This window comes from Cytobacillus kochii, assembly GCF_020171845.1.
GTDB lineage: Bacteria > Bacillota > Bacilli > Bacillales > Cytobacillaceae > Cytobacillus > Cytobacillus kochii.
Window position 1 is genome coordinate 1 of record NZ_JAIVAM010000003.1, and the last position, 57671, is coordinate 57671.

The 57671-nt window shown below is 36.3% G+C and carries 53 protein-coding genes; 40 read left to right on the top strand and 13 right to left on the bottom strand.

Features of this window, described 5'->3' with window-relative positions; translation table 11 throughout:
- Positions 1 to 223 precede the first annotated feature (223 nt).
- The 7 genes from LCM23_RS03515 (at position 224) to LCM23_RS03545 (ending at position 8181) form a co-directional block, all read left to right on the top strand.
- A complete protein-coding gene (locus LCM23_RS03515; RefSeq protein WP_224935735.1) occupies positions 224 to 1546 on the top strand; it encodes an aminotransferase family protein in 1323 nt (440 codons plus the stop codon).
- Positions 1543 to 2979: an aldehyde dehydrogenase family protein gene (locus LCM23_RS03520; protein ID WP_224935736.1), complete on the top strand. Its 1437-nt coding sequence runs from the start codon at positions 1543 to 1545 to the stop codon at positions 2977 to 2979. The genes LCM23_RS03515 and LCM23_RS03520 overlap by 4 nt, the downstream gene beginning before the upstream one ends.
- Before the next feature lie 11 nt (positions 2980 to 2990).
- Positions 2991 to 4382 (top strand): APC family permease, encoded by a 1392-nt coding sequence (locus LCM23_RS03525; RefSeq protein ID WP_224935737.1) that lies wholly within the window; start codon positions 2991 to 2993, stop codon positions 4380 to 4382.
- A gap of 270 nt (positions 4383 to 4652) precedes the next feature.
- Entirely contained in the window at positions 4653 to 4994 is a 342-nt protein-coding gene (locus tag LCM23_RS03530; protein ID WP_095372256.1) for a hypothetical protein, read from the top strand.
- Between the two features lie 105 nt (positions 4995 to 5099).
- Complete coding sequence (locus tag LCM23_RS03535) at positions 5100 to 6062, top strand: ketoacyl-ACP synthase III (RefSeq protein WP_224936188.1); 963 nt, start codon at positions 5100 to 5102, stop codon at positions 6060 to 6062.
- Between the two features lie 405 nt (positions 6063 to 6467).
- A complete protein-coding gene (locus tag LCM23_RS03540; protein WP_224935738.1) occupies positions 6468 to 6830 on the top strand; it encodes a hypothetical protein in 363 nt (120 codons plus the stop codon).
- A 310-nt stretch (positions 6831 to 7140) separates the two neighbouring features.
- Complete coding sequence (locus LCM23_RS03545) at positions 7141 to 8181, top strand: NAD(P)-dependent alcohol dehydrogenase (RefSeq protein WP_224935739.1); 1041 nt, start codon at positions 7141 to 7143, stop codon at positions 8179 to 8181.
- Positions 8182 to 8329: 148 nt separating this feature from the next.
- Here LCM23_RS03545 and LCM23_RS03550 read toward each other — a convergent pair whose 3' ends face one another.
- Positions 8330 to 8515, bottom strand: a complete 186-nt coding sequence (locus tag LCM23_RS03550) for a hypothetical protein (RefSeq protein WP_224935740.1) — start codon at positions 8513 to 8515, stop codon at positions 8330 to 8332.
- Positions 8516 to 9051: 536 nt separating this feature from the next.
- On the opposite strand from LCM23_RS03550, the gene LCM23_RS03555 reads away from it, so the two are divergent.
- Positions 9052 to 9465: a MerR family transcriptional regulator gene (locus LCM23_RS03555; protein WP_224935741.1), complete on the top strand. Its 414-nt coding sequence runs from the start codon at positions 9052 to 9054 to the stop codon at positions 9463 to 9465.
- Positions 9466 to 9728: 263 nt separating this feature from the next.
- On the opposite strand, the gene rpsD is transcribed toward LCM23_RS03555, so the two are convergent.
- A complete protein-coding gene (rpsD, locus tag LCM23_RS03560) occupies positions 9729 to 10331 on the bottom strand; it encodes a 30S ribosomal protein S4 (protein WP_095372261.1) in 603 nt (200 codons plus the stop codon).
- 624 nt (positions 10332 to 10955) lie between these two features.
- Here rpsD and LCM23_RS03565 point away from each other — a divergent pair.
- Together LCM23_RS03565 and megL are read left to right on the top strand one after the other, a co-directional pair.
- On the top strand, positions 10956 to 12812 hold the full coding sequence (locus LCM23_RS03565) for a sensor domain-containing diguanylate cyclase (RefSeq protein ID WP_224935742.1): 1857 nt from the start codon (positions 10956 to 10958) through the stop codon (positions 12810 to 12812).
- 298 nt (positions 12813 to 13110) lie between these two features.
- Positions 13111 to 14298: a methionine gamma-lyase gene (gene megL / locus LCM23_RS03570; protein WP_224935743.1), complete on the top strand. Its 1188-nt coding sequence runs from the start codon at positions 13111 to 13113 to the stop codon at positions 14296 to 14298.
- A gap of 61 nt (positions 14299 to 14359) precedes the next feature.
- Here megL and LCM23_RS03575 read toward each other — a convergent pair whose 3' ends face one another.
- Complete coding sequence (locus LCM23_RS03575; protein WP_224935744.1) at positions 14360 to 14839, bottom strand: GAF domain-containing protein; 480 nt, start codon at positions 14837 to 14839, stop codon at positions 14360 to 14362.
- 178 nt (positions 14840 to 15017) lie between these two features.
- Here LCM23_RS03575 and refZ point away from each other — a divergent pair, with 178 nt between their 5' ends.
- The gene (gene refZ, locus LCM23_RS03580) at positions 15018 to 15659 is read left to right on the top strand and encodes a forespore capture DNA-binding protein RefZ (protein ID WP_224935745.1); all 642 of its coding nucleotides are present in this window, start codon (positions 15018 to 15020) and stop codon (positions 15657 to 15659) included.
- On the opposite strand, the gene hisJ is transcribed toward refZ, so the two are convergent.
- A complete protein-coding gene (gene hisJ, locus LCM23_RS03585; RefSeq protein WP_224935746.1) occupies positions 15645 to 16451 on the bottom strand; it encodes a histidinol-phosphatase HisJ in 807 nt (268 codons plus the stop codon). The two genes, refZ and hisJ, sit on opposite strands and share 15 nt — an antisense overlap.
- Before the next feature lie 307 nt (positions 16452 to 16758).
- Between hisJ and ezrA the strand changes: the two genes are divergently transcribed.
- A complete protein-coding gene (gene ezrA / locus LCM23_RS03590) occupies positions 16759 to 18456 on the top strand; it encodes a septation ring formation regulator EzrA (RefSeq protein WP_224935747.1) in 1698 nt (565 codons plus the stop codon).
- A 182-nt stretch (positions 18457 to 18638) separates the two neighbouring features.
- On the opposite strand, the gene brnQ is transcribed toward ezrA, so the two are convergent.
- Complete coding sequence (gene brnQ, locus LCM23_RS03595; protein ID WP_224935748.1) at positions 18639 to 19982, bottom strand: branched-chain amino acid transport system II carrier protein; 1344 nt, start codon at positions 19980 to 19982, stop codon at positions 18639 to 18641.
- A 380-nt stretch (positions 19983 to 20362) separates the two neighbouring features.
- On the opposite strand from brnQ, the gene LCM23_RS03600 reads away from it, so the two are divergent.
- From LCM23_RS03600 to LCM23_RS03610, 3 genes are all read left to right on the top strand, one after another.
- A complete protein-coding gene (locus LCM23_RS03600; protein ID WP_224935749.1) occupies positions 20363 to 21505 on the top strand; it encodes a cysteine desulfurase family protein in 1143 nt (380 codons plus the stop codon).
- Positions 21505 to 22710 carry a tRNA uracil 4-sulfurtransferase ThiI gene (thiI, locus tag LCM23_RS03605; protein WP_224935750.1) on the top strand — a complete coding sequence of 402 codons (1206 nt, stop codon included), beginning with the start codon at positions 21505 to 21507 and terminating at the stop codon, positions 22708 to 22710. The genes LCM23_RS03600 and thiI overlap by 1 nt, the downstream gene beginning before the upstream one ends.
- 117 nt (positions 22711 to 22827) lie before the next feature.
- A complete protein-coding gene (locus tag LCM23_RS03610) occupies positions 22828 to 23028 on the top strand; it encodes an alpha/beta-type small acid-soluble spore protein (RefSeq protein WP_066191274.1) in 201 nt (66 codons plus the stop codon).
- A 52-nt stretch (positions 23029 to 23080) separates the two neighbouring features.
- Here LCM23_RS03610 and LCM23_RS03615 read toward each other — a convergent pair whose 3' ends face one another.
- Positions 23081 to 23965, bottom strand: coding sequence for a LysR family transcriptional regulator (locus LCM23_RS03615; RefSeq protein WP_224935751.1), 885 nt, complete (start codon positions 23963 to 23965; stop codon positions 23081 to 23083).
- 153 nt (positions 23966 to 24118) lie between these two features.
- On the opposite strand from LCM23_RS03615, the gene hutG reads away from it, so the two are divergent.
- From hutG to rarD, 5 genes are all read left to right on the top strand, one after another.
- Positions 24119 to 25087 (top strand): formimidoylglutamase, encoded by a 969-nt coding sequence (hutG, locus tag LCM23_RS03620; protein ID WP_224935752.1) that lies wholly within the window; start codon positions 24119 to 24121, stop codon positions 25085 to 25087.
- A complete protein-coding gene (gltS, locus tag LCM23_RS03625; RefSeq protein WP_224935753.1) occupies positions 25084 to 26289 on the top strand; it encodes a sodium/glutamate symporter in 1206 nt (401 codons plus the stop codon). Before hutG ends, gltS begins: the two co-directional genes overlap by 4 nt.
- A gap of 304 nt (positions 26290 to 26593) precedes the next feature.
- Positions 26594 to 28180 carry an acyl-CoA synthetase MbcS gene (mbcS, locus tag LCM23_RS03630; protein ID WP_224935754.1) on the top strand — a complete coding sequence of 529 codons (1587 nt, stop codon included), beginning with the start codon at positions 26594 to 26596 and terminating at the stop codon, positions 28178 to 28180.
- A 112-nt stretch (positions 28181 to 28292) separates the two neighbouring features.
- Positions 28293 to 29882: an amidohydrolase gene (locus tag LCM23_RS03635; protein ID WP_224935755.1), complete on the top strand. Its 1590-nt coding sequence runs from the start codon at positions 28293 to 28295 to the stop codon at positions 29880 to 29882.
- Between the two features lie 76 nt (positions 29883 to 29958).
- Entirely contained in the window at positions 29959 to 30888 is a 930-nt protein-coding gene (gene rarD, locus LCM23_RS03640) for an EamA family transporter RarD (RefSeq protein ID WP_224935756.1), read from the top strand.
- 228 nt (positions 30889 to 31116) lie between these two features.
- Here the strand turns inward: rarD and LCM23_RS03645 are convergent, their stop codons facing one another.
- Complete coding sequence (locus LCM23_RS03645; RefSeq protein ID WP_224935757.1) at positions 31117 to 31914, bottom strand: NAD kinase; 798 nt, start codon at positions 31912 to 31914, stop codon at positions 31117 to 31119.
- A 172-nt stretch (positions 31915 to 32086) separates the two neighbouring features.
- Between LCM23_RS03645 and sppA the strand changes: the two genes are divergently transcribed.
- The 9 genes from sppA (at position 32087) to LCM23_RS03690 (ending at position 40208) form a co-directional block, all read left to right on the top strand.
- On the top strand, positions 32087 to 33097 hold the full coding sequence (sppA, locus tag LCM23_RS03650) for a signal peptide peptidase SppA (RefSeq protein ID WP_224935758.1): 1011 nt from the start codon (positions 32087 to 32089) through the stop codon (positions 33095 to 33097).
- Between the two features lie 113 nt (positions 33098 to 33210).
- Entirely contained in the window at positions 33211 to 33636 is a 426-nt protein-coding gene (locus LCM23_RS03655; RefSeq protein WP_224936189.1) for an RDD family protein, read from the top strand.
- Between the two features lie 227 nt (positions 33637 to 33863).
- Positions 33864 to 34559, top strand: coding sequence for a DUF2953 domain-containing protein (locus LCM23_RS03660; RefSeq protein WP_224935759.1), 696 nt, complete (start codon positions 33864 to 33866; stop codon positions 34557 to 34559).
- A gap of 20 nt (positions 34560 to 34579) precedes the next feature.
- Positions 34580 to 35035 (top strand): GerW family sporulation protein, encoded by a 456-nt coding sequence (gene ytfJ, locus LCM23_RS03665; protein WP_224935760.1) that lies wholly within the window; start codon positions 34580 to 34582, stop codon positions 35033 to 35035.
- A gap of 176 nt (positions 35036 to 35211) precedes the next feature.
- On the top strand, positions 35212 to 35712 hold the full coding sequence (gene tpx, locus LCM23_RS03670; protein WP_095372280.1) for a thiol peroxidase: 501 nt from the start codon (positions 35212 to 35214) through the stop codon (positions 35710 to 35712).
- A gap of 352 nt (positions 35713 to 36064) precedes the next feature.
- A complete protein-coding gene (locus LCM23_RS03675) occupies positions 36065 to 37054 on the top strand; it encodes a class I SAM-dependent methyltransferase (protein WP_224935761.1) in 990 nt (329 codons plus the stop codon).
- A 285-nt stretch (positions 37055 to 37339) separates the two neighbouring features.
- Positions 37340 to 38527 carry an acetate kinase gene (locus tag LCM23_RS03680; protein ID WP_095372282.1) on the top strand — a complete coding sequence of 396 codons (1188 nt, stop codon included), beginning with the start codon at positions 37340 to 37342 and terminating at the stop codon, positions 38525 to 38527.
- Positions 38528 to 38852: 325 nt separating this feature from the next.
- Positions 38853 to 39686, top strand: a complete 834-nt coding sequence (locus LCM23_RS03685; RefSeq protein ID WP_095372283.1) for an EcsC family protein — start codon at positions 38853 to 38855, stop codon at positions 39684 to 39686.
- 9 nt (positions 39687 to 39695) lie between these two features.
- Positions 39696 to 40208, top strand: coding sequence for a MogA/MoaB family molybdenum cofactor biosynthesis protein (locus LCM23_RS03690; RefSeq protein ID WP_224935762.1), 513 nt, complete (start codon positions 39696 to 39698; stop codon positions 40206 to 40208).
- Positions 40209 to 40247: 39 nt separating this feature from the next.
- On the opposite strand, the gene LCM23_RS03695 is transcribed toward LCM23_RS03690, so the two are convergent.
- The gene (locus LCM23_RS03695) at positions 40248 to 40562 is read right to left on the bottom strand and encodes a hypothetical protein (protein WP_224935763.1); all 315 of its coding nucleotides are present in this window, start codon (positions 40560 to 40562) and stop codon (positions 40248 to 40250) included.
- Positions 40563 to 40696: 134 nt separating this feature from the next.
- Between LCM23_RS03695 and pbp4b the strand changes: the two genes are divergently transcribed.
- The 3 genes from pbp4b to argH all read left to right on the top strand — a co-directional run bounded on the left by pbp4b (position 40697) and on the right by argH (position 44937).
- Positions 40697 to 42040, top strand: coding sequence for a penicillin binding protein PBP4B (pbp4b, locus tag LCM23_RS03700; RefSeq protein ID WP_224935764.1), 1344 nt, complete (start codon positions 40697 to 40699; stop codon positions 42038 to 42040).
- A gap of 303 nt (positions 42041 to 42343) precedes the next feature.
- On the top strand, positions 42344 to 43552 hold the full coding sequence (locus LCM23_RS03705) for an argininosuccinate synthase (protein WP_095372287.1): 1209 nt from the start codon (positions 42344 to 42346) through the stop codon (positions 43550 to 43552).
- A complete protein-coding gene (argH, locus tag LCM23_RS03710) occupies positions 43549 to 44937 on the top strand; it encodes an argininosuccinate lyase (RefSeq protein WP_224935765.1) in 1389 nt (462 codons plus the stop codon). The genes LCM23_RS03705 and argH overlap by 4 nt, the downstream gene beginning before the upstream one ends.
- A gap of 25 nt (positions 44938 to 44962) precedes the next feature.
- Here argH and LCM23_RS03715 read toward each other — a convergent pair whose 3' ends face one another.
- The gene (locus tag LCM23_RS03715) at positions 44963 to 45451 is read right to left on the bottom strand and encodes a universal stress protein (protein ID WP_224935766.1); all 489 of its coding nucleotides are present in this window, start codon (positions 45449 to 45451) and stop codon (positions 44963 to 44965) included.
- A 107-nt stretch (positions 45452 to 45558) separates the two neighbouring features.
- Between LCM23_RS03715 and LCM23_RS03720 the strand changes: the two genes are divergently transcribed.
- The 3 genes from LCM23_RS03720 (at position 45559) to panF (ending at position 47704) form a co-directional block, all read left to right on the top strand.
- On the top strand, positions 45559 to 45711 hold the full coding sequence (locus tag LCM23_RS03720; RefSeq protein ID WP_157733921.1) for a hypothetical protein: 153 nt from the start codon (positions 45559 to 45561) through the stop codon (positions 45709 to 45711).
- Positions 45712 to 45965: 254 nt separating this feature from the next.
- Positions 45966 to 46235: a YhdT family protein gene (locus tag LCM23_RS03725; protein WP_224935767.1), complete on the top strand. Its 270-nt coding sequence runs from the start codon at positions 45966 to 45968 to the stop codon at positions 46233 to 46235.
- Entirely contained in the window at positions 46232 to 47704 is a 1473-nt protein-coding gene (panF, locus tag LCM23_RS03730; RefSeq protein WP_224935768.1) for a sodium/pantothenate symporter, read from the top strand. The genes LCM23_RS03725 and panF overlap by 4 nt, the downstream gene beginning before the upstream one ends.
- Positions 47705 to 47849: 145 nt before the next feature.
- Here the strand turns inward: panF and LCM23_RS03735 are convergent, their stop codons facing one another.
- Positions 47850 to 48947, bottom strand: a complete 1098-nt coding sequence (locus LCM23_RS03735) for a M24 family metallopeptidase (protein ID WP_224935769.1) — start codon at positions 48945 to 48947, stop codon at positions 47850 to 47852.
- Between the two features lie 170 nt (positions 48948 to 49117).
- On the opposite strand from LCM23_RS03735, the gene LCM23_RS03740 reads away from it, so the two are divergent.
- From LCM23_RS03740 to LCM23_RS03750, 3 genes are all read left to right on the top strand, one after another.
- Positions 49118 to 49798 carry a metal-dependent hydrolase gene (locus LCM23_RS03740; RefSeq protein ID WP_224935770.1) on the top strand — a complete coding sequence of 227 codons (681 nt, stop codon included), beginning with the start codon at positions 49118 to 49120 and terminating at the stop codon, positions 49796 to 49798.
- 287 nt (positions 49799 to 50085) lie between these two features.
- Positions 50086 to 50334 (top strand): hypothetical protein, encoded by a 249-nt coding sequence (locus tag LCM23_RS03745; RefSeq protein ID WP_224935771.1) that lies wholly within the window; start codon positions 50086 to 50088, stop codon positions 50332 to 50334.
- A gap of 76 nt (positions 50335 to 50410) precedes the next feature.
- Positions 50411 to 51727 carry a CBS domain-containing protein gene (locus LCM23_RS03750; protein WP_224935772.1) on the top strand — a complete coding sequence of 439 codons (1317 nt, stop codon included), beginning with the start codon at positions 50411 to 50413 and terminating at the stop codon, positions 51725 to 51727.
- A 113-nt stretch (positions 51728 to 51840) separates the two neighbouring features.
- Here the strand turns inward: LCM23_RS03750 and LCM23_RS03755 are convergent, their stop codons facing one another.
- Positions 51841 to 52152 carry a YtpI family protein gene (locus LCM23_RS03755; protein WP_095372295.1) on the bottom strand — a complete coding sequence of 104 codons (312 nt, stop codon included), beginning with the start codon at positions 52150 to 52152 and terminating at the stop codon, positions 51841 to 51843.
- A gap of 132 nt (positions 52153 to 52284) precedes the next feature.
- Here LCM23_RS03755 and LCM23_RS03760 point away from each other — a divergent pair, with 132 nt between their 5' ends.
- Positions 52285 to 53229 carry a DHH family phosphoesterase gene (locus LCM23_RS03760; RefSeq protein WP_224935773.1) on the top strand — a complete coding sequence of 315 codons (945 nt, stop codon included), beginning with the start codon at positions 52285 to 52287 and terminating at the stop codon, positions 53227 to 53229.
- 21 nt (positions 53230 to 53250) lie between these two features.
- Here LCM23_RS03760 and ytrI read toward each other — a convergent pair whose 3' ends face one another.
- Both ytrI and LCM23_RS03770 read right to left on the bottom strand, forming a co-directional pair.
- A complete protein-coding gene (gene ytrI / locus LCM23_RS03765; RefSeq protein ID WP_095372297.1) occupies positions 53251 to 53757 on the bottom strand; it encodes a sporulation membrane protein YtrI in 507 nt (168 codons plus the stop codon).
- Positions 53754 to 54092 (bottom strand): YtrH family sporulation protein, encoded by a 339-nt coding sequence (locus LCM23_RS03770; RefSeq protein WP_095372298.1) that lies wholly within the window; start codon positions 54090 to 54092, stop codon positions 53754 to 53756. Before LCM23_RS03770 ends, ytrI begins: the two co-directional genes overlap by 4 nt.
- A 160-nt stretch (positions 54093 to 54252) precedes the next feature.
- Here LCM23_RS03770 and dnaE point away from each other — a divergent pair, with 160 nt between their 5' ends.
- The gene (dnaE, locus tag LCM23_RS03775; protein ID WP_318247524.1) at positions 54253 to 57624 is read left to right on the top strand and encodes a DNA polymerase III subunit alpha; all 3372 of its coding nucleotides are present in this window, start codon (positions 54253 to 54255) and stop codon (positions 57622 to 57624) included.
- Positions 57625 to 57671: the final 47 nt, after the last annotated feature.

Consider the following 57671-nt stretch of genomic DNA (forward strand, 5'->3'; position numbering starts at 1 on the left):
TGTTAGATTTGGTCTCATATTCTACACCTCAATATTCACTTATTTCTATTATAGAACAATTGTTCCTGTTAATCAAAAATAATCATAAGCAAAAACAACAAAGTTTACGAAAACAGCCTTAATCATAAAGAAGTGGCTTCATTTAATAAGTTTTATAAATTTGGCATAAGAATTGCATTATAAAGTATATTATTCTAAATAATCACATAATGGAGGAATTGACATGATGACATTATTAACAACAGAGTTATCTGAATTAGACAAGAAGCATTTTATCCATCCAACTAGCTCAATTGCACAGCAACAGGCGGAAGGTCCGAGCCATATATTTACAGAGGGTAAGGGCGTATATTTGACAGATACGAACGGACATAAAGTTATTGATGGTATGTCCTCGCTTTGGAATGTCAATATAGGCCATGGTGTGAAGGAAATGGCTGAAGCAGCTTATGAACAAATGTCTAAACTCGCTTTTACATCTAATTTTAGCACTTTTAGTAATGAGCCAGCGATTCGCTTAGCAGAAAAGTTGTCAAAAATACTACCAGGAGATTTGAATGCTGTCTTTTTTACATCAGGGGGTTCCGAATCAAACGATACAGCATTTAAATTAGCAAGACATTATTGGATATTAAAGGGTCAACCAGAGCGCCAAAAAATTATTTCCCGGAAAATGTCGTATCATGGTGTTGCAATGGGGGCTACAAGTGCTACAGGGTTAAAACCGTTTCGTGATTTTACAAATGCTAATGCACCCCATTTTCACTATGTAAATTCGAGCGTAGAAGAATTCCGTACATTAGTAGAGAAGGAAGGACCTGAAACGATAGCCGCTTTTATTGCTGAGATTGTTCAAGGCGCAGGCGGAGTCAATCTCCCACCACAAGGCTACTTTAAAGAGATAAGAAAAATATGTGATGAATATGGCATCTTAATGATTATCGATGAAGTCATTACTGGCTTTGGAAGAACAGGAAAATACTTTGCCATTGAACATGAAGCGATTCAACCAGATATGCTTTGTTTTGCCAAAGGGGTAACAAGTGGATATGCCCAATTAGGTGGTGTCGCGCTTAATGATCGCTTACACAATGATTTCAAGACGCTCTCAAAGGGCACTCTGTTGCATGGTTATACGTATAGCGGTCATCCAGTTGCTTGTAATGTTGCTTTGAAAAATATTGAAATTATTGAGAGGAATGGTCTTATTGAGAACGCGAAAAAAATGGGAGAGGAATTGTATAAAGGGCTAAAGTACTTAGAAGAAAAACATGAAATCGTGACACAAGCAAGAGGGTTTGGTTTACTCGGTGGCATTGACATTGTCAAAGATAGTCAATCTGGTGAGCGTTTTGATGATTATTTAAGTCCACTCATTGTAAAGGAAGCTGCGAAGCTAGGGTTGATTTTGCGAACAGTTACGTATGATCATGACTCGATTGTTTTCTCACCGCCGCTCATCATAAACAAAGCAGAAGTAGAGCAGATGGTTAATATCCTTGACCAGGCGATTTCGAATATAAAGAGAGAGGTGTTAGAAGGTTGAAGATTGAAACAAATAAAAAAAAGTATATGCGCTACAACCCTGCTAATACTGATGAATTGATTGGAAAAGTAGAAGAATCATCCCTAGCGGAAGTAGACTTAGCGGCTACTTCTGCTAGGCAAGCCTTTTTAAAATGGAAAAACAAGCCTTCAATTGAACGTGGGGATATCTTACGTGTAGCTGCAGATTTATTAGAAGCAAATATAGAAGAACTGGCTATACTTGCGACAAAAGAAACAGGAAAGATTATAAGAGAGACGAGAGGTGAAATAGGAAGAGCTGCAGCGATTCTTCGATATTATGGGCAAGAAGGATGGCGACAAATTGGAGAGTGTCTTCCTTCTGCGTATATTGGAAAAACCCTCTACTCTTCAAGAGTGCCGATTGGGCCGATAGCTGTTATTTCTCCATGGAATTTTCCCATCGCCATCCCAATCTGGAAAATGGCCCCTGCATTAGTTTTCGGAAATACAGTTGTTTGGAAACCATCAGAGGAATCTACATTAACAGCAATAAAAGTAGCAGAAATTCTGTGGCAAGCAGGGTTACCTAAAGATGTGCTACAAATGGTTAATGGTTCAGGAGCAACGATTGGCGAGGCATTAGTTCGTCATAAAGACATAACTGCAGTTACATTTACAGGGTCAAACCACGTGGGCAATCAAATTGCTGTTACTGCTGCATCTCAGCAAAAGAAGTATCAACTTGAGTTAGGCGGGAAAAACCCTGCGATTGTAATGGCTGATTGTGATTTATCTTTTGCTGCACAATCCTGTATAGACGGTGCAATGAAACAATCTGGGCAACGCTGTACAGCAACGGGCATCGTTTATGTTGAGGAAGCAGTCTATGATTCTTTCAGAACGATATTGGAGGATAGAATCAATGAATTGAAAATAGGAGATCCATTATCAGAGATGACAGATATTGGTCCGGTGGTATCAAAGAGACAATATGAAAAAGTACAATCCTATATCCAAAAAGGATTGGAAGAAGGTGCAGAGCTTGTTTGCGGAAGTAAGTCGCTTGCTGATACATATTGGCATAATGGTTACTATATTCAACCGACAATTTTTGAAAATGTGAAAGAAAACATGACGATTGTTAAGGAAGAAATCTTTGGCCCGGTACTTTGTTTAAGGAAAGTAGCGAATTACAAGGAGGCATTAGAAGCAACGAATTCCTCTAAATATGGCCTAAGCGCTTCTATTTTCACGAATAATCTTCACCAAGCATTTCATTTTATTCAACATGCTGAAGCAGGTATGGTTCAAGTCAATGGAGAGACTGGAGGTGCAGAACCCCAAGCACCATTTGGGGGGATGAAGGCATCAAGCTCAGGTAGCAGAGAACAGGGACAAGCAGCAATTGAGTTTTTTACAGAGATAAAAACAGTATCTATACAAACTTTTGAAACATTAGATGGCAATTAAATCTGAAGGGGTTGAATTTTATTAACAAGAATAAAGTCCTGTCTCGATTCGATGTGTTGTTTTTGTCTTTTGGTGCAATGATTGGCTGGGGTTGGGTTGTGCTTTCAGGCAACTGGGTTCATACTGCCGGTTCTGTTGGAGCAACGATTGCCTTTATTGTTGGCGGTATTTTAGTTTCTTTTGTCGGACTTGCTTATGCAGAATTATCATCAGCGATGCCGACAAATGGGGGAACGATGATTTTTGCAGAAAGAGGGATTGGACGTAAGTCCGCTTTTATTGCTGCTTGGGGGTTAGCACTTTGCTATATTTCAGTCGTCGCTTTTGAAGCAGTTGCCCTGCCGACCGTTGTAGAATATTTGTTTCCTAATTACAAAGTTGGTTATATGTACACCATCAATGATTATGATGTCTATTTATCCTGGGTTTTAGTAGGAGTAGCAGGTGCCCTATTTGTTACCATTTTTAACTTCTTTGGTGTGAAATCAGCTGCCTTTTTACAGATGGTATTAACGATTGTGATTTCTTTAATTGGTGTCATGCTCATTGCAGGTGCCGGTGTGACTGGAAGCTTAGCAGATGCTGAACCACTTTTTGTAGGGGGCGTTTCAGGTATTATTGTTGTTCTAGTGATGACTCCATTTATGTTTGTCGGTTTTGATGTTATCCCACAAACGGCTGAGGAAATGAATATACCTCCAAAATCGATTGGACGCCTTTTAATAATGTCAGTCGCCTTTGCTGTTATATTTTATATTGGAGTAGTCATAGCAGTAGGAATAGCAGTAGATAAAACAATTCTTTCGACATCGGTTTTACCAACCGCGGATGCGATGGCAATCATATATGGTTCTGATCATTTTGCTACCATTTTGATTCTTGGAGGAATTGCTGGGATACTGACGAGTTGGAATGCCTTTATTATTGGGGGTAGTCGTATTCTTTGCTCAATGGCAGAGAAGGAAATGATTCCCGCTTGGTTTGGTCGCTTACATCCCAAAAATAAAACGCCAACGAATGCGATTCTTTTTATTGGTGGACTATCAATGTTAGCGCCACTCTTAGGTCGTCCAATGCTTGTATGGTTAGTAGACGCTGGTGGGTTGGCCGTTCTCTTTGCTTATTTAATCGTCTCTATTGCCTTTTTGCAATTACGTAAAAATGAACCAGATATGCTTCGACCATTCAAAGCAGGTAATTCTAATATTGTCGGATGGTTAGCGGTTCTATTAAGTATTGGCTTTATTGTCCTCTTCTTCCCGGGAATGCCTGCTGCATTAATCTGGCCATATGAATGGGTCATCTTTGCAGGCTGGTGGGTTATAGGTGGTCTATTAATCTATCTTAAACGTGAAACTTATATGAAGAGTAGCAAAGATATATCTAGTTCAAAAACAATGTAACCATTCTATATGTTTCCGAATGTAGCGAGGAGTTTTTTCGAAGAAAGAAAAGTCTAAAGGAGTTCAATTTTGTTAACATATGAGTGATAAAAGTATTTTGCACCCTAATAGGGTGTTTTTTTTTTGTGCCTATTTTCCTATATTCTAGTAAAAATTTTATTAATCATCCGATATTATTATAGTAGACTAATAGTTTTATATAGTCTTATAACTCGTTTGTGGGTGTAAAGACCTATATGCGAGTAAAAAATAATAAGGAGTTATAGGAAAATGAAAAAAGCAACGATTCATGTGAATGAAGCAAGTAAAATAGTAAATATGTCTGTAGCAGGGCAGATGACGATGGAGGATGCAAAGCTTTTTGTTGAGGAATATGTGGCAAAAATCGGTCCGATCAATGGACCGGATTATGACCTTTTTGTTGATTGTACGGAAATGAAGCTTTTATCTCAAGAGCTGTCTGATAATTTGACAGAAGTGATGAAAATGTACAAAGAGACAGGCTTCAAGAAAGTCATCTATACGATTAAGGAAAATGTAGTCCTCAAAATGCAATTGGCAAGAGTGGCGAGAAACGCGGGTCTTTTACAAGCAAGTGTTGAAGAGGCTTAAATAAGTATGAAGAGCTATTCTATTTGGGTAGCTCTTCATACTTATTTATATGGAAAAGAAATCATATCAAGAGGAGAATCGAAAGTGACAGAACAGAATATTAAAATGCGTGCAATAGCTATCTATCATCCGGAGAATGTTGTGACAAATGATTTTTATATTGAACATTTTAAGAAACAAGGGAGGGATATTACCCATTTCCTTGAAATCATGGGAAGAAAAGAGCGATACATCATTGATAACAGTAAGGAGAATAGCTTATCAATGGGAATAGAAGCAGCGAAAAAGGTATTAACTAAGGCTGAAATGGCTGGAGGGGATATAGATCTAATCGTCTTTTCCACACAGGTACCTGAAAGGACGTTTCCAAGTCATGCGATGTATGTACATGAGGCCATTGGTGCCAAGAATCATACAATGATATATGATAGTAATGCAAATTGCGCAGGTATGACTTTAACAGTGGAAAATGTGTCACGTTACATGATGGCCAATCCACGTGTGCAGAAAGCATTGGTGATTGGATCGGATGCGAATAGCCTCATTTCTCACCCTCAGCAAGAGATAACCTTTGCCAACTTTGCTGATGGAGCAGCAGCTCTTATTTTAGAAAAAACAACAGAAGAAACAGGTTTTATTGATGCCATATTCGAAGTGGATTCTGCGAATAAAGATAATATTGTCTATCCGCAGGCAGGTTTTTCTCAAACGAGAGGACAAGCAGAAAATATTGTATTCCTACCTTTTGATGGAGCAATGGCCATTCCAGTAGCTTGTGATATGATCGAAGAATTGCTTGAAAGAAATAACCTAACAATAGGAGATGTAGATGCTTACTGTTTCTCTCAATTTGCTTTATCAAACATTAAGAAAATACAATCACATTTTGAAATCAACCAGGAGAAGATTATCTACATAGGTGATAAGTATGGGTATACCACTACAAGTAGTCCTTTTATTTGTTTATATGAAGGTATTGAAACAGGAAGAATTAAAAGAGGCGATACGGTGTTATTTTGGACTATTGGTGCGGGGCATGAGATGGTTGCCATGTTGTTTAAGTATTAAGCAAGGAGGTATATCATTATTAAATAAAGAAAAACCAACATATAGTAGTGCCTCCTAAAAGTTAGAGCTTTATATTAAGCAACGATTTGGCTGGCATGAACAGGTATTGAACCACTCATGTCAGCCATTTTTTTCTTTATGCGCTTATTTATATAATAAATGATCTATTCTCTTTTAATTTTCTCAAATGAGCAGCGTGTTTTCTGAAATACATTTCCTGATTTAGTAATCCAAAAAAGTTCTCCATAGGTGAATTGTCTAAGCAGTTTCCTTTTCGGGAAATACTCCGGAACTCAAGTATTAGATGAAGTTTATGGCATGGTTAGATATAAAAAGAATAAAAGTATTGATTGAGCTCCAAATAACAGTATAATCTTTTGGTTAACCGAAACATGGAGGGATTGAATGAGTTGGAAGGATTTAGAAATAGAGAAAATTAATACAATTGAAAAGTTAGTGGCTGAGTTTGAAGTATCTGCTTTAACTTTTTTTGAAGAAGTATATGAAGGTGACCAAATTGCTTTTGGTTCCTTTAAAGTGAGAATCTATGAACAAAAAGAATCTAGTACCTTTATTGGTTATACAAATCTAAAACTAAAAGATCCTTTAGGTGGTTTTGAGGGAGCAGTAGGATATGGCTTAAAAATTGAGGATGCCTTAGTAGACATTATAAAAAACTTCAAGAATAATGTTTGTTCTTACATGGATAATTGTAAAAGGAAATTAAATAAAGATGACTTTTCTTTAGTAAGTTATGACGAGTTTTAATAAAGCCCCTTCTCAATCGAGAGGGGCTCTTTACCTAAACAGCTGTTTGTTTAAAAAACATCATTGATTACTTATTAAGTAAATTCACATCTATCCAGTTGCCTTGAAACACGAATTGCTTTAGCGAAATCTCCTTGGTTCAAACCTCGTTCTTTTCTAAATTCGCAGTATCACTATTATGTGATTTTAGCTTGATTCTGCATATAAACTTATACCTTGACTTAGAGTTAACTATAGGGGTTATTCTAGTTTTGTAAGAAACAAATAGGTCAATTCTCTTTAAAAATCAAATTATTGGAGGTTTAAACAAATGATAACAGCTAAAGCAAGAGCAGTAGACGGTCCAGACAAACCATTTAGAGTTGCAGAAATTAAAAGACGTGATCTTGATTCACAAGATGTTCTGATAGAAATTAAATATGCGGGCATATGTCATTCTGATATTCATACTGCTCATGGTGAATGGGGTCCAGTGAACTATCCACTTGTACCCGGACACGAGATTGCGGGAATCGTCACAGATGTTGGAGCCGAGGTGACAAAGTATAAGGTTGGGGATCGAGTAGGAGTCGGATGTATGGTTGATTCCTGTGGTGAGTGTGAGAACTGCCGTAAAGGAGAAGAGCAATATTGTTTAAAAGGAAAAGTCGATACTTATGCAGGTGTTGATAAATACGGGGAACCCACTCAAGGTGGCTATTCAACCCACATTGTCGTATCGGAAGATTTCGTACTCAGAATACCTGATAATATTGAATTTGACGTAGCAGCACCATTACTTTGTGCGGGTATTACAACATATTCTCCATTAAACCATTGGGGAGCAGGTCCTAACAAGAAAGTAGCAATTGTTGGTATGGGGGGGCTTGGACATATGGCGGTTCAAATTGCACATGCAATGGGTGCTGAAGTCACTGTTCTGTCTCGAACATTGAAGAAAATGGACGATGGTCTGAAGTTAGGTGCAGATCATTACTATGCAACAAGTGACCCAGAAACATTCGAGAAACTTGCCGGATCCTATGACTTAATTATTAACACGGTAAGTGCAAAGATTAATCTGGATGCCTATTTAGGACTACTCAATCTTGATGGAGCGCTAGTAAACGTAGGTGCGCCTGCAGAACCACTGTCACTAAACGTGTTCAATTTAATCGGTCATCGTCGTTCATTTGCTGGTTCAATGATTGGAGGCATCCGGGAGACACAGGAAATGTTGGATTTTTGTGCTAAACATAATATTACTCCTAAAATTGAAGTGATTTCAGCTGATCAAATTGACGAAGCTTATGAACGTGTAGTAGCTTCCGATGTGAAGTATAGATTTGTAATTGACATCAGTACAATGTGAATGACGTAAGTGATATTTATGGGGGACAGCCAATGGCGGTAGCCCTATAAAAATTAAATATTAGTAACTAAAAAGACGAACGATAACAAGATATCTTGATGTCGTTCGTCTTTATTTGTTCGCTAAAACCTATGCCCTGAATTTTTCTTTATAAATCCCGATTTTTGCTTTTCATCATTTTACTGTATTCTTCCATATATACCTTTTCTGAATCTGACGCTCTATTAGATGAGTTTGAATTTATCGCACGATGCCATAATGGATAGATAGGCTCAAGTGCCGTTAAGTCCATGATTTGTCTAATATCGTCATCCGTTAATTTTAAATGATACAATATTTTCATGCAGCTGGTCTTTATTTCTCGCAGCTAATACGATTGAATCTACATTTGGTCTATAGCCGTAGCATAAGTTATAATCCTGCCCTTTAGGATAGGCACTGATGACGTCAATATACTTCAAACGCTTGTGACCAAATCCCCTGGCTACAATGAGAACCTCGTGAGAGTTACTGTGATAATTATGATAATTAACAACAACCCCGCGCCTGCACCAAATCAGTTATTTTGTGCTAAAAAAATGTATTGACCGATCTTCGTGACCCAATCCATTTTATATAACACTTGTACTAGATTAAACTAAGAACTCAAGTTAAAATAGCTTCTATTCATTTCAATCCTTGCTTTTTTCTCTTACATAATCCAGTTTAAATCTTATAGTTAACTGTAGGTCAAATGGTACGTTTATTCTTTTTACCCCAATTTCTAATTAACAGATGACTTTGCCAATCAACAAATATCGTGATATAATTTCCTTCATTTCTAGAGTTAACTCGAAGTCTATATCGTAAAAAAAGAAAAGGGGAGTAATAATGAAGACATATTCTATCAGCGAGGTTGCTAAAGAATTGAATCTAACCGCATATACCCTGCGCTACTACGACAAAGAAGGACTTATGCCATTTATAGAACGTACTGCTAGGGGAACAAGGCTTTTTAAAGAATCCGATATCGACGCTTTAAAAATAATTGAATGTTTAAAAGCCACCGGAATGCCTATTAAAGAAATAAAAAATTTTATTGATTGGTGTTCTGAAGGAGATTCCACCTTGCAACAAAGATTTGACATGTTTATGGAACGAAAAGCTATAGTGGAATCACAACTAGAGGAATTAAACAAGACAATGGAACTCATCAAGCATAAATGTTGGTATTACAAAACAGCTTTGGATTCCGGAACTGAAGATATTCATAAAAATAATAAAATAGAAATTCCTTTTAACTAAATATAGTTCTAAGACAAAGTCATTCTGTAAGTTCTTTTATTCCTTGTGAACCGTCAAGTACGATGTTCGGGGATTTGAAGAATGAGTAATAATATGAAGCAAACGGGCCTTTTTCTATTCATATTTTTGGGACCAACTTGGTCCCAAATCAGTGCATTATCTTGGCCTGTATTGCAAAGTAAATAAAAACGAAAAAACCCCTGAAATATTGATTTAACAACATTTCAAGGGTTTTATTAGCATTAAAATGCTTAATGCTAATATTAACGAGAGTAGAACTCAACGATAAGAGATTCGTTAATTTCTGCTGGAAGTTCAGAACGCTCTGGTAAACGAGTGAAAGAACCTTCAAGTTTATCTGCATCGAAAGATACGAAATCAGGAACAAAGTTGCTAACTTCAACTGCTTCTTTCACGATATCTAGGTTACGAGATTTTTCGCGAAGAGTAATTGTTTGACCTGGTTGCATGCGGTAAGAAGGGATATCTACACGCTTGCCATCAACTAAGATGTGACCATGGTTCACAAGTTGACGAGCTTGACGACGAGTACGAGATAAACCTAGACGATAAACAACGTTGTCTAAACGAGATTCTAAAAGAATCATGAAGTTTTCACCGTGTTTACCAGTCATTTTACCAGCTTTATCGAATAAGTTACGGAATTGGCGTTCGTTTACACCATACATGTGACGAAGCTTTTGCTTCTCTTGTAATTGTAATCCGTACTCAGATAATTTTTTACGTTGGTTAGGACCATGTTGTCCAGGAGCGTAAGGACGCTTTTCTAATTCTTTACCAGTGCCGCTTAGAGAAATACCAAGACGACGAGATAATTTCCAGCTTGGGCCAGTATAACGAGCCATAATATGACTCCTCCTTTTTGTTTTTATTTGGGTAAAATAAAAACAGTTGTGGTCATCTTTACGAACATTTTGTTTTCAAGTATCTTCGCCCTCGCAGCAGAGGGTTACACAATACCCCATCAACAAAGATTGTTAGAGGAACAAAATGAAACATTAAAGTACACACAAAAGCTGCGATATTTTACACAAAGACTATTATACAATCTTTATTGATTAGAAGTCAATGTTTTACTGAGTGTAATATGTAGTCAATCAGTAATCTCTGATGTCGAGGTTGTAAGTTGAAAACAATTAATGAAAATGAGTCAATTCCTTATGAATATAGTAAAAACTATCATAAAGATTGATTGATATTGTAAAATATATGATATAATATAGTTCTAAAGTATCTGTTTTGAAGTAGGTTAAAAGAACTATAGTATAGAAAAAAATAGCTAAGTGTAATAATAAATATATTTAAGTGCGATTATCTTTTTATGTCATTTGTTAAGTCATAAAAATGATAATCCCCATACCATTTAAGAGACGATTAATTATGTCTGTTTTATACATCTGGATTTAGTACATATTCTATCTAAAATGTGGGTGATAAACAAACCACTTTTGAATATAGGTGATATAACTATGGATAAGGAAAAAGAAGTAAAAGCGTTACTAGAAATAAAAAGTAAAATATTAGACCTTATATATAAAGGAAACACTTCTAAGAATCAATTTGATGATTTTGTTAAAGAAGTTGCTACTAGTTTAGGATGTATAGCAGCAGGATTTTATTTCGTAAATGAGTGGAGAAAGGCATATGTCATTGAAGGGGAATACCATGCTGAGTTATTGTCTTTACCTGCTATTATTCCTATAGATGAGGTTTATCGTGAAAATCATCCTTTGTATGTTAATAAAAAACAGGGAGCTTATTCGAGTAAAGATGGACGCTTACTCATCTTCTTCCTTCAGCGGTTAGATGGCTTACCAGAGTATTTGGTTTTGCTAAGGGAGGATCAACAATTTATGTTGAGCCAACCATTTATGAATGAGCTTACAGATGTCTTGAGTTCCTATATGTTATTGAAAGGTAAAATAAATGAGCTTTACGATGAAAAACTGCATTACACGGAATTGTTCGCATTTGTCGAACGTTTTAGTTTCCATAGAATATTAAAATTGGACGTATTATTAAGTGAAATGTTAAAAATTCTGGATAGGCTCTATCCTTCATTTCAATATTATTTATTGTTGACACATGATTATGAAGAAATCAATCAATTACCAGTGAGGGATCTAGATTATCAGGAGGAAAACAGTCTCGCACTTGAAGCGTATGTATCAGGGGAAGTGACAATAGAACAAACATCAACCGACATTGTTCTATATGCTCCTTTTTTAGGAAGCCAGGGGGTATATGGTGTTCTCCAAGTGATTACTAAAGGGATATATGCCATTCCTAAAGCAGATCAAAAGTATTTTGGTTTAATTGCGAAAATGACAGGAGCAATTATTGAAAATATTCAATTACATCAACAATCACAACAATTAATTGGTGATTTGCAATTTATAAACGAAACATCACAGCAATTAAATGCTGATCTGCGTTTTACAGAGACGATTCATTTTATGACAGAACAAATAAAGAAATCATTTCACGCAGAAGAAGTGGGTTTTTTCTTGTCTCAAGATGGTGAAAAATGGACTCCATTAAGTGGTAGCACCAGTTTCTTCTTTGCAAAAAAATCGAAAGCCTTTGTAACATATGTGCAAAAACTGATGTTAGAGAAGAAAGATGCCCTCTTTATTGGCGATTTAACGATTCCCCATATGAAAGCTAGTTACCGTTCTCTTATGGCCGTACCTATGGGAAACTTAGGGGATATGTGGGGGTTTGTCGTGATTTTGCACCCTATGCCTTATTACTTTCCGTTTGATTCATTTAAATTACTCCAAGCATTAATTCATCATACAACGCTTGCATTTAAGAATTCGTTATTAAGAGAGGAATTAGAAAAGTTAGTCGTAACCGATCACTTAACGCAACTTTTTTCACGAAGTTATTTGGATAATCAAGTGGAACAATCACTAAAAAGTGATGAAAAAGGTGTTTTAATATTAATCGATATTGATGATTTTAAAATGATTAATGATGAATATGGTCATCAAGTCGGTGACGATATCCTTATTCAAGTGGCAGATATCATCATTCATCATATTAGAGTGGGTGATGTGGGCGCAAGATGGGGAGGAGAGGAACTGGCGATTTATCTTCCAAATGTAGATGCGAAGATCGGTGTTTCAATCGCTAGAAGATTAAAGGAAAAAGTGAGTCGATTAACGAGTCCAAATGTGAGTATTTCATGTGGTGTTTCACATTGGAAAGCTAATGAAGATGAGAGCTATGCAACCTTATTTCACCGTGCTGATGTAGCATTATATGAAGCGAAAAATGCAGGGAAAAATAAAGTTGTTTTTTTAGAAAAAGATAGAGACTAAGAGGTTGGTTAGTTTAGTTGGATAGAAATTAAATAGATGGGTTTTAGAATGAGAACTTTTAAGTCCAAATTGGCTACTTATCGTTCACAAACGCCCAATCCTATTTAGTTAATGCCACTTATACCAGCCTCTTTGTTTAATTAGACAACCATAAATAATAATAATCGTTGAAAATTCTTGCGTTGTATCATATTCTGAATTATATAAATATTTTTTATATTTATACGGTGATACGATAATGTTTTTTTGTTTTTATTATTGTAAGCGTTTTCAATTTATAATTCTGGAGGAGATATCCTTGGAAGGTAAAGAGAAAAGAATAGAGACCAAATGTATTCACTCTGGTTATGATAGTCAAGTATATAACGGCAGTTTAATACCACCTTTATTTCAAACAGCTACATTTACATTTTCAAGTGCAGAGGAAGGTGCTCGCAGGATTGCCTCTGAAGAAGCAGGGTATGTTTATTCACGTTTAGGTAACCCGACTGTTGAGATCTTAGAAAAACGAATGGCAGAATTAGAAGGGGCAGAAGTGGCATTAGCATTTGGATCTGGAATGGCAGCTGTTTCATCTGTGTTAATGACATTAACGAAAGCGGGAGATCATATTTTATGCTCACAAGGAGTATATGGATGCACATATGGTCTATTGCATTTATTAGAAGAAAAATACCAGATTTCACATCAGTTTTCTACTATGAGCTCTAGAGAAGAGTTAATGAGTTGTATTACACCAGAAACCACTTGTATTTACATTGAAACACCGATTAATCCCACGCTTGATATTGTTGATCTTGAAATGGTCGCAGCAATAGGTAAAGAAAAACAAATCCCTGTTGTAGTAGATAACACCTTTTGTTCCCCTTATTTGCAAAACCCAATTTCCTTTGGGTGTGATATTGTTATCCATAGTGCAACAAAGTATTTATGTGGACATGGAGATGTCATTGCTGGCATTGTGGCTGGTAAAAAAGTGTGGATGGACGACATCGCGAGACAAACAAGAAAGGATATAGGTGGTATTATATCTCCCTTTGATGCTTGGCTCTTATTAAGAGGTATCAAGACATTAGCTATTCGATTAGACCGACACAGCCAACAAGCTGCTATTCTTGCCGAATTTTTACGAAATCATGAAAAAATTGAGCAGGTTTATTACCCAGGTTTTGCTGATCACCCACAAGCTAAGATTATCGCAAAACAAATGAAGCAACCTGGGGGGCTTATTTCTTTTAAAATTAAAGGAGGACAAAAAGAAGCACAGGCATTGATGAATCATCTAAGTCTTATTAAAGTGGCTGTGAGTTTAGGTGATGCAGAAACTTTAATTCAACATCCGGCAACGATGACACATGCTGTCGTACCTAAAGAAGAGAGAGAAAAAATGGGGATTGAAGATAATTTATTACGGCTTTCAGTGGGATTAGAAGCATTCGAAGATATTAAAGCAGATCTCTCTGAAGCGTTATATCAATTGAAATAACATCATCTAATCAAAATGCGAACAAATTTTATAGATCTCCATTTGTTCGCATTTCTTGAAATTATAAGAACTTCACTAATTCTTTAACAAACGCTTCTAGCATTTTTTCATCTATTTCATCGAAGCGGTTTTTTTCAGGAGAATCAATATCTAAGACACCTAATAATGTTCCATCTTTTACGATAGGAATGACAATTTCCGATTGAGAAGCCGCATCACATGCGATATGGCCAGGAAAAGCATGGACATCTGCAATTCTTTGCGTTTCTTGTTTAGAAGCAGCAGTGCCGCAAACACCTCTACCGACTGGAATCCTTACACATGCAGGCAATCCTTGAAATGGTCCGAGAACAAGTTCTCCCTCTTCCATTAAATAAAAGCCAACCCAATTTGTACGGTCTAAAAATTGATTTAATAAGGCAGAAGCATTACTTAAGTTGGCGATTGTATTTTTTTCACCTTCTAATAGTGCAGCAAGTTGCTTAATTACTAATTGATAATTTTCTTCTTTATTTCCTTGATAATTTTCGACGTTAAACATCATGCATCACCATGCTTTCTTTAAGTATTTAAGGTATTATGCCATAAAATAGGTTAAAAGGGGAGACTTTGTCGACAATTAATAAAAGGAAAATCTCTTTTATGCAAGAATAGATTTATTATAACAAGAACAGCGGATATTTGAACAAAAATCTTGTTATAGGGAGGCGAAAGAGCGCATGAAAGAAAATGCTAAAGTGGCAATAATTGATGCAGCTATCTATCTCTTCAACCATAAAGGGTTTAATGGAACATCTGTTAGGGATATCGCCAGTAAAGCAAAAACAAATGTTGCTAATATATCCTATTATTTTGGTAATAAGAATGGTTTGCTAGAGCAATGTTTAACGGAATATTATGAAGCATATATTCAAGAAATTGAGAAAGGGTTTAATCTCTTAGACCGAGGATCGACCCATTCCCTAAAGGCCGTTGCTGAAAATATCCTTTATTTCCAATTTGAAAATGTGCAATTAACGAGACTGATTATTAGAGAAATGTCGATCGATTCGCAAATGGTTCGAGAAATTATGTCCACTTATTTAACAAAGGAGAAGTATTATCTCAATAGAATCTTTGAACAAGGATTCAAGACGAAAGAATTCTACTTAAACACGACGGCGTATTTAATCCTACAATGGAAGAGTCTGCTTACTATGCCATTTCTTAATACTCATTACTTAACAGAAGTACTTTACCTTGTTCCTCATGAAACTTATTTTGTGGAGAAATATGTACGTGAGACTCATGCTTGGATTGATCATGTTGTTTGTAGAAAAGAGCCAAAAGAGCAGCAGGTGACATTATTAAATGTTTTGTAACTGGGAATTTAACTTATTCCAACCGCATCCCACAAGCTTTGCTTGATGAGCGTCGGAGCCGTATATAAGGGGAATGCCCATACTCATGGCTTTTTGTGCGACTGATGCCGGAGGATAACTTTCAAGACATAGCGGCTTAATGAGCCCAGCAGCATTATAGTCCAGTTCGTAGTGCTTATCTTTAACAGCATTCAAAATATCACTAAGTTCCTTTTCAAATTCCTGTTCAACGGGAAATTTTTTTTGGAATTTTTTAACTAAAGTAATATGTCCAATTCTAGTTGGTTTATACTGACCAAGGTCGCTTAAGATGGACTTTTGAACTGTACGAAAATAATGTTGATATACGGCATCGATAGATCCATATTCATTAATCATTTCTTGGAAGACATCAGGACTGTAATCTAAACAATGATAACCAGTTTCTCCTTTTAGGAAATGAACAGACAAGATGGCGTCATCGATACTTGGGCCGATTTCATTCAAAAATGCCGTTATTTCGTCTTCATACCCTTCAATATAATCCACTTCTAGTCCGATATGAATATTGAGTTCCTTTTTATATTGTTGTTTTAACCGCTCAACTTCATCTATATAATTGGCAATATCACCATTTTTCATTGCACTATCTTTGGCTGGTGCAGGATCAATAAAATGAGTGGGTAAAGGGGCATGCTCAGTAAAAGTGATATCAGTAAAGCCTTGCGCTATTGCTCTATTAATATAATGTTTCATTTGATCCTTTGTTCCATGAGGGCAATAAGGCGTATGAATATGACCATCTTTTTTCACGTGAAAGCTCCTTTTTATAGCGAAATAATTGTTATTTAGTGCGATATATGAGATAAATAAAAATAATCATTTATACGTGTAGATTTAACATTATTCGGTTATCTTTACAGGGAAATAGAAGTTTTAATGTCAATTTAAGATGTAAAAAGATTGATTATACGAATTTTGTCCAATTATTTCTATAAAATCTTAAAATAATAGTCAAAAAATGTCGTTTACATGGTATCATAAAAGCATTGAAATGAACAAGAAAATGATTTATTTAAAGTATATATTTGGTTCGGTAACAGAACAGGGGGCTTTACAGATGGGATATGTAATTGGTGTACTCATAGTTTTCATATGCATTTATTTTACAGGGTATTTTTTTAAGAAGAAATACTTCAAGGAAGTGGATCGACTAGAGACATGGAAGCTTGAAATTATGGATCGCCCTGTTTTGGATGAATTATCGAAGGTGAAGGCACTAAATATGACAGGTCAAACGGAAAAATTATTTGAAAAATGGCGAAGTGCTTGGGACGAAATCGTCACATCACAGCTTCCTGAGGTTGAAACGACATTATTTGATGCGGAAGAATACATAGATAAATATCGGTTCAATAAAGCTAAGGAAAGCTTAAATAAAATTGAAGCAGAATTGAACCTAGTAGAGGAACAAATCGACCAGATTTTAATAGAGCTAAAAGAGTTAGTGGGAAGTGAAGAAAAGAACCGCCTCGAAATGGAAGCGTTAAAAGATACATATCGCAATTATAAAAAACGATTACTAACACAACGTCATGCCTTTGGCAAGCCGGGGGAACAACTCGAAAACAGGTTAGGTGAAATGCATAATGAATTCGAGTTATTTACTCAAAAAACAAATGAAGGAAACTATCTTGAGGCAAGGGAAATCGTTCTCGCTTTAAATCAAAAGATGGAAGAAATGAACGATCATGTAGATCAAATTCCTGTATTATTAGTTGAGGTAAATACTAAATTGCCTAATCAGTTAGCAGAATTAAAGGATGGATTTGAGGAGATGAAGGAGCAAGGTTATCTACTCGAACACCTCCAAGTAGAAAAGAATATAAGTGAAATAGAAGAAGAAGTTAAAAAAATAATTGGGTTAGTTGAAGAGGTAAACGTGAAAGCTGCTTCTGAACTCCAAGATGAAATTAAGGAACGAATTGATAGTTTATATGAACAGCTAGAAAAGGAAGTAATGGCGAAACATTTCGTTTCTAAAGAAGAAAGCAAGGCGAAAGATCTCTTGATTGATAGCAGTGAAAGACATATGGATTTAATAGAAGAAATGCGAATGATTTCCGATACATATCATGTACCAGACACGGAAAGTGATACACAGGAAAGACTTCAGAAGCTATTAACTAATGCCATCAAAAGGTATGAAGTATTAGAAGATAAAATCAAGGAACAAAAAGTCCCTCATACAATTTTAAAAGAAGAATTGACAGCTGTAAAAGAAGAACTAGATATTATAAAAGAGGAACAAACTCGTTTTAGTGAAAAATTAGAAGCACTACGTAAAGACGAAATGGTAGCAAGGGAAAAAATTAATGATTTAAAAAAGCAGGTTAGTGACCTAGCTCGCTTAGTTTCAAAAAGTAATATTCCGGGGTTACCAGAAGAATATAAATTTGTAATGAAAGAAGCAAACGATCAGATTAAAGAGGTTATCTTACGACTTGAAGAAAAGCCACTAAATATTTCATCTGTTAACGATTATATGGAAATCGCCTTTATATCAGTAGAGAAAGCAGTTGAATATACGGAGGATATGATAGAGACATATTCGTTAACTGAGAAAGTCATTCAGTATGGTAATAGATATCGTAGTCGTCATCTAGGGTTAAAGGAAAAATTTACAAATGCTGAGCTTGCCTTTAGGAATTATGAATACAAAGCAGCGCTTGAACTGGCAGCAACCGCGATTGAAGAAGTTGAACCAGGAGCATTAGAGAAGATTAAGGATTGGATAAATGAAGAGGAAAAAAACTGATGTAGTTACATCAGTTTTTTTCGTTTGAATTCGCTTGCTATAGTTGTTTCATTCGGTTAATAAGTGATTTGCGACCTTAATTTAGTGCGACCGTCTGACCAAAAGCTCAAAAGAAATGAATAACATATAACAAAAAGCGAAGGCCCCTTTTCCTTCGCTTTTCTTAGTGACTATTTCTTTTTTTAATCTTCTTGAGTTTGTAACTGTTCTTTCGGGTTTGTATTGAAAGCGATAATAAAACCAACAATTGCACCAATGATAGCAGGTACAAGCCATCCAATACCTACACTAAATAACGGTAAGATAGAAAGTGTGTTATTTAGTCCTTCGCTTCCAAGACCAGCTGCATTTAATCCATCGATTATGCTAATTATTCCTGTTGGAATGAGCGCACAAATATAAACAATAGCTGCTCCTTTAAATACATTGTTTATTAGTGAGAGAAGAATAAGCACAATAGCTAATGGATAAAGGAATGTTAGCACTGGTACTGAGAAATTAATTAATTGTGTTAATCCGACATTTGCAATCGCCATACTAAAAATGGAGAATATAATAACGAACTTTTTATATGAAATACTTGGTACAATTTTATTAAAGTAAGTTGCGCAAGATGAGGTTAATCCCACAGATGTTGTTAAACAAGCGAAAATGATCGCAAATCCGAGAATATAACCGCCTGCAGAACCAAATAAAAATTGTGCAGCTACTGATAATAACGCACCACCATTTGGTTGTACACCTAATGTACTTGGAGATGTAGAACCAATATAAGCAAGTGATACATAAATAATAGCTAGACCAGCTGCGGCAATAAGTCCAGCGGCGATACAAATTTTTGTAATTGAAGCTTTTTTTGTAACACCAAAGCCTTTGATTGAACCGATAACGATAATACCAAATACTAGAGCGGCAATCGTATCCATTGTCAAGTACCCTTCAATAAATCCTTTAAAGAAGGCACTATCTACATAAGCGCCTGTTGGAGCTTGAGGGTCTCCTATTGGTGAGATAATCGCTTTTATTACAATTACAGCTAGAATAATTAATAGCAGTGGCGTTAGAATGTTACCGATTACATCTACAAGCTTACCTGGATTCATAGCTAATAAAGTCGTAAGCGCGAAGAAAACAATTGAGAATATTAAAAGTGGCCAAATTGAATTGGCAGCGTTTTCAGATAAAAACGGCAATATCCCAATCTCATAAGAAACTGTTCCTGTACGAGGAATGGCAAATAGTGGACCAATGACTAAATACATTACCACAGTAAAGATTAATCCATACAATGGGTGAACTCGGTTTGCCATTGTTTGTACATCACCAGATTTTGCAATGGCAATAACAGCAATGAGTGGTAGTCCGACACCAGTAATTAGGAAACCAATAATTGCTACCCATACAGAAGTACCAGCTTCTTGTCCCAAAAATGGTGGAAATATCATATTCCCTGCTCCGAAGAATAGAGCAAAGAGCATTAAACCTATTGAAAAGATTTGTTTGAACGAAAGTGTGTTATTATTCATACAATTTACCCCCTAAGTCGCTCGTCAATAGTCACTATAAAATTTTCAACAGAAACTATAGTACCATGGTTTTGACGAAATGTGTCGAATTATAAAAATGTTGTAATTTTGGGTATATTGAAATAACGGTGGCAAACTTTGAAAGGAATAGATTTTCGGAGTTTTTTTAAACCAATTATTTTCATTATAAATTAAAAACCCAAAATTATAAAGCAAAACCTGTATTAATACACAAAATTTTTTTTGATTGTGTATCGTAATAATTTGTTTTTACAAAATAGTAAAATTACATTTCGTCTTTATACAAATAACATTTCTATCTAAGCGAAAATTATGCTATGATTAAAAATTGCATAAGTGTTCTTCAAGGAGGAGCCGTAATGATTTATCTAGATAATAGTGCAACTACTCAACCATATAAAGAAGTAATTGATGCGTTTGTAAAAGTTTCTTCTACCTTTTTTGGTAATCCATCATCCCTCCATGGAGTTGGTGAGAAAGCTGAAAAACTATTGCAACAAGCGAGGAGACAGATAGCACAATTGCTTAAAGTAAAAGAAAAAGAATTACTGTTTACTTCAGGTGGTACGGAAGGTAATAATATGGCAATTAAAGGAATTGCTAAACAATATCAGCATCGTGGCAATCATTTAATTACAACAACCATTGAACACCCTTCTGTTATTGAGACAATGAAGCAGTTAGAAAAAGACGGATTTGAAGTGACCTATCTACCTGTAGATGGGGATGGAAGAATTTCTCTAGATGATTTACAAGTAGCTATAAAGGAAGAAACGATTCTTGTCTCTGTTATGCATGTCAATAATGAAATAGGGACCATTCAACCAATTAAAGCTATTGGAACTTTATTAAAAGAATATCCTAAGGTTTTCTTTCATGTCGATGCTGTTCAATCAGTAGGCAAAGTCCCACTTGAGTTATATGAATTTGGTATTGATGCTTGTACAATGTCAAGCCATAAATTTCATGGCCTAAAGGGTTCGGGTATTTTATATTTACGACAAGGAGTATCCTTAACGCCCCTTCTTGCAGGTGGTAACCAAGAAAGTGAATTAAGGAGCGGCACAGAAAATACAGGTGGAATTGTCGCGATGGCTAAAGCGTTGAGGATGACAAATGATTATTTCAACTCTAGCTCTAAACTTTCTCATTTAATGAATGAAATTAGAATAGCATTAAGTGAAATAGAAGATGTCATTATCCATACGCCAATAAAAGAGACAGCTCCACATATTCTTAATTTCTCTGTTAAAGGCTTTAAGTCAGAGGTTTTTGTTCATGCCTTAGAAGAGAATGATATTTATATTTCTACCACGAGTGCTTGTTCATCTAAACATGCTCAAGCGAGTAGTACATTACTTGCTATGGGTATAAAAGAAGAAATTGCCTTGAGTGCCGTTAGAGTGAGTTTAAGTTATCATACAACGGCTGATGAGGTAGAAAAGTTTATTCATGAAGTGAAAAACACTATATTTCAACTGAGAAAGGTAATGAAAGCTTAATGAAATACGATAGAATATTAATTCGTTATGGAGAAATTTCAACTAAAGGAAGAAATCGTAAGAATTTTATAGATAAATTAAGAAAAAGCGTAAAGAGAGTCCTACATGATTTTCCTGAAATCAAGGTCGAGGGGCAAAGAGATCGCATGTTTGTTCTGCTTAATGACCAACCACATGAAGAGATTATTGAGAGATTAAAGGGTGTCTTTGGTATCCAGTCTTTTAGTCCGGTTTTGAAGGTGGAAAAAGATTTAGATACAATGAAGGAAAAGGCATTACAATTAATTCAAAAGGTTTATCAAGAAGGCGATACGTTTAAAATCACAGCGAAAAGAGCAGATAAAAGTTTTGCATTAGATACGTTTGGTATTAACCAAGCATTTGGTGCACATATTTTAACAAATATGCCTTCTATCTCAGTTGATGTGAAAAAACCAAGTATAAACTTAGTCATTGAAGTGAGAAAAGAAGCAAGCTATATTTCATGTGAGAATATTAAAGGAGCTGTTGGCTTACCAGCTGGTTCAAGTGGGAAAGGTATGCTCATGTTATCTGGTGGGATTGATAGCCCTGTTGCAGGATATTTATCCATGAAAAGAGGAATTGAAGTCGAGGCTGTTCATTTTTATAGCCCTCCATTTACAAGTGAAAGATCAAAACAAAAAGTCATTGATCTAGCGGAAAAGCTTTCTCGAATTAATGGTGGCGTGGCGCTTCATATTGTTCCTTTTACTGAAATACAACAGCTGATACAGAAACAAATTCCTGATAACTATACAATGACAACGACAAGAAGGTTAATGCTTAGAATAACAGACGCGCTTCGAGAAAAATATCAAGGATTATCCATTATTACTGGTGAGAGTCTTGGGCAAGTTGCCAGTCAGACGATGGAAAGTATGTATGCTATTAATGAGGTGGTTAGCACACCCATTTTAAGACCTCTGATTATGATGGATAAAGCGGATATAATCGATATAGCCCAAACTATTGATACGCATGATATTTCTATTCGTCCATTTGAGGATTGTTGTACTGTATTTGTACCTTCTTCACCTAAAACGAAGCCGAAGCTTGAAAAGGTTCAACATTTTGAAAGCTATACAGACTTCGAGCCGTATATTCAAAAAGCGGTTGAAAATACCGAAAAACTTGTTATTATGCCGAATTCAAACATAGAAAAAGAGATGGAAGATCTTTTTTAAACGGTCTTTATTACAAAAAGATTACAAAAGGAAATATAAATGCAACAATTACCAAATATTTATTGCATAGTGCCATGTGATTCTACACATTCTATACTCACAAGGAGGTGAAATCACATGGCAAACAACAGCTCAAATAATCTTGTAGTACCTGGTGTACAACAAGCTCTTGATCAAATGAAATACGAAATCGCAACTGAATTTGGTGTAAACCTTGGTGGAGAAACTACTTCTCGTGCTAACGGTTCAGTTGGTGGAGAAATCACTAAACGTTTAGTTCAAATGGCTGAACAACAATTAGGTGGTTACCAAAAATAATTTAATATGATGGCTACAAAAGGGCGGAGTAATCACTTCGCCCTTTTTATATTTAAAAAACTTCAAATTGACGTATTTTGCTTAAAAGTTTTTGAATGGCAGGCGTCATTGATCTGTCTTTCAAATAAGCAAGGTAAACAGTTCTATTAAGAAAAATAGAAGTGATTGGCAAGCCAATAATATGAGGTGTAGGATTATAATCTAAATAGCTTTTAGGCAAAATAGTCACGCCTAAACCTTCTTCAACCATTTTACAAGCAGTTTCTAAGCGCTCGATTTCATATTCAATTTTTGGATAAAGCTGTTCCTTCATAAAAGCTTGCAACACATCTCCTCTCGTTTGGAACCCCTCACGGCTAATTATAAAAGCCTGATTAGCAATATCAGTGAGCTCTACAGAAGTTTTACGAGCAAGTGGGTGTGTTTCGTAAACTGCTAACATAAAAGGCTCATGATAAAGCGGGTGTGAAGTAATTAATTGATTATGCATAGGCTGATTGGTAATCGTAAAATGAACATCGCCTTCCAATATGGAAGAAATAACTTCTTTTTGGCCAAGTACTTCATTGAATTGAAAGTGTATATCAGGATAGGTATTTTTAAATGCCTTTATGACTTTGAATAGCCAAAACTTGGCAGATTCAATTATGCCTATATTAATATGACCATCACCGGTTTCGGCCATCTCTGCAACTTCTAGTTGGAAATGTTCGAATTGTCTTACTATATGTAGAGCTCTTTGATAAAAAACCTCTCCGATATCTGTCAAATAAATGCTTCTTGTATCTCGTTTAAATAGCTCCATCTTTAAATCATTTTCCAATTTCATAATGGCATTACTTAATGATGGCTGTGATATATGTAAAATTTGTGCTGCCTTAGAAAAACTCTGTTCATCAGCTACCGTAATAAAATACTTTAATTTCCTTATTTCCATTTTTTCACCTGCTTATAGTTAAAAGCTATAGATATATATATATTTGGTATTGGTCATTATAGCATAACTCTTTATATACTTTTTTTATACGAAACGTTTTAAATGAATCTAATCAAAAAGTTCAGAAATTTAATAAAAATGAGGGAGTTCGCAATGTACAGTCAAGGAAGGAAAGATCAATGGATAGGTAGAATAGACTCTTTAGAAGATCGAAAGAGTTTTAGATACCATCAGGTTATTAAAATGGAAAACCTTCTCACGCCGAGTGGTAAAACGCAAATATCTAGCTTTGGAATTATAGGCTTTGAAAGTGAAGAAGGAGTAAGAAGAAACAACGGTAGACTAGGAGCGAAAGAGGGACCAAATGCCATAAAAAAAGCAGTTGCTAAATTACCTTTTCCATATGATGTTGATACCAATATTTATGATTTTGGTAATGTGGCTTGTGATAGTGAGCAGTTGGAAGAAGCACAAGTAGAATTAGGGGATTTTGTTAGCATAATTCTTAATAAAAAATCTACACCTATCATATTAGGCGGTGGTCATGAGACACTTTACGGTCATTATTTAGGTGTTAGGAAGTCGATAGGTAAACAAAAGAAACTAGGTATCATTAATATTGACGCACATTTTGATTTGCGATCATATGATGAAGCGCCGTCATCGGGTACGATGTTTAAACAAATATTAGATCAAGACGAAAATGCAAATTATTTATGCCTTGGTATACAAAAACAAGGGAATACTGCTTCTCTTTTCGAGACTGCCTCCAAACTGGGTGTAACCTATATTTTAGAAGAAACCATTCATGCGGAAGGTTTAAATCAAACAAAACAAGTAATAAATAATTTTATTAAAGAATGTGATGTGTGCTTGTTAACACTGTGCATGGATGCAGTTAATTCTGCCTACGCACCAGGTGTAAGTGCACCATCTCCATTTGGCTTAACTCCATTTGAGGTAAGGGAACTCGTTCGATTGGTTACAAATAATGATAAGACGATTTCGTTTGATATATCCGAAGTTAATCCTTCATTAGACAGAGATGGACAAACAGCAGCAGTTGCAGCTCAATTAGTGAGTGAAGCAATCAGCGCATTTCACAGGAGGACAAAGAGATGAACATCACTTTAGATTCAATTTCAACATTGTTTCTTGCTGTTGCCCTTTTGTTAATCGGTAGCATATTAATAAAAAAGGTGACATGGTTAAATCGTTATTGTATACCTGCGCCAGTTGTGGGCGGATTATTATTTGCTCTACTTATTTTAATTTTAAAACAAACAGGGCTAATGAACATTGAATTAGATACATCACTACAAAGCATTTTTATGCTTACCTTTTTTACAACGGTTGGTTTAGGGGCTAGTTTTAAATTAGTGAAGCTAGGTGGCAAGCTACTTATCTTCTACTGGATTGCCTGTGGCGTACTTGCCTTGTGTCAGAGTGCAATTGGTATTTCTCTAGCAACCGCTCTTGGTCTGGAACCGTTACTAGGTGTTATGATGGGGGCAGTTTCTATGGAAGGTGGACATGGTGCTGCAACGGCATTTGGCGGAACCATTGAGGAATTAGGAATAGAGTCTGCACTATCTACTGGATTAGCTGCTGCTACGTTTGGTTTAATAGCTGGTGGTTTAGTTGGGGGGCCGACAGTTAAGTATTTAATAAATAAATACAAATTAACACCTAAACAATCAAGTGATTCAGCCAGTGAAATTGCTCCAACATTAGAAGAGGAAAAAGATCATTCACCAATTTCTACTAATCATTTTATGGTTCAAGTTCTCATTATTACTTTTTGTATGACGGTTGGATCATTATTAGGAGAGTTATTCTCCGATGCAACAGGTTTTGTATTACCAAGCTATGTTGGCGCAATGTTTGTTGCTGTAATCGTAAGAAATATTGTCGATAAAGTAAATGGACGCATCATTGATATGAAATCAATCAATTTCATTGGTGATATTACATTAGGTATATTCCTCTCAATGGCGCTGATGAGCATTAAACTATGGGAAATTGCTGATCTTGCTCTTCCGATGCTATTCATTGTATTTATTCAAGTGGTCTTTATCGTATTGTTCTCTATCTTTGTTCTATTTAAGCTATTTGGAAAAGATTACGATGCTGCTGTAATGGTCGGTGGTTTTACAGGTCACGGTCTTGGGGCAACACCAAACGCGATGGCGAATATGTCTGCCATTACTGAGAAATATGGACCATCCCCAAAAGCGTTTTTAATTGTACCAATTGTAGGGGCTTTTCTTATAGATGTCTTTGCTATGCCGATTATCATTACGAGCATCAATTTATTATCTTAAACAAACATAATGTACGAAGAATCCGAGCAATTATTCCATTCAAGAGATGAGAATATAGCTCGGTCTTTTTGTATTTGATAAATTTAACTTAGATTCAGATATGGGTAATTAAGAGAATTTAAAAAAGAAAGATAGTGCTGAAAAGGAAAATATACCTATGTTTCAGAGAGGGGAAGTGAGTGTTTATTAACTAACTATTGAGATAGAGAAAGATAAATTATTTTAATTATTTAAATAATTTAGTATAATTATTAGTGACATCTTGAATTCCGCATAGATCTTGAGAAAAAGGAGAGATTTTTGGATGAAACGAGAGGATTTATTAGCACCCGAGGTTTATAACTTAGTCTCAGAGGTTGAGCACTATGCGCAAAATAGTGATAAACTGGCGATTCAATGGGAAGATGAGCAGGGGGAGAAAAAGGAAATTACATATAAGCAATTAATGAACAAAGCGAACAGAATTGGAAACGTTTTCGTGGATAAAGGCTTAGAAAAAGGCGATGTTGTTCTGGTAATCATCCCTCGTCTTGTAGAAGCTTATCAAACATATTTAGCTGCACTTAAAGCAGGAATGGTTGTCATCCCTAGCTCAGAAATGTTAAAAACTAAAGACTTAAAATATCGTATTAATCATGGTGATGTCAAAGCAATTATTAGTTATGCACCTTATGTATCTGAATTCAACGAGATAAAAGAAGCGGAAAATCTTCCAAAATTCATTATTGGAGGAAAAGCGCAAGGGTGGATTTCTTTAGATGAAGAAATGGAAAGTGCAAATGAGTCGTTTAAAATAGTAGAAACGAAGAAAGATGATATGGCTTTTCTTTCGTATACTTCGGGAACAACTGGCAATCCAAAGGGTGTCGTTCATACCCATGGGTGGGCATTTGCTCATTTAAGAACTGCAGCTACACATTGGCTTGGTATTGAGGAAGGGGATACTGTATGGGCAACTGCAGGTCCAGGTTGGCAAAAATGGATATGGAGCCCATTTCTTTCCGTATTAGGATCAGGCGCAACAGGGTTTGTTTATAACGGAAAGTTTGAACCGAAAAAATATTTACAGCTCTTACAGGATTATGAAGTGAATGTGCTTTGCTGTACACCGACAGAATATCGTTTAATGGCAAAAGTAGACCGTATTGGTCAATATAATTTATCAAAGCTTCATAGTGCTGTTTCAGCAGGAGAACCTTTGAACCGAGAAGTTATTGATATTTTTGAAAAGCATTTTGGGCTTGAAGTAAGAGACGGTTATGGACAGACGGAAAATACATTGCTTGTAGGTGTCACAAAAGGTATGGGGTTAAGACCAGGTTCAATGGGAAAACCAACGCCAGGGAACAGAGTAGAGATCATTAATGAAGACGGCCAACCATGTTCAGTGGGTGAAGTAGGGGATATTGCTGTTCATGTTGATACGCCAGCACTATTTAAGAATTATTATAAAGATCCAGAAAGAACTTCCATGCAATTCCGTGGGGATTACTATATTACAGGAGATAAAGCTAAAATGGATAAAGATGGGTATTTCTGGTTTGAAGGACGAGGTGATGATATTATCATTAGCTCTGGTTATACCATTGGGCCATTTGAAGTTGAAGATGCCCTCGTGAAGCATCCATCCGTCAAAGAGTGTGCAGTTGTAGGTAGTCCAGATGAAGTAAGAGGTTTGATAGTTAAAGCCTTTATCGTTTTAAAAGACGACGTCGATGAAAATGATGCTAATTTAATTCCAAGTTTACAACATCATGTAAAAGAGCTCACGGCACCTTATAAATATCCACGAAAAATTGAATTTGTCAGCGATTTACCAAAAACAACTTCAGGAAAAATTATGAGAAGAGAGTTACGAAAACAAGAGGCTTCAAAAACGACAGCAAACTAAATATAAAAGACAGAAGAAAATAATAATCTTCTGTCTTTTTTATATGGAGTGATATAGAAGAATGTGCTTTTTTTGTTATACTGAAGAAAAATAATAAAAGGAGTCAAATGGAATGGGAACACTTTGGTTTGGCGGAAAAGTGTATACAATGCAAGCAGTAAATGATTATGTTGAAGCTGTTTTTACAAGAAAAGGGCGAATTATTGCAACAGGGAATGAAGCTGAGTTGAGACAGCTCTATCAGCATGAATTGACAAAATTAGTGGATTTAAAAGGTAGAGTAATGCTTCCAGGCTTTGTTGATAGTCATATGCACTTAATTGGTCATGGGGAAAAACTTATTCGCCTTGATTTATCGCAATTCACTTCAAAAAAAGCGAGCTTACAAGCTCTAAAAGAATATAGTGAAGATGCCAACCCTGGGGAGTGGATTATTGGAGAGGGTTGGAATGAGAATCTCTGGGATGAAGCAGAACCTATCGTTGCTAGTGATATAGACAGATGGGTAAATGATCACCCTGTTATGCTTAAACGAGTGTGTAGGCATGCGATTAGTGTGAACACAATGGCAATGGAGCTTGCAGGCATTTCAAAAAAGACAGTCTGTCCCTCAGGTGGTGTAATTGAAAAAGATGAGGATGGACAACCGAATGGGTTATTAAAGGATCAAGCACAAGAACTGATTACAACTGTGATACCGTCAGTAACTGATGCTTATATGATGAAGGCTATGAATGCCGCTATTCGTGATGCACACCGATTAGGTCTTACAGGGGGACATACAGAAGACCTGAATTATTACGGTGGGTTTGAACAGACCTATCAAACTTTTAAAAAGGTGATAAAAGAGGGCAATCTTCCGTTTAGAGCGCACTTACTCGTTCATCACGAGGTGGTCGATGAACAGCAAGCGAAGGTGGTTTCTCCTCATCCATTTATTGAATTTGGTGCGATGAAAATATTTGCAGATGGAGCACTTGGCGGAAGAACTGCCTTATTAAGTCATCCATATGCAGATGATAAGGAAACAAGTGGAGTAGCGATATTTACGCAAGAAGAACTAAATAACTTAGTAGAGAAAGCTCGTTCGTATTCTATGCCTGTTGCCATACATGCGATTGGCGATCAAGCATTCGAAATGGCCTTAACTGCAATAGAGGCACATCCACAACATACTAAAGATAGAGATCGAATCATCCATGCGCAAATATTAACGGAAGAACTGATTGAGCGAGCGAAAAAACAACCATTAGTTCTTGATATTCAACCGAGCTTTGTTTCATCTGACTTTCCTTGGGTAATTGAACGAGTTGGAGAAGCGTATATGAAATGGTGTTATGCTTGGCGTACACTCATGCAAGAGGGTGTAATATGTGCAGGTGGATCGGATGCACCTATTGAACCACTAAGCCCTTTGCTAGGTATACATGAAGCAGTTACTAGAACAAATGTGAATGATCCGAATGAAACCGTTTATGATATCAACCAAACACTTTCACCTTTTGAGGCGGTATGGTTATACACGAGAGGAAGTGCTTATGCATGTAGTCATGAGCATGAACGTGGGATGATTGTAGAGGGGTTTGTAGCGGATTTTACGATTTTAAAAGAAGATATCTTTAACATTCCTGTGCAAGAAATTCCCAACGTCTCTATAGAAATGACTGTGGTGGCAGAGGAAATTGTTTATACAAAAAGTTGAAAAACTATTGTCTATTCCATTCTTTTAGGCGTATAATACATTTTATTTCGATAATAGAAAGAATTGAGGATGGGAAATGGCGCAAGATGTTAAGCAAGGTGTAATTTATGCAGGTTTATCGTATGTGTTATGGGGAATACTGCCGATTTATTGGAAGTTGATAGGTGGGGTTAGTGCTGGAGAAACACTTGCTAACCGAGTCATTTGGAGCTTTTTTTTCATGCTGATTCTATTGCTATTATTAGGTAAATTGCGTGCTTTTATGACTGTTGTAAAAGGACTATGGCAAACAAAGAAGCAGTTGTACGGATTAATTATAGCTTCTCTATTAGTAAGTGCGAATTGGTTTATCTTTATATGGGCTGTAAATAATGGACAAATCATTGAAACAAGTATGGGATACTATATTAATCCGTTGATTAGTGTCCTACTAGGGATGGTCGTATTTAAAGAGCGGTTATCTGTTTCTCAATATGTTTCTTTTGCCCTAGCAGCCATTGGTGTGATTATCTTAACAGTTTCGTATGGTTCATTTCCTTGGATTTCCTTTTTACTTGCTTTAACCTTCGCACTGTATGGGTTAGCGAAAAAAATGGTGAAAGTAGATGCAGCCATTGGTCTTACACTTGAAACGATGGTCATTACACCCATTGCTTTACTATATATGGGTAGTTTGTTTGTGCAACAACGACAGATGCTGTTTCATGAAAATGTCGGTTTAGATTTATTGTTGATAGGTGCTGGAGTAGCAACAGCCGTACCTTTACTGCTTTTTGCTAACGGGGTCCAAAGAATACCTCTCTCAATGGTAGGTTTTTTACAATACATTGCGCCAACAATCATGCTTATTTTAGGTGTGTTTGTATATGGTGAATATTTCTCCAAAGCACATTTCTTATCCTTTTTGTTTATATGGATTTCGCTGAGTATCTATTCTCTATCCCGTACAAAATGGGTTTTATTATGGGAAAGTAAAATAGCCAGAGGAAAACAAGTAGGAATGTGAAGATTCGGCTGATATCACCTTTGTCTAATATCTTATCCGGTATCGGCAGTTTTCTTAAATGAAGGTCATTTAAGTTGGTGGATCTTCAACTTTAACTATTGGATATACCATTTAGAATAAAGCCGTTGAAATTTTATGATCTTAAAATTTCAACGGCTTTTCTTTTCGATATTACCATTCGGTTCAAACACTTATTACATAGCGTTTATTTGTTGTCCTGACAATTCTTTATAAAAAGGTTCTCTTCACTTTTTCCCAAAAGGAGTTGTCTTTTAGCTTAACGGTTTTTATACTGTGCGGACTTAAGGTAATTTTTATTTCATCTACATGCTGGATACTTAACGCTTCATTATCCATCCCCATGATAGGGTGATCATTTCCCTCGTGTGTAATCTTTAATGTTAAGGTTCTTTGCTCTCCTAAAATAAATGAAGAACCTAGTGTGCGATATTTATTATTATTTAAAGAGGCAAGTTCGCTTACTTGTAGACAAGGTAGCATGGGGTCTACGATCGCACCGTTGACAGATTTATTATAAGCGGTACTACCAGTAGGAGTGGAAACAATCATTCCATCTCCACGGAATGTTTCAAATAATTGACCATCAATATAGATTTCCATCACTAATGTTTTGATAATACTAGAACGGATGGAGAATTCATTTAAACACTGAAACGAGGTTTCACCATCAACTGTAACTTGGATTGTGGGGTATTTACGTACTTCTATATTTTCATTTTGTGCTGCTTCTAGCATTTTCGAAGGCTCATTTAATTGGAAGTCACAGTAAATACCTAATGGCCCATGTGTCGAAATTCCAGCGTATAGACAATCATCACGAAATCCCGTTTTCCTTACTGCTTGTAAGAAAGCCCCATCTTCTCCAATACTAACAATAATGGTCGCATCTCTCGGATCTGTTACTATAGTAAATCCATGATGGGTTGCTTGTTGTTTTAAGTTTTCAACAATTACAAGTGTTTCGGCGTCTTGTTTATGGTAGAAATATAAAAGTCGTTGATGCATGAAAAAAACCTCCTTTAATGTTTCATAAAAAATGTGTTGGAAAGATAGAATGAATAAAGGTGCTTATGATTTGAAGAAGTGACATTTTTTGCTATCATAAGAAGAGATAACCTACTCTTCTCATTCTTATTCTATGAGAAGATGATGTATAATTCAAAGGAGGAATGATGGAATGACAGCAAAGAGATGGGCTGCCTTGGGAATTGCTGCTGTTTTATTTGTCTTTTCGGTAGGAATTAATTTCATGTCTAACGTGGCGTCAACAAATTTTGAAGATACCTTTTCAAACTTGATGGCCACAGGCGAAGATTCTTTTACTGAAGAAATGATCGAAACAGGAGACTCTTTAAATAAAATTGCTGTATTAAATTTAAATGGGACGATTCAGGATACGGGTGAGAGTGGCTCATTATTAGCAACTTCTACATATAACCACAATCGTTTTATGAAATTATTAAACCATGTGAAAGATGATACCACTGTTAAAGGTGTTGTAATTAAAGTGAATACACCAGGTGGGGGCGTTGTTGAAAGTGCGCAAATTCACGATAAAATTGTTGAAATTCAAGAAGAGGCGAATAAACCTGTGTATATTTCTATGGGTTCTATGGCCGCGTCTGGTGGGTATTATATTTCAGCTCCGGCGGAAAAAATCTTCGCTAGTGCAGATACAATGACAGGTTCATTAGGTGTCATCATGCAAGGGGTAAACATTACTGAGCTTGCAGATAAGATAGGCATTGAATTTAATACAATTAAAAGTGGCGAATTTAAAGATATTATGAGTCAAACGAGAGAAATGACTAAAGAAGAACAAAATATTTTACAAGATATGATTGATAATGCTTATCAAGGATTCGTAGAAGTGATTGCTTCTGGGCGAGAGATGTCAGAAAATCAAGTCCGTGAACTAGCAGATGGTCGTATCTATGATGGTCGCCAAGCATTAGATAATCAATTGATTGACGGGTTAGGCTATGCAGAAGATGTCATTAATGAGATGAAAAACGATGTGGGCTTAGAAGACGCTGCTGTTATTCAATATAGCGATAATGTTGGTTTTGGCTCACTTCTTAGTGTAGCAGCAAATAAAGTTGCTGGGAATGATCTGCAAATGGAAGGTGTAATGAAGCTTCTTACACAGCCGAATTCCCCACGCCTAATGTATTTATATGCTGAATAGAAAGGAGGCGCTTTAGGATGCATAATCAAGACGAACCAAAAAATAAGGAATTGTTCCAACAAGAAGGTTCTGAAGAAGCGGTGCTTTCCGAACAACCTGGGCAATTGATAACAATGACTGAAGAATATCGGTTAGCGGGGTTTTGGATGAGATTTTGGGCGTATTTATTAGATTGGCTAATTATTGGTAGCATTAATGGTATCCTTATTTACCCTGTTTTTAGAGCGTTAGATGTTTCTTTAAATAATTCATCTTACTTTTCTGCTGTCGCCATTGCAACCGCGTTGACCTTCTATTTGTATTTTGTTCTTATGACGAAATACCTCGGGCAAACTCTAGGAAAAATGGTATTCGGTTTAAGAGTCATACAAATAGACGGAGGCAAGCTTTCATGGGGAACGATTCTTTTTAGAGAGTGGATTGGTCGCTTCATTTCAGGTACAGTGATGATGCTTCCTTACCTTGTCGTTGCCTTTCATCCAAAAAAGAAGGGCATACATGACCTATTTGCTGATACAACAGTTGTCCATGAGAGATAATTGAATAGCTAGGCATATAAAAGTCATTCCTGTAAGGGATGGCTTTTTTATTATGCAAAAGAATCAGTTTATGAGATTGATGTAGAATCATTTTTTCTTATCCAAGATTAGAAGTTAAGAAATGCTATTTTGAAAAAATTTAAATGATAACCCATATTAATTGGATTTAAAGTTTAACAAAAGGTGAAAATGACCATACTAATTGCTTGAAAGGCAGGGGTGCTCATATGGTTTGGTTCATCATAATTGCTGGTCTTATTCTCTTATTTTTACTTCTTATTTTAGTTATATTATTTTCAAAACTCTCCATTACTGTTCACTTTTATCATTATGATAAACAAAGTCACCTTAGTATAAAGTTAAAATTTTGGAAATGGCTCAAGTATACAATTGATATACCTTTGATGGAAGTTGATCCGCAAAATGCAGAAATTAAAATAAAGGAAGAAAAAACAGCATCAGGAGGAGAGACGAAAGAGGACTCGAAGAATATTACTGCAGAAGATTTGTTAAATAGCTTTAAGGATATGGATGAGCTCTTAAAGCATGTTGTTTCTCTGTATCATATTATTCGTCATTTCATGAGTAAGGTCATTGTTCGTCAGCTGCGTTGGCATACAGTTATTGGTGTAGGTAATGCAGCGTTAACGGGTGTCTTAACGGGTGGGTTTTGGTCTGTGAAAGGCAGTATAATTGGTGTGTTAAGCCATTATATGAAATTAAAGACAAGACCGGATATTGCTATTTCTCCACAGTTTCAATTTGCGGTTGCCCAAACCTCTTTTATATGTATGATTCAATTTCGTATCGGGCATGCTATGCTTGCAGGATTTAAACTGATTAAATTTTGGAAAGGTGGCAAAGCTCATTTTAAGACAAGTCAGCTTTCTGTTTTATCAGGTGATAAACCTAAAACATACTAGATGAGAAGGGGCGATTGAGAATGTCTGATCATCCAATACAAGGCTTGATGACAACTGCAATGGAAAACCTGAAAGAAATGGTAGATGTAAATACGATAATTGGTGACCCAGTAGAAACACCCGATGGCAGTGTAATTATTACAGTTTCAAAAGTGGGCTTTGGTTTTGCTGCTGGAGGCTCGGAGTTTATGATGGATGCAAGCAAAAAAGATAGCAATAATGGTGAATCAAAGGGTCATCCTTTTGGTGGAGGTAGCGGTGGAGGTGTTTCTATCACACCAATCGCATTTCTTATCGTTAACTCTCATGAAGTAAAAATGGTTCATTTAGATGAGAGCACTCATCTATACGAAAAAATCTTAGATTTAGCACCTCAAGCAGTAGATAAAATCCAACATTTATTTAATAAAAAGGACCAAAAAGAAGAATCATCAAATGAGAAAGATCATCAAGAGAAAAATAATTTAGACTTTTAATCTAATATGTTTCAATTAAAAATCTGAACAATATTCAAATTCGACTGTAGGAGGTTTGAATCGTTCGGATTTTTTTGTGCCTGTCTTTTTTTCATTGGATTCATTTCAATTGCAAAAAAGATTCTGAAAAGCTATCATTTAAACGTACATACTTATAAATAAAGGAGGAAGTTATGATGGCATCAGTTACATTTAAAGGGAATCCTGTTACACTGCTAGGAAGTGAAGTGAAAGTTGGGGATCAGGCGCCTCAGTTCTCTGTCTTAGCCAATGATTTATCTGAAGTTACTCTAGCTAATACAAAAGGGAAAATCCGTTTAATTAGTGTGGTTCCTTCAGTTGATACAGGCGTTTGTGATGCACAAACAAGAAAGTTTAATGAAGAAGCATCTGGACTAGATAATGTAGAGGTATTAACCGTTAGTGTGGACCTTCCATTTGCTCAAAAACGCTGGTGTGCTGCTTCCGGATTAGAAAATGTGCAAACTCTTTCAGATCATAGAGATTTATCTTTTGGTGAAGCGTATGGTGTTGTAATGCAAGAGCTTCGTTTGTTAGCTCGTTCGGTATTTGTTGTAGATTCTAATGACCAAGTGGTTTATGTAGAATATGTTGGAGAAGGAACAGATCATCCAAACTACGAAGCGGCAATTGAAGCAGCAAAATCAGCAAAATAAGTAGGATAAAATGATAAAGCACGAGCAGTTTCTGAATCATTTTCAGAAGTTGCTTGTGCTTTTTAGTACAATCTCCTCTCACCATTTCGTTGTTCTATCAGTTGTCGCTTTGCAGCTCTCCCACTGTAAAAAGCTCTACATGACATGTTTCATTTACCACAGCCTCCTCTCTAGTAGAGCATACTATCCCTTATAGATAGTCAAAATTAGCGCAAGTATAGAAATGTTTTCCTTCGTTTTTTATTAAAATCAATTTGTTAGAATATATGAAATAAACTTCATTACTTGTGAATGGTTATAAAGCTAGGTACAATAAGGAGATATAGTATAGGAACGGGAGCGATGATGAACAATGAAAGTTTTGCCGGTGGAAGAAGTGTTTACATTATTAAATGAAACGGCGGAGTTATTGAAGGAAGAATTAAATGTTACATATCTTGAGGCATTAGCAGAAACGGGAGAAAATGTCTTTCAAGGAGCAATACTTCAAGAGGAACTAAGCGAACTGACAACCAAGCGACTTGAGAAAAGTTATGAATCCTTTCATATAAGTAAATTTGAAAAAGAAGATTTAAGAAAGGGATTTCAGCTGGCTATTCTTAAAGGCATGAAAGAAAATGTTCAACCTAACCATCAAATGACACCAGACTCTATTGGTTTGTTAATGGGGTATTTAGTTAATAAGTTTATTGATCAATCTTCTTTCTCCTTATTAGATCCAGCGGTTGGAACCGGTAACCTCATCACAACAGTGATGAATGCACAATCTGGTAAAGTGGTAGAAGCAACAGGTGTGGAAATTGATGATCTCTTGATTAAACTTGCTTATGTGAATGCGAACTGGCAGGAGCATCCTATCCGCTTCTACAATCAAGATAGCTTAGAGCCATTATTCATCAATGAAGTAGATGTGGTTGTAAGTGATTTACCAGTTGGCTATTATCCAAACGATTTACGCGCGCAAGATTATGAGCTTAAAGCTGATGAAGGTCATGCTTATGCCCATCACTTATTTATAGAACAAAGCTTTAAACATGTAAAAGAGGGCGGATTTCTGTTCTTATTAATTCCTAACGGTCTGTTTGAAAGTCCACAAGCACCAAAGTTACATGACTTTTTGAAGAAGTACGCAATTATTCAAGGTTTATTACATTTACCATTGAATTTATTCAAAAATGAACAAGCAGCTAAAAGTATATTTATCCTTCAGAAAAAAGGTGAAGCTGTCAAACCTCCAAAAGAGTCATTACTTGTCAATTTGCCTTCCTTGTCAAAAGCAGATGACGTTGATCGTGTCTTAACAAAAGTGAGTAATTGGATTAAAGAAAACAAAGGTTCCTAATGATAATGAAAGGATTTCGGTAAAAAATTGCCGAGGTCCTTTTTCGTTTTTGCAGATTATAAACTACATTAGTACACGATTATTATGATTCAGACATGTAAAAAGGAAGTCTTATTTTATGTAATACAATATTTCAGAATTTAACTATTTTCTATTTCCTGTTATTATTTCTTGAAATATGATGAAACTCATGTTTAAATGAATTTTTGATGAGATATAATTCAATCAATAAACGATGATTTTATAAATAGCGTAGGAGATATTAGATATAAGGAAGTGAATCATTTGACAAAAATTATTGCGATTAATGCAGGTAGTTCTTCTTTGAAATTCCAATTATTCGATATGCCAGAAGAAAAAGTAATTACAAAAGGAATAGTAGAAAGAATTGGATTAGCACATGCGGTTTTTACAATAGTAGTGAAAGGTGAAAAAAGAACAAAAGAACTAGAGATTCCCAATCATGAAGTAGCTGTGCAATTACTTTTAAATGAGTTAACAGCACATGAAATTATTGCTGAACTTGATGAAATCGTTGGTGTAGGTCATCGTGTGGTCCACGGTGGAGAAGATTTTTCGCAATCTGTGTTGATTACAGATGAAGTGATGGATAAAATCAGTAAACTATCTGATTTAGCTCCGCTACATAATCCTGCAAATTTAACGGGGATTTTAGCATTCAAACGTGTCTTACCAGATGTTCCAGCAGTAGCGGTTTTTGATACAGCCTTCCATCAATCAATGCCGGAAAGCTCTTATTTATATAGTCTGCCGTATAGTTATTATACTGAGTATGGTATACGAAAGTATGGATTCCACGGAACGTCACATAAATATGTATCGGAACGGGCAGCTGAACTGTTAGGGAGACCACTTGAGCAATTACGATTAATTTCTTGCCACTTAGGTAATGGTGCGAGTATTGCAGCGATTGAAGGTGGAAAGTCTATCGATACATCGATGGGCTTTACGCCATTAGCTGGCGTAACTATGGGAACAAGATCAGGAGATATTGACCCTGCCCTCATTCCGTTTATCATGCAAAAAACGGAGAAGTCAGCAGATGAAGTGTTAGATGTATTAAATAAACAAAGTGGTATGCTTGGTGTTACTGGTTTTTCAAGTGATTTAAGAGATATTGAGATGGCAGCGGAAGAGGGCAATGATCGTGCTGAATTAGCATTAGAAATATTCGCAAACCATATTCACAAATATATCGGTTCATATGCAGCGAAAATGTATGGTGTCGATGCGATAATCTTTACTGCAGGTATCGGTGAAAACAGTGATGTTGTAAGAGAAAGAGTATTAAGGGGACTAGAGTTTATGGGTGTTTATTGGGACCCTGCTCTTAATAAAGTCAGGGGGCGTGAGGCGTTTATAAATTATCCGCATAGTCCGGTAAAAGTCATCATCATTCCTACAAATGAAGAAGTAATGATTGCAAGAGATACGATTGAATTAATATCATAATGGAATGAACATTTGCTCCGACTCGCCTTTTTGGTGGAGTCGGTTTTTATATTTTATAAGCAAATGGGTAAGGAAATATCATTCTATGTAAACGATGAAAGATCGCAAAGGATGGTTTTCTATCTACCATTTAGAAAATCGCCTTGTTAGCCTAGAAAATCTTAATCGTCTGACTAACAGCTATCATTCATCAAAGAATTTTATAGTCAAAAACAAATAAGTGATTTAGTAATAGTAAGTTTTTTGATTATAAGAGCAACGTGCTTATTATCAGTTAATTTGCTATACTATTAACAAAATCTAGTAGCGAATGGAGGATAAGGAGATGCCATTATCTGCACGTGAACAAATGGTACTTAACGAAATCCGTGAATGGGAAAATCAATTATATAGCTACGAAGCGAATGACATCGAGCGTTCATATGAACATTATTTAGAATACTCTTTTGCATTATTACCAGAGAATGTACAAAAGCAAGTGTTTTCAATGATGGATAGTTGGATGTTTCATTTACATGCACTCATTCAAGGATCACAATTACAGCTTGATGCAAAAGAAAGAATTCTGTCTTCAGGAAGGATTTTTCAAAAAGATATTGATACATTACATGATATGAATGCTTTGACGATTGATCAATTATCATACATAGCTAAACAGCAAATTGCTAGGCATCGAATGTATTCTTTAGCACAAGGCGGTGCAACAGGAACTGGCGGGCTTATGATGCTAGGGAGTGATATTCCGGCAATGGCTGTCATTAATTTAAGAGTCGTGCAGTTAATTGCCATGACTTATGGTGTCGAAGTCAATACACCATTTGAAATGATGAGTTCATTAAAAGTCTTTCATGCAGCTACCTTACCAAGGAGAATCCAAGGAGAAGCTTGGGAGGACTTAATGAATGACTTAGAACAGCATGACGATTTATATTTTTATGAGGGAAAAGAGGAATTAACAGATATTACATGGTTAGAACAACCGATGAAACAAATGTTTAAAGCAGTAGCGATTGTTTTACTTAGAAAAAAAACGTTACAAGGTATACCAGTCATTAGTATGGCGATAGGAGCGGGTACTAATTACCAATTAACGAGAAATGTAACGGACTTTGCTCATAAGTATTATCAGTATCGCTATCTATTAAATAAGTCAGGGTGATTGTAAACGATGAGCGTAACGGAACATAAGAAAGATTCGTTAACTGTAGGCTGTAAAGTCATCACAGTAAGTGATACAAGAGATAAGGAAACAGATAAAAGTGGGCAATTAATGATCGCATTACTTGAACAAGCGGGTCATAAAGTCAATGCCTATGACATTGTCAAAGACGAAAGTGTCGCAATTGAACAAAGTGTACGAGCTGGATATAACCAAGAGGATGTTGAAATTATATTAACGAATGGTGGTACAGGCATTGCTCTACGTGATGTCACAATAGAAACGGTACAACGTTTGTTTGATAAAGAGATTGATGGCTTCGGTGAGCTATTTCGTATGCTGAGTTATACAGAGGATATCGGTTCTAGTGCCATTATGTCCAGAGCAATAGCAGGTGTGATTAAGCATAAAGCAGTGTTTTGTACACCTGGATCCTCTGGTGCTGTCAAATTAGCGATGAATAAATTGATATTACCTGAGATCAGTCATGTCGTGAAAGAATTGCGTAAAGATTTATTTTAATGAGAATGAGTCCGAACCATTTACGTTCGGGCCTATTCATTAATAATGACCTTTAAGTGTTACATCTTGATCTGTTCGGAACCACAGCCATAATTCATTGATTTGTGAGGCTAATTCGGCAATTTCGTGATTGAGCTTACAAGAAGTTTCAAAGTCGCTTTCATTAGAGAGCTCTTCTTGTTTCCTATTAATCAAAACTTCTATACTTTTTATCCGGTCAGGGATTTTTCCACGAATGGTTTCCCAATGTACTAAAATTTGTTGTTGCTCAATAGATGAAAATGCCTCCCAATCCTTTTTTATAGTCGGTAAATCGATAGATAATCTTTGGTTAAACGTAAAATGCTGATGCATTGTTTACCCCCCCTGCTAAAATTTTTATTATTTATAAGTGTATCTTCTTTTTCAAATCATAGCTATATACCCTTCCGTTTGCTTGGCCAAGTGAATATAGTAAAGTAATTATAATGAGAAAGGAATGGCAAATTTTGAAAAATATCGTTTGGATTCTTCTATTTATTCTGCTTTGCCTTTCTCCATCCCCTCCTAATGCTAAATCGAATACAAACACCATGCAAGCAAAAAAAAACTATTTTACACAATTACAAAAAGGGCTGCCCGAAGATGTGGGTATCAGTAGTGAGCGTTTAAAAGTCGTTGATGAATGTATAACAACGGAAATATCGCGTGGTTTTCCTGGTGCTGTTTTAGTAATCATTAAGGATGGAAAAATCATTAAGGATTCAGCGTATGGATTCGCCAAACGATATGATGGGCATTCCGAATTGTCGCAACCAATAAAAATGAAAACAACAACGATTTTTGACCTCGCATCAAATACAAAAATGTTCAGTACAAATTTTGCTATGCAACAGTTAGTTTCCCAAGGGAAGGTTGACTTAAAGCAATCTGTCCAATATTATTTACCAGCATTTAAAGATCGTGATAACGATGAGATAAAAGGAAAAGCAAAGATAACAGTAACCGATCTGTTGCAGCATACTGCTGGACTACCGAGCAGTATACACTATCACGATCCAAAAAAAGCGGGCGTGTTATATTCTCAAGATAGAGAGTTAACTAAAAAGATGGTCATAGCTACACCACTGAAGCATCCGCCCCACACAGCACAAATATATAGTGATATTGATTATATGTTATTAGGGATGATTATTGAAGAAGTGACGGGTGTATCATTAGACGATTATGTTGAAAAGGAAATATATAAACCCCTTGGCCTTAGTCATACTAAGTATAATCCTTTACAAAAAGGAGAAAGCCAAAATGAATTTGCCGCAACTGAGTTATTTGGTAATACAAGAGATGGTGCCATTTCCTTTCCCTATATAAGGAAGCATACATTACAAGGCGAAGTCCATGATGAAAAGGCGTTTTATAGCATGGCGGGTGTATCAGGACATGCTGGCCTATTTTCTACTGGTAGGGAAATGGCTGTATTATTACAAGTGATGTTAAATGGAGGTGGCTACGGGAATATTGAACTTTTTAATCAGTCAACCATCAATCAGTTTACAACCCCTTCGTCCCCTGACTCTTCTTTTGCATTAGGTTGGAGGATAAATAGTGACGATCATATGCATCAATTCTTTAGTGAAAGTGCACCGAGCACTGCCATTGGTCATACAGGTTGGACAGGAACGATGACTGTTATTGATAAGGAAAATCAACTTGGCATATGTTTACTAACAAATAAAAGACATTCACATGTAATTAATCCTTATAAGAATCCAAATGTTTTTGCGGGAGATCAGTCAGTTATTAGTAATTATGGGAAGGTAATAGACCTTATTTATAAGGCGATAATCTCTTAGCAATCATTGCTATAAATAATAAAAACAAGAGTAAGGAAACTAAGATAAAAGCCAATAAGGTTTTTATCTTTTTTTATAATGATTTGCAATATATGCTGTAAATTTTGCTCTTCTCTACACTTTCACTTGTTTCGGTTGGACGGATATTTATGTGGATTTATGCATTTGTGGATATTTTATAGAAATTGTAGATAACCTATTGCAATTTTAGGGAAAGGTTGTTAAAGTATTAACATAATCAGTTGAATAAAAATATAAGTTATTGAATATTTATACGTATCCACTTCAAGGAGGAAATAAAAAATGTCAAATCCAAAAGTTGTTCTTGCCTATTCAGGCGGTTTAGATACTTCAGTTGCAATTAAATGGTTAGGAGATCAAGGTTACGCTGTTGTTGCTTGTTGTTTAGATGTTGGTGAAGGAAAAGACCTTGATTTCGTAAAAGAAAAAGCACTTCAGGTTGGTGCGGTTGCTTCTTACGTGATTGATGCAAGAGAGGAATTCGCACAAGAGTTTGCCCTTGTAGCCTTACAAGCACATGCATTATATGAAAATAAATATCCATTAGTATCAGCGCTTTCTCGTCCGTTGATTGCAAAAAAATTAGTGGAAGTAGCTGAAAAAGAAGGTGCGGTTGCAGTTGCACACGGATGTACCGGTAAAGGGAATGATCAGGTCCGTTTTGAAGTGGCTATTGCGGGATTAAATCCTGACTTAGAAGTATTGGCACCAGTGCGTGATTGGAAATGGTCTCGTGAAGAAGAAATTGCTTATGCAAAAGAAAATGGTATTCCTGTACCGATTCAATTAGATTCTCCATATTCTATTGATCAGAACTTATGGGGGAGAAGTAATGAGTGCGGAATTCTAGAAGATCCTTGGGCTGCACCACCAGAAGATGCATATGATTTAACAAATAGTCTTGAAAATACGCCAGATACACCAGAAATCATTGAGATCGGTTTTGAGGAAGGCGTACCTGTGACATTAAATGGGAAATCATATATGCTTTCTCAGCTAATTACAGAGTTAAATTACATTGCTGGAAAACATGGTGTGGGACGTATTGACCATGTTGAGAACCGTTTAGTAGGGATTAAATCTCGTGAAATTTATGAAGTGCCAGGTGCTACTACTTTAATGAAAGCACATAAAGAGCTGGAAGATTTAACACTTGTGAAAGAATTAGCGCATTTTAAACCAATTATTGAGAAGCAGGTTGCTGAATTAATCTATAACGGACTTTGGTTCTCTCAATTAAGAACAGCACTCCAAGCATTCTTAAAAGAGTCGCAAAAATACGTAACAGGGACAGTAAGAGTGAAATTATTTAAAGGCCATGCGATTGTTGAAGGAAGAAAGTCTCCTTATACTCTATATGATGAAAAACTTGCCACATACACTTCTGATGATGAATTTGATCATAACGCAGCGATCGGTTTCATTAAATTATGGGGTCTACCAACAAAAGTACAAAGTGCGGTGCAAGGCAACAAGAAGGTGACAGTGTGAAAAAGCTTTGGGGAGGCAGATTCACCAAATCTGCTGAAGAATGGGTCGATGAATTTGGCGCATCCATCTCCTTTGATCAGGAGCTAGTACAAGAAGATTTGCAAGGAAGCATTGCTCATGTAACAATGCTTTCTGCAAATGGTATTATTAGCAAAGAGGATGCTGAAAAAATTAAATCTGGCTTGCAAACATTACAAGAAAAAGCTGCTAATGAAGAAATTGAGTATTCAGTTAAACTTGAAGATATTCACCTTAACTTAGAAAGTGCATTAACTGAACTTGTCGGTCCTGTAGGCGGAAAGCTACATACAGCTCGTAGCCGAAATGATCAAGTTGCTACTGATATGCATTTATATTTAAAGAAGCAGGTTCAAACCATTATTATGCTTGTTGAAGAGCTGCAACATGCATTACTTACACAAGCGGAAGCGAACGTTGAAACGGTGATGCCAGGATATACACATTTACAGAGAGCACAACCGATTTCATTTGCTCATCACCTAATGGCATACTTCTGGATGCTTGATCGTGATAAACAACGTTATCAAGAAAGCCTCAAACGCATTAACATTTCTCCACTTGGAGCTGGTGCATTGGCTGGAACGACTTTTCCGATTGATCGCTATCAAACAGCCGAATTGCTTGGTTTTGAAGGGATTTATGAAAACAGCTTAGATGCTGTGAGTGATCGTGATTTTATTTTGGAATTCTTATCTTCAAGTTCAACACTGATGATGCATCTATCTCGATTAAGTGAAGAATTGATTCTCTGGTCAAGTCAAGAATTTCAATTCATTGAATTAGATGATAGTTTCGCAACAGGAAGCAGTATTATGCCGCAAAAGAAGAACCCGGATATGGCTGAGTTAATACGCGGTAAAACGGGACGAGTATACGGAAATCTTATGGGGATGTTGACTGTTTTAAAAGGCTTACCACTTGCGTATAACAAAGATATGCAAGAAGATAAGGAAGGCATGTTTGATACTGTCAAAACGGTCGTTGGTTCTCTAAAAATCTTTGTTGGTATGATTGAAACAATGAAGGTGAAGACAACACAAATGGAGAAGGCGACAAAGAATGATTTCTCTAATGCGACTGAACTAGCGGATTATCTTTCAAGTAAAGGTGTACCATTCCGTGAAGCGCATGAAATCGTTGGTAAGCTCGTGCTTACTTGCGTACAAAAAGGTTGTTTCTTAATGGATCTATCACTTGAGGAATACAGAGCTGTTAATGATTTATTTGAAGAGGATATTTATAAGGTGCTTGATCCATATACCGCTGTTGAAAGAAGAAATAGCGCGGGTGGAACAGGCTTCGACCAGGTGAGAATCGCTATAGATAAAGCGAAAGCTAAGTTAAATAAAGAAGAGCATGCCTAAATGCGCATGCTCTTCTTCGCTATTTTTAAGAGTGCTTCTCTGCCGCGTTTGCCTCCCCACTTTTTTGCTTTGCGGATTTATTCGGTCTGACCACAAGTACATCACAAGGTGCGTGGCGTGTAATATATTCTGATACACTACCAATTAAGAAGCGTTCGACAGCATTCAGCCCCGTTGCTCCACATATAATAAGATCGATTGGCTTTGTTTTGGCGATATCTTTGGTAATGATGATTTTGGGAGATCCATATTCGATTATATACTCTACTTTAGTAACGTTTGCTTGAGTACAAACTTCCTTATAACGTGCCATTAAGTTTTCAGCAAATTCTGTAGCTCTAACAGAAGTAGAGTGATCATAAGCTTCAATAGCATTGGTACGAGTATCGACAACATGAGCTAAAATGAGATTGGCACCACTATCCTTCACCATTTCAATTGCTTGATTAAATGCCTCATCTGCTTCTACTGAACCATCTACTGCGACTAAAATGTTTGCATAATGTTTACTCATTTAAATCTCCTCCTTTACCTATTATTATACATACCCTTTTTATGAATAAATGTAGCCATTTTTCAAACAATAATGAGGAAAAAATAATGACAAAGGAGTGAACAATCTTGAAAAAAGAAGAAAGAAATGAATGGAATCAATTGTATGATGAAAATGAAGCAGAACAATCTATTAGCGATTCAATAATGGAGGCATATAACGGTGGTGCAGTTAGTCGCCAACAATTGACGAACGAAACCAATGAAGATGAATTAAGCTAAAGTAATATAAAAGGCGTTTTGTCATATGACAAGCGCCTTTTGAGTTTGTATTCAAAAAAACTTCATAAGAGTAGACAAAAACACCTTTACTGTTAAAATAATTTTGTGATAGATATATTGTCATTACCCCTCTATGTTAATAGATGTAAAAAACGGTTGGTTAAAGGAAGCAATTTATATAGGTCATGTCCATTGATAGCTATTTATATTAGAATAGAACGATAGGGGAAAGTTTAAATAAGGGGGAGAAGAAGATGGAGCAAAAAAAGCTTGATCCAAGATATAAAGTTGCTAATCGGGAAGCACTTATCGGTGTCGGTATTGCGATGATCAACTTTTTCATATGGTATTCTTTTGCCTACGGCTTAGGTAGTAAGCCTGTTGAAGAGTATCAATTTATCTTTGGATTACCTTCGTGGTTTTTCTATAGCTGCGTGTTAGGTTTTCTAATTATTACAGTCATTGTTTGGTTGGTTGTTAAGTTCTTGTTCTCTGATGTACCTTTTGAGGAGGAAGAACAATGAATTGGGGAGTAGCTATACCATTAATTATTTTTTTATGTTCACTATTCTTTTTTGGGATTTATGCAACAAAATATTTAAAGCATGGACCTGATTTTTTACAAGAATATTTTCTAGGTGGAAGAAATCTTGGTGGCTTATTATTGGCGATGACGATGGTGGCTACATATGGGAGTGCGTCAAGCTTCATCGGTGGACCTGGAATTGCTTATAATATGGGTCTTGGCTGGGTGTTATTGTCCATGTCACAGGTGGTAACAGGCTACTTTACACTTGCTATCTTAGGTAAAAAGTTTGCCATTATCTCTAGGAAGACAAAAGCGGTTACTTTAAATGATTTCTTAAGAGAACGCTATCAAAGTAAATGGGTAGTCATCATATCGTCAATTTGTATAGTTGTTTTCTTATTCGCTTCTATGTCTGCGCAGTGGATTGGTGGTGGCCGATTATTAGAATCATTTATGGGATTGTCGTATCAATCAGCACTTTTAATTTTTACATTATCTGTTCTTATTTTTGTTGTGATTGGTGGTTTTCGTGCAGTTGCCATCACTGATACAGTTCTCGGTATGATCATGATAATTGGTACAATTATTATTTTAGTAGGAACAATCATCGCTGGTGGTGGAGTACCGAATATTATCGAGAAATTAACAGTAGAAAATCCTAACTTGATTACACCCTTTGGTGCGGACGGTTCACTAACGCCTTTATACGTATCCAGTTTTTGGCTTCTGGTTGGTGTTGGTGTTGTTGGTTTGCCCCAAATTGCTGTCAGAGCAATGTCTTACAAAAACGCAAAGGCAATGCATACGGCGATGATTATCGGTACACTTGTTACAGGCGCTATTATGCTAGGTATGCATCTTACAGGTGTATTTGCACGAGTGGTGATTCCTGGAATTGAAGTAGGGGATACGGTGATGCCGCAATTGACACTAACCATTTTACCTTCATGGTTAGCTGGAATTGTGTTGGCAGCTCCGATTGCAGCGGTTATCTCAACAGTCAACGCATTGTTACTTCTTGTCAGTTCATCGTTGGTGAAAGATATTTACATAAATTATATTAATAACAAAGCAACAGATCAGTTTATTAAAAAGTTGACGTTATCTGTGACAGCCATCATTGGTATTCTAGTGTATATTGTAAGTATAGAGCCACCTGATCTTCTTATCTGGCTTAATTTATTTGCTTTTGGTGGCTTAGAAGCAGCGTTTATCTGGCCAATTATTATGGGGCTTTATTGGAAAAAAGGAAATGCCTATGGGGCTCTTGCTTCTATGATTACAGGGGTAAGTAGTTATATTATTATTGACCGTTTATTTCCGGACTTATTAGGGGTGCACCCGGTTGTTGTTCCAGTGTTCTTATCTTTCATACTTTATGTAGTTGTTAGTTTGTTCACACAGTATAAAAAACCAATTCAACAACAGCAGATCATCGATAAATTTTGGTATGTTTCAAAGTAGTTATTTTCGAAATGAAGCAAAGTAAAATAAAACCTGAACAAACACAACCTAATGTGTATGTTCAGGTTTATTACTGGATGCCAATCGTCTTTGAAATTACGATATAAAAAAAGACCCCGTCAATAAACTCGGGGTCTTCTCTGTGTTATTTAATGATTTGTAACTCTTTTGGGAATTGTGTTAATGGTATTGCTCCGTCTTTTGTTAGAACAAGATCATCTTCGATACGGACACCGGCAACTCCTGGTACGTAAATACCTGGTTCAATTGTATATACCATGCCTTCTTGTAGAAGCAAATCATTTGTTTCTGTTAATGAAGGATATTCATGGACGGAAATTCCAAGTCCGTGACCGAGACGATGTGGGAAGTAATCGCCATATCCAGCATCTGCAATAATTTTTCTTGCTGCTAAGTCAACCTCTGATGCTTTTGCACCTGGTTTACATGCTGCTATTGCGGCTAATTGTGCTTTGAGCACGGTGTCATAAATTTCTTTTTGTTTCTCATTTATTTCACCATAAGCAACCGTTCTCGTAATGTCTGAACAATAGCCTTTCCAAACAACACCAAGATCAAATAGAACTAGATCGCCTTTTTGAATTTTTGTCATACCTGGTGTACCATGCGGAGATGCTCCGTTTTTACCAGTTAGAACCATTGTTGAAAAGGACATTTCATTAACGCCTTTTTTCTTTAATTCATATTCGATTGTAGCTAAAACTTCCAGTTCTGTCTTTCCTTCAGCTATGGCAGCACAACCTGTTTCAATAGCGAAATCTGCAAGAGCTGTAGCTTCTTTAATAATCGCAAGCTCTTCTTCACTTTTTACCATTCGTAATGTGCGAAGCTTTTCTTCAGCAGATACCATACTTGCATGAGGGTAAAGTTCTTTCACCGCCTCATAACGTTCAACATTCATATGTTCTTTTTCGATGGCTATTTTATTAACTGTTGAAAGACGTGTAACAATGGCATCATTAATCATTGTCCATGGATTTTCAATATCTGTATATCCAATAATATCACCATTCCAACCAGCGTTTTTTGCATCCTCTATTTCCATTTTTGGACAGACAAGGAAAGGGTCAGCATCTTGGAAAACGGCTAATCCTAGTAAACGCTCATTAGGATCACTATGAAAAGAGCTCAAGTAAAATACATTTTCTGTTGATGTAATAAAAGATACATCAATTTTGTTTTCTTTCATCCATGATGATAAAATATCCATTCTTTGCTTCATGGTAGTCCCTCCTGGTCTTTATGTAGTAAGCTATAAGCAAGCGTATCAACTATATATGAAAAAGTAAACTTTTTGAACTGTTTAAATTGAAAGAAATAAGGGAAGAGACAGGATAACTTCATATTGATGTTGAAAAAATTACATAGGAAAAACAGAAAGGAGAATCATTTGTGAAAGTATCATTTCATGGCCATTCTATCGTAAAAGTAAAAACAGAGGATAAAACAATTTTATTTGATCCATTTATTACTGGGAATGAATTAACAGACCTTAAGGTTGAAGAAGAAAAACCGGATGTTATTATCGTAACGCACGGACATGGTGATCATTTAGGAGACACGATTGAACTGGCTAAGAAGAATCAATCGCTAGTGATATGTAATGCAGAACTCTCATATTATTTAGGTTTCCATGGTATTGAAGCACACGGCATGAGTATTGGTGGTGCGTATGATTTTGATTTTGGGAAAGTGAAATTAACTCCAGCTTTACACGGAACAGGGCTCGTAACTGAAGATAACCAAATTGTTTATTTAGGTATGCCGGCTGGTGTCTTACTAACAATTGATGGTAAGACAATCTATCATGCAGGAGACACAGGTTTGTTTTCGGATATGAAATTAATTGGAGAGAGACATCCGATTGATTTAGCATTTATCCCGATTGGTGATAACTTTACAATGGGGCCAGAGGACGCTGCTTATGCTGTAGAGTTGCTGCAACCGAAACAAGTCGTTCCTGTTCATTACAATACATTTCCACCAATTAAACAAGATCCACACGCTTTTGCTAAATTAGTAAAAGGATCTGATGTAAAAGTAATGGAAGCTGGAGAAGTTGTTGAATTATAATAAATTATTGTTGATAGAAACTGAGATAATGCCACAGATGACTGTCTGTGGTATTTTTGATTTCAATTTGTGAACCAACTAGTTACACTTTTTCATGGAAACGTGCGTAAGCTAATACAATTGATTAAACCTCAAACCTCTTTAATATAGTGGGATTAGAATTGAAAAGGCAACTGGGTACATATCAATACTTTTTCACATAATAAATACACTAGTATTGAAGACGATTACTGGTCATGTCCGCTTTCTTCTCTGCATAAATATAGATTATGAGAGGAGAGGATGAGATGAGGAGATATCGTTATATTATTTGTTTATTGCTTGCAGGTGCTATGCTCTTTTACGCAGTCCCTCGATTAGATGTTTATAGCAGTGGTCTTGAGGGTGTTTTTACCATTACTTGGTTAGCATTTGCATTGATAGTTATTGCCGGAAATTTGACAGCCTTATTATATGAGCCGAAATCAAAGGTAAATGTAAGGACAAGGCGAAAAGTGGTTACATCTAACCGCAAACGAATGAGGTCTTATGAATAATATTGCTCGTTCGTTGAACATCACAACTTTTCATTCTATAATAAGGCTATGAAGGATGAAAATAGAGGGTGATGTCTTGGCTACAAAGCATGAACAGATTTTACATTATATTGATGAGTTACCAGTCGGAGAAAAAATTTCCGTTAGACAAATTGCAAAGGCACTATCGGTGAGTGAAGGGACAGCTTACCGTGCCATTAAAGATGCTGAAAATAAAGGGTATGTGAGTACGATTGAAAGAGTCGGTACAATTAGAATAGAAAGAAAGAAGAAAGAAAACTTTGAAAAGCTTACTTACGCAGAAGTTGTCAATATCGTTGATGGACAAGTGCTAGGAGGACGAGCAGGACTCCATAAAACATTGAATAAGTTTGTGATCGGTGCGATGAAGTTAGAAGCAATGATGAGATATACTGGTGCCGGAAACTTATTAATCGTTGGAAACCGTACGAATGCCCATGAACTAGCGTTAAAAGCTGGAGCAGCCGTTCTTATTACAGGTGGTTTTGATACGGAAGAAGACGTGAAGCGGATTGCTGACGAATTAGAGTTACCGGTGATTTCAACAAGCTACGATACTTTTACAGTAGCAACGATGATTAACCGAGCAATATATGATCAGTTAATTAAGAAAGAAATTGTTTTAGTAGAAGACGTACTTACACCTGTTACTCAAACGATTAGCTTGCAAACAACAGATACGATTGAGGAATATTTAAAGCATAATCGAGAGACGAGTCATAGTCGCTTCCCGGTTGTTGATCAACATATGAAGGTTCAAGGAATGGTTACTTCCAAAGATATTATGGGCCATAATACAGATACACCTATTGAAAAGGTCATGACGAAAAACCCGATGACAGTTGGTGGTAAAACAAGTGTGGCTTCTTCTTCACATATGATGGTTTGGGAAGGAATTGAACTCCTCCCAGTTGTTGATCAATCGCATAAGTTAGAGGGAATCATTAGTCGGCAGGATGTGTTAAAAGCGCTTCAAGTCATTCAACGGCAACCACAAGTTGGTGAAACAATTGATGATACGGTGACAAACCAGTTGGTATTAGCGAATGGAAAAACGAAGAATGAAGCGATGTATCGCTGTGAAGTTACACCGCAAATGACGAACCATATTGGTTCCATCTCATACGGTGTTTTCACTACGATAGTGACAGAAGCTGCTAATCGCGTTTTAAGAATGTACAAAAAAGGTGACCTTGTAGTTGAAAATATGACCATATACTTTTTAAAACCAGTTCAAATTGAGAGTATGCTTGATATTTTTCCAAGAGTGCTTGATGTTGGGAGAAAGTTTGGGAAAGTAGATGTAGAAGTCTTCAATGGCGGGGTATTGGTTGGAAAAGCGATGATGATGTGTCAATTAACAGAAAGATAAGCACAAATCGGCTAGTTGATGGATACATCTTCTAATAGTTAGTAAAACATCAACTAGACCGAATTTACTTACTACCTTACAATTGAAGCCACCACAGGTGAAATTGTAAGGTTTTAGTTTTGGTTCGATTTAATCCATTCTGATTCTTCAATCGCACGAGGAAGAAAATATTTATAGGCTTTCATACCAGCCCAAATACTGATTCCGCCAATAATGATAAAAAGAGCAGAGATGACATACGTGATCGTACCGCTATAAAGAAATAGTTGGTTGACACCGAAAAAGAATATAAAGGCACCTAGCGCCATACGTGATTTAGCTGAAATCCATTCTTTTTCTGCAGGACGTCTAGAACGTACGTATTTCACTTTATAGAATACGTACAAAGCAAAAGATAGTGCAATAAAAACTGCAAGTACAAGCATGTACAAACCTCCATAAATGAACATATGTCTTTATTTTAACTTCTATAAGAGGAAATTGCTAGAAGAGAGAGAATAATTATTATAATTGCAAGATGCTTTTCTTTCTTGTGTGTTATTTGAGAGGAGTATACAATGAAGAATAAAATTCTGTCCGCGATCAAAAAGTATGACAAAATCATTATCCATCGTCATATTCGCCCAGATCCAGATGCCTACGGGTCGCAAGGAGGGTTGGCAGAAATAATAAAAGCTTCTTTTCCGCAGAAACAAGTATATACAGTGGGGCAAGAGGACGAAACCCTGCTTTATTTGCGTAAAATGGACAAGATAAGTAATGACGTCTACGAAGGAGCTTTAGTGATTGTTTGTGATACTGCCAATACGGAGCGCATTAGTGATCAACGTTATACAAAGGGTGATCTATTAATAAAGATTGACCACCATCCTAATATGGATCCGTATGGAGATTTGCTTTGGGTAGATACTGAGGCGAGCTCTGTAAGTGAAATGATTTATGAGTTTTTTCTAAATGGTCAAAAGGATGGTTTAATAATGACAGATGAGGCAGCAAGGCTGATTTTCGCTGGCATTGTCGGGGATACAGGACGGTTTATCTATCCAAGTACTACGAATAAAACCTTTGCTTATGCAGGAGAACTAATTAAATATCAGTTCTCAAGGACAGAGCTTTTCGATAGAATGTATGAATTAGCACCCAATCTAATTAAGCTCCAAGGATATATTTTACAACATTTTCATATGCTTGATAGCGGAGCGGCGGTGGTGAAAATGGACAGTAGTTTATTGCAAAAATACGATGCTACACCTGCTGAGGCTTCGGTTCTAGTCGGTGAGCTCGGCCATGTTAAAGAATTGAAGGCATGGGTGTTTTTTATAGAAGAAGAAGATCAAATAAGAGTGCGCTTTAGGTCGAAAGGTCCGATCATTAATCAACTAGCTCGATGCTATAAAGGTGGGGGACATCCATTTGCAGCAGGTGCATCTATATATAGCTGGGATGAAGCTGAAAGAGTGATTTCCGACTTAAATGATTTATGTGAATCATGGACCATTTAATCATTAAAAGAGGTTGGGCAATTAATTTAATAACAGCTCAACCTCCAATACGAGTGTTGTATCTATAATAATGGATTGAATATCAGCTCGGTAGCGCTTCCCATTAATGGGGTGGGTTTTATTCACAATAATGCGTTTTACGAGTTCGATACTTTGTCCGACGCTTTTTATATCTCGCGCCATTAAAATACTGATATCTTCTTTGATCGCATCCTCCGTTTGATAGAGACTGTATTCGTCTAAATTATATTTCTTGAGTGCAGATTGGTCGATTTTAACAACGATCTCTTGGACAGTTAATAATTCTTCGTTTTCTTTATTTAATTTTTTAAATTCCTTCTGCCATATCTCCTTTTCATTTTCTAGTTCCTTAATTTCAGCTTCCTGTGTGTGGATTTCTAAACTATAACGCTCTTGCCATTCACCAAAAATGTAAACGAAAACACACCAACTTAATACGCCTCCGATAGCCATTCCAGCAAAAAAACGTTGCCAAGAAGGTCTGCGATAATAAGGGGGAATTCTCATTTAGGTAAATGCTCCTGAGTTAGCCATATGATGATTTGAGCGCCTGTTTGAGCCCCACCAAAAGCTGATAGAATTAAGAGACATTGTTTGATAATATCTTTCGTTTGCCCATCAAGGACTCCACGCTCAAAACTATAAACCGTATCAAAAGTACCTCCAATAGCAGCGATAATTGCCCAAATTCTAATAGAATTAGATAAATTGAAAATTTCTGTTAAGGGAGGTTTTCCTGTGAAAAACGCGGCAATGCCACCGATGATTGAACCGCCAATCAAAACACCAAGAGCAATAAAGTAACTTTCTAAAAGAGAAGAAAAGAAGGGTTGCTCATTCATTTACATAACCGCCTTTTAGTGATGAATTCTCTCTATTCCATCATATGGACGAACATCAGAAATTATGTTTATTCTTAAATGAATTCATATGCGATTGTACAATGAGAGTTTTCATTAAGAAACAAACGTTCTATAATAAAAGAAGAAGAAAAATGAGGGTGTGAGAAAGTTGTCTTTTATTCACTTGCAAGTATATAGTGCCTATAGTTTACTAATGAGCACAGCTAGTGTTGAACAACTCGTAGCAGATGCCAAAGTAAAAGGGTATCCAGCAATTGCCCTTACAGATAGAAATGTAATGTACGGGACAGCACAGTTTTATAATGAATGTAAAAAGAATAATATTAAACCTATTATTGGGTTGACTGTCGATATTGAAAAGGAACAAGAAGAAGGGACGAACCCAATAGTATTACTAGCGAAAAATAACCAAGGTTATCAAAACTTACTCAAAATAACGAGTAGCCTGCAAACGGCAGCAGAAGGCGGGCTCCCGCTCAAGTGGTTGAGGGCTTACTCAAATGGATTAATTGCTTTAACACCTGGTTTAGAAGGCGTAATTGAGAATTACTTGTTAGAAGACCGCTTTATGGATGCTGAAAAATATGCTCGTATGTATAAAGAGATTTTTTCAGGTGACTTTTATCTTTCTATGCAAAGACATGGGCTAACAGAGGAAGAGAAATTATTGCCGTTGCTGAAGGGTTTATCAGAGCAAAGTGATATATCTCTAGTTGTGACAAATGCAGTTCATTATTTAAATAAAGAAGATGCCTTTGCTCAACAATGTGCACTTGCTATACGCAATGGAGAAAAATTAGAAGACGAGAGTTGGGAAAGATTACAATCTGATCAATATTCTTTAAAACGTGTGAAAGAAATGGTTGACCTTTTTGTAGAAGAGGAAGAGGCCATTGTAAAGACGAATATGATTGCCAGTGAATGTGATGTGGAGATGGACCTTGGAATAAAAAGCTTGCCGAAATTCCCCACTGATGGCCATATGACAGCCGATCAACAATTAGAGCAGCTCTGTATGGAAGGGTGGGGTGAGAGATATCCTGATGGAAATGAGAAAGCCAGGAATCGCCTTTTATATGAGCTTTCTATTTTGAAGAAAATGAATTTTAGTGATTATTTTTTAATTGTTGCTGATTTTATGCAGTTTTGCAGAAGGGAAAAAATATTCACTGGACCTGGACGTGGGTCAGCAGCCGGCTCAATTGTAGCTTATGTGCTTTATATAACAGATGTTGATCCGATTCGTTACAATTTGCTTTTTGAACGGTTTTTGAACCCTGAGCGGATTTCTATGCCTGATATTGATATTGATTTTCCTGACCATCGCAGAGATGAGGTAATCCAGTATGTGGCCAGCAAGTATGGTCAGCAACATGTCGCGCAAATCATTACGTTTGGAACATTAGCAGCTAAGGCGGCACTTAGAGATGTGGGTAGGGCATTTGGCTTAAACTCAAAGGAACTAGATCAGCTATCTCGTGCGGTACCTAGTCGACTAGGTATTACCTTAAAATCAGCTTGGCAAGAGTCACATTCCTTGCAAACATTGATTAATCAATCATCGTTATATAAAAGATTATTTAATACAGCACTAAAGCTAGAAGGATTGCCTAGACATACTTCTACACATGCTGCTGGCGTTATCATAAGTGAGCGCCCACTTGTTCAAGTGGTACCAATTACCGGGGGACATGGAGATGTTTTTCTAACACAATTTTCAATGGAGCACTTGGAAGATCGTGGCCTATTAAAAATGGATTTTCTTGGTTTGCGTAATTTGTCACTTATTGAAAATATTTTACAGTCTATCAAAAAGAAAACAGGGAAACTTATTCCCATAAAAGAAGTGCCACTTCAGGACCAAAAAGCTTATCAATTACTATCTAGGGGAGAAACAACAGGAATTTTTCAGTTAGAATCAAGTGGGATGAGAAATGTATTAAAAAAACTGCAGCCGACTACTTTTGAGGATATTGTTGCAGTCAATGCATTATATCGCCCAGGCCCGATGGAAAATATTCCGTTATTTATAGCGAGAAAGCATGGTGAGGAGGAAATCACCTATCCTCATCAAGATTTAGAAGATATATTGAAGCCGACTTATGGTGTCATTGTTTACCAAGAGCAAATTATGCAGATTGCAGCAAAGATGGCAGGATTTTCACTAGGGGAAGCGGACTTATTAAGAAGGGCCGTAAGTAAAAAGCAAGAAGAAGTTCTGAATAAAGAAAGAGCACATTTTGTGCAGGGTGCGATTAACCAAGGATATACAGAAGAAACTGCCAATCAAATATATAATTACATCGTCAAGTTTGCTAATTACGGATTTAATAGAAGTCATGCAGTAGCCTATAGTATGATTTCTTATCAACTTGCCTATTTAAAAGCCCATTATCCGCTCCATTTCATGGCGGCATTGTTAACTTCAGCTATTGGTAATGATGCGAAAGTAGCCCAATATGTAAATGAGGCGAAGCAATTGGGGATTGCGATCTTACCTCCTTCCATTAATAAAAGTATCTTTTCTTTTCAGGTGGAAAATCAAGGAATTCGCTATAGTTTAGCGGCAGTGAAGACGATCGGGGTAAATGCTTGGAAGGAAATTGTTCGAGTGAGAGCAGGTAGATCATTCCAAGATTTATTTGATTTTTGTATCCGTATGTCAGGGAAAGTATTCAATAGGCGAATGCTTGAAATGCTAGTTCATTCCGGGAGTTTTGATGAGTTTGGTGAGGACCGAGCGACACTACTTGCTAGCTTAGATATTGCCTTAGAGCATGCCGATTTAGTTCAGCCAGATGATGATCAATTTGATATGTTTAGTGAAGAGGAATTTTTCCCTAAACCAAAATACGCAACTGTTGAAGAGATCCCCTTATTAGATAAACTTGCTAACGAAAAGGCGGCTTTAGGGTTATATCTTTCTGCACATCCGGTAACAACCTATGAATCATTTTTTTCACTGTTAAAATCTCAAACGCTACAATACATTGAGAGTCAAGAGAGAAAAGCGATTGTTCAATCAGTTGTGTATATCTCAGAAATGAAGAAAATTAGGACGAAAAAAGGAGAAGCGATGGCATTTTTACTTCTTAGTGATCAAACTGGAGATATGGAAGCAGTCGCTTTTCCGAAAATCTATAATAAGTATTCTTCTATCATGCAAGCTGGCGATATTGTCTTTATGAAAGGTGAAATAGAGGTAAGGAATGGAAAGAAACAATGGATTATTAGAAGTGTTGAAAATGTAGAAGAAGTGATTGAAAAGGAAGAATCTAAGCCACCTACCCTTTACATTAAGATTACGAAAGAGAATGAATCAGATGAGAAATTAACATTGTTAAAAGAGATTTTACAATATGAAGTAGGGAAATCACCTGTCGTTTTATTCTATGAAAATGATCGTAGATCCATCAAACTTAGTCAAGATGAATTTGTATCATACAGCGAAAAATTGACTGAACGCTTAAAAGAATTATTCGGAGGAGAGAATATTGTTTTTAAGCGTTAGCCTTTACAAGTTTTTCAGATATGTTATATTGTTATCATAAACTGGTC

Coding starts and splice junctions, on each gene's coding strand:
- LCM23_RS03515 (WP_224935735.1), top strand. CDS start 224: ATGATGACATTATTAACAACAGAGTTATCTGAATTAGACAAGAAGCAT.
- LCM23_RS03530 (WP_095372256.1), top strand. CDS start 4,653: ATGAAAAAAGCAACGATTCATGTGAATGAAGCAAGTAAAATAGTAAAT.
- LCM23_RS03535 (WP_224936188.1), top strand. CDS start 5,100: ATGCGTGCAATAGCTATCTATCATCCGGAGAATGTTGTGACAAATGAT.
- LCM23_RS03540 (WP_224935738.1), top strand. CDS start 6,468: ATGAGTTGGAAGGATTTAGAAATAGAGAAAATTAATACAATTGAAAAG.
- LCM23_RS03545 (WP_224935739.1), top strand. CDS start 7,141: ATGATAACAGCTAAAGCAAGAGCAGTAGACGGTCCAGACAAACCATTT.
- LCM23_RS03555 (WP_224935741.1), top strand. CDS start 9,052: ATGAAGACATATTCTATCAGCGAGGTTGCTAAAGAATTGAATCTAACC.
- rpsD (WP_095372261.1), bottom strand. CDS start 10,331: ATGGCTCGTTATACTGGCCCAAGCTGGAAATTATCTCGTCGTCTTGGT.
- LCM23_RS03565 (WP_224935742.1), top strand. CDS start 10,956: ATGGATAAGGAAAAAGAAGTAAAAGCGTTACTAGAAATAAAAAGTAAA.
- LCM23_RS03575 (WP_224935744.1), bottom strand. CDS start 14,839: ATGTTTAACGTCGAAAATTATCAAGGAAATAAAGAAGAAAATTATCAA.
- refZ (WP_224935745.1), top strand. CDS start 15,018: ATGAAAGAAAATGCTAAAGTGGCAATAATTGATGCAGCTATCTATCTC.
- ezrA (WP_224935747.1), top strand. CDS start 16,759: ATGGGATATGTAATTGGTGTACTCATAGTTTTCATATGCATTTATTTT.
- brnQ (WP_224935748.1), bottom strand. CDS start 19,982: ATGAATAATAACACACTTTCGTTCAAACAAATCTTTTCAATAGGTTTA.
- LCM23_RS03600 (WP_224935749.1), top strand. CDS start 20,363: ATGATTTATCTAGATAATAGTGCAACTACTCAACCATATAAAGAAGTA.
- thiI (WP_224935750.1), top strand. CDS start 21,505: ATGAAATACGATAGAATATTAATTCGTTATGGAGAAATTTCAACTAAA.
- LCM23_RS03610 (WP_066191274.1), top strand. CDS start 22,828: ATGGCAAACAACAGCTCAAATAATCTTGTAGTACCTGGTGTACAACAA.
- LCM23_RS03615 (WP_224935751.1), bottom strand. CDS start 23,965: ATGGAAATAAGGAAATTAAAGTATTTTATTACGGTAGCTGATGAACAG.
- hutG (WP_224935752.1), top strand. CDS start 24,119: ATGTACAGTCAAGGAAGGAAAGATCAATGGATAGGTAGAATAGACTCT.
- gltS (WP_224935753.1), top strand. CDS start 25,084: ATGAACATCACTTTAGATTCAATTTCAACATTGTTTCTTGCTGTTGCC.
- mbcS (WP_224935754.1), top strand. CDS start 26,594: ATGAAACGAGAGGATTTATTAGCACCCGAGGTTTATAACTTAGTCTCA.
- LCM23_RS03635 (WP_224935755.1), top strand. CDS start 28,293: ATGGGAACACTTTGGTTTGGCGGAAAAGTGTATACAATGCAAGCAGTA.
- rarD (WP_224935756.1), top strand. CDS start 29,959: ATGGCGCAAGATGTTAAGCAAGGTGTAATTTATGCAGGTTTATCGTAT.
- LCM23_RS03645 (WP_224935757.1), bottom strand. CDS start 31,914: ATGCATCAACGACTTTTATATTTCTACCATAAACAAGACGCCGAAACA.
- sppA (WP_224935758.1), top strand. CDS start 32,087: ATGACAGCAAAGAGATGGGCTGCCTTGGGAATTGCTGCTGTTTTATTT.
- LCM23_RS03655 (WP_224936189.1), top strand. CDS start 33,211: ATGACTGAAGAATATCGGTTAGCGGGGTTTTGGATGAGATTTTGGGCG.
- LCM23_RS03660 (WP_224935759.1), top strand. CDS start 33,864: ATGGTTTGGTTCATCATAATTGCTGGTCTTATTCTCTTATTTTTACTT.
- ytfJ (WP_224935760.1), top strand. CDS start 34,580: ATGTCTGATCATCCAATACAAGGCTTGATGACAACTGCAATGGAAAAC.
- tpx (WP_095372280.1), top strand. CDS start 35,212: ATGGCATCAGTTACATTTAAAGGGAATCCTGTTACACTGCTAGGAAGT.
- LCM23_RS03675 (WP_224935761.1), top strand. CDS start 36,065: ATGAAAGTTTTGCCGGTGGAAGAAGTGTTTACATTATTAAATGAAACG.
- LCM23_RS03685 (WP_095372283.1), top strand. CDS start 38,853: ATGCCATTATCTGCACGTGAACAAATGGTACTTAACGAAATCCGTGAA.
- LCM23_RS03690 (WP_224935762.1), top strand. CDS start 39,696: ATGAGCGTAACGGAACATAAGAAAGATTCGTTAACTGTAGGCTGTAAA.
- LCM23_RS03695 (WP_224935763.1), bottom strand. CDS start 40,562: ATGCATCAGCATTTTACGTTTAACCAAAGATTATCTATCGATTTACCG.
- LCM23_RS03705 (WP_095372287.1), top strand. CDS start 42,344: ATGTCAAATCCAAAAGTTGTTCTTGCCTATTCAGGCGGTTTAGATACT.
- LCM23_RS03715 (WP_224935766.1), bottom strand. CDS start 45,451: ATGAGTAAACATTATGCAAACATTTTAGTCGCAGTAGATGGTTCAGTA.
- LCM23_RS03725 (WP_224935767.1), top strand. CDS start 45,966: ATGGAGCAAAAAAAGCTTGATCCAAGATATAAAGTTGCTAATCGGGAA.
- panF (WP_224935768.1), top strand. CDS start 46,232: ATGAATTGGGGAGTAGCTATACCATTAATTATTTTTTTATGTTCACTA.
- LCM23_RS03735 (WP_224935769.1), bottom strand. CDS start 48,947: ATGAAGCAAAGAATGGATATTTTATCATCATGGATGAAAGAAAACAAA.
- LCM23_RS03745 (WP_224935771.1), top strand. CDS start 50,086: ATGAGGAGATATCGTTATATTATTTGTTTATTGCTTGCAGGTGCTATG.
- LCM23_RS03755 (WP_095372295.1), bottom strand. CDS start 52,152: ATGCTTGTACTTGCAGTTTTTATTGCACTATCTTTTGCTTTGTACGTA.
- LCM23_RS03760 (WP_224935773.1), top strand. CDS start 52,285: ATGAAGAATAAAATTCTGTCCGCGATCAAAAAGTATGACAAAATCATT.
- ytrI (WP_095372297.1), bottom strand. CDS start 53,757: ATGAGAATTCCCCCTTATTATCGCAGACCTTCTTGGCAACGTTTTTTT.
- LCM23_RS03770 (WP_095372298.1), bottom strand. CDS start 54,092: ATGAATGAGCAACCCTTCTTTTCTTCTCTTTTAGAAAGTTACTTTATT.